Here is a 57,671-nt window from a genome sequence, read left to right on the forward strand (position 1 = left end):
TACCTCTTCCATGTGGCATTTTTTTGGCTTTTTATACAAATTTAGAAAGACTTTCTCTTGCATTTACATGCGAGGCTTAAAATCAGTAAAAGTGGTAAATACATCTGTATTTTGTGTAAAAAGTAGAAATGTTTATTGCGGAACTTTGTATCTCAGAACCCCACAGACATCTCTCCCCGCTTTTAAATGAAGTATAAATACTTTAAACGGGGAATAATTACACTAAAGACAAATAACTTTAAAATTAATAAAATGAGCAGATTCAGTATTATACATATGATTTTACTTTTTTTATTCACACTAAATGTAAACATTATGCAAGCACAGCAAAATACCGATAGTAAGACAGCCCTGAACACACATCAGCAGACATTAGCCACAATAGCAGCCCTTACAGCAACAGGAAATCAGGAAGGTCTTAAACCAGCCTTGGTCAGGGGACTCGATGCTGGGCTCGCGGTTAATGAAATAAAAGAAGCACTCGTACAGTTGTATGCCTACTGCGGATTTCCGCGCAGTCTCAATGCTTTGGCGACATTTAAAATTGTATTGGAAGAAAGATTAGCCAAAGGTATTAAAGACAAAGAAGGAAAAGCAATTGTAATAGAGAACAATGTTTCGGATAAGTATGAACAGGGCCGAAAGGTATTGGAAGAACTTACCAATACCCCGCAGCCAAAACCAGCACCTGGTTTTGGAGAATTTGCACCACGTGCAGATGTATTTTTAAAGGAACACCTTTTTGCGGATATTTTTCACAGTGATGTACTAAATTACCGCCAGCGGGAGTTTGTCACCATTTCTGCACTTGCAGCAATGCCCGGCGTTGAACCGCAGCTTAAGGCGCATATTTTCATGGGTAAAAACACAGGGATAACCGATGCACAGCTTTCTGAACTTACAGGGGTTATTGAAAAAACTGCCGGAAGAACACAGGCAAATGTATTGAGAAAAGCAATCGGCCAATCTGAAATTCCGGTCATGAAGCCCGATATGATGATAAGGATTGCCGAAATAGAAATACTGCCGGAATATTTGGAGCAGTACAATGCCATTCTCAAAGACCAGTCCTCAAAATCAATAGAAATAGAGCCAGGTGTCATTTCAATATTTCCGATGTATCAGAAAGACAATCCATCAGTATTGAGACTTTTGGAAATATATGCAAGCAAAACCGACTATGAATCTCATATAAAATCGGAGCATTTCCAGAAATACAAGACCACAACGCTAAAAATGATCAAATCGCTTAAACTTGTGGAAATGGGTACTGTAAATCCTCAAACATTGGAGTTGATATTCGAAAAATTAAAATAGTACAAAACTTAAAAGAAGGATCTTTTCGAGCGTTTAAGCATGGGGAAATCATAACTGGACAAGGTGCTAGAGATGCGCTAAATAATGACACTAAAAACTGGTTAAGCTCCATGATATTTTTTAGATATGCAATTTAGTGAGAAATATCTTTTTTGCCACAAAAAAGTGTTTGTAGACACTCTTACTATCAATTAAACAGAGAAAATCACTAGATTATCACCCCATTATCGATTTCCTAATTAAATCATTTAATCTCCTAACCCTTTACTTTCTGTAAATTCCTTAAAAAATTCCTCAAAAAATTAAAATTTACTACCGGTTCGTTTGGTACTAACAGTCAATCCCTTTTGATAATTTTTGCGCCTGCTTTATTCAATTCAATTCAATCATATTTTATAGTGTACAGATCCACTTATCAAGTGACTTTTGATTTTTGTAGTAATCGAAAATGAAAATTTTTGGGCGTCTGTAATATTAAACTGAAGAATAAATGATTTGTTTATGCGAATAGGTCTCATCTTTTTAACAAAAATAAAACCATGTCTTGGGCAGAAATAAGAATTTTAAAACGCAATTAACAGATTGTCAATTCTTTAATTAATATTTAGAAAAATATTTATAGATTATAATGCCATTATGTGGTAAAGTAAAATAATACACAAAATATTCTTTATCAGTGAATTAGTTTTTTTTTATAGGAATTTAAATGTTTTGAAAAATCATCCACATAATGGTTGTAAAATTAAATTAACTAAAATACTGAATATCAAACTTTTATATTTTAATTCATGACAAAAAACATAAATCAGGCAAAAAAAATAATGGAAACAAAAAAATCAGTTTATAAATAAAATATCACAAAATACTTTTAAAAATACCTTTGTAAAAGTCAACATTGTAGTTGAAAAAAAAATAATAATAAACCAATTTAATACTAAAGCTTATGTCAGACTTTTTAAAACAATTCGGAGAAGATCTTGAAAAAAATGTACCTGGGTTCATCGCAGTTTCAATTGCAGAAATTCAAAGTGGAATGTCTTATTTTTCACTCTCTGTCGTTCCCGACTTTGATCCAGAATTAGCCTCAGCATTTAACCTTGAAGTTGTCAAAGCAAAAATGAATGCGGTTAGTGCTTTAGGACTAAAAAACCAGGTTGTTTCGGATATCATGATTACATTAACATCTCAGATTCATATTATAGATATTTCTGATAATAATCTTTACATGATCTATCTTGCAGTTGATTCAACCAAAGCGAACTTAGGGATGACTAAAGCCATTCTTAACAAGTATAAAAAAGAAATTGCTTCAAAGCTATGATTGATTTGAAATTGTGAAAGGGCTGACTTTTAATGGTTAGCCTTTTTTTTAAATAAATTTTAAAAAAAGAAATTATGAAAAAGGAATTACTGTTACTCGTATTTTTTACTTTCACATTACTAATTAAAGCACAGGATACTAAAGGTATTAGTGGAGATACCAATTGGTTAAACAGATGGACAAATTTTAATCCCAAAACTGCCAGTTATCACGATGCTTCTCTCATAATAACTGGTACAATTACTTCGGACACAACATTAAAAAAAGAAAATGTTTATGTGTTGGTCGGTACAGTGTATGTTGATCCAAATGTAACTTTGACGATTGAGGCAGGTACACTGATAAGATGCGATACTCATGCTTTGACCACGCTGGTAGTTACTAAAGGTGCTAAAATCATTGCAGAAGGTACCGAAACTGACCCGATTGTATTTACTTCAAACAAAGGTTCAGGAGACAGAAATCCTGGTGACTGGGGAGGTATTATTATTTTAGGAGATGCTCCAATAAACAAAACCGGAGGAATCGGTATTTTGGATTTTGATCTCGAACCAGAAAAAGCACTTTATGGAGGAGATAAAAGTGATAGTGATTCCGGTATTTTAAAATATGTTCGTATTGAATTTTCAGGCAAAAGAACCAGAGGGAATAAACCTGTAAATGGATTATCTTTAGCCGGTGTTGGAAAAAAAACAATAGTAGAATATATACAGGTTACATCATCAGATGAGGATTCTTTTCAATTTTATGGAGGATATATAAATACCAGTCATTTGGTGTCTTTTAGATCAGCCGATGACGATTTTGACTTTACTCAGGGTGTTCAGTGTAATATCTCTAATACTATTGCGATTAGAAGCCCATTCCTGTCTGATAGTTACGGATCCCGATGTTTTGAAGTGGAAACTGTTGATACACGAAAAGGAGAAGGTTTAGACAGTAATAAAGAAATGACCCGGATAAACGCTACAAATATCACGATGATGCACACTGAAGATATTGGAGCCGAAATCGAAGGGCTTAAACACGAAGCAATATTAATTCAGGAAAACGCTTTTTTAACCTTAACCAATTCAGTAATATCAGGGTTTAGTCACCTTGTTGTATTTGCAGATGGAATTCAAATTTCTACTCAATATTTAGATAAAATAATTTTAAAAGATTTACTTATAAATGATACCAGAATTATTGGAATAACTAAAAATATAAGTTTTAATTCTATCATCAGCAATTGGTATCAAAATAAAGAATTGGGTATAGAGTTTATAAAACTTAAAAATGAGGAGTTATTTTCCAGCGCATCTATGAGAAAAAAACCCGATTTTAGAGTTAAAAGCTAAAATACAGATTTTTATGATGTCTTAAATGGTGTAAAGGAGTTTAGAAAACTCTTTACAAGTATCAAAAAAAACAGTAATCAATCGGATTACTGTTTTTTTTACGTTCTAAATTATTAAATAGTGCTTAAAATATTTAATTTCAACTATTACGACCCTTAATTTAAATCTATTATTGAATGTTTTTAGCTCTTTTGGCTGAATCAGCAATATAAGAAAGCAGCCAGGCCATTTGTCCTTGTTTGGAGAAATAGATCTTTTTAGATTTAATATCCGGCATTTTCTCTAACAAACTCAGTAATAATGTATTTGCTGCGACCAGATGTTTTTGAGAATAGGTCTTTAATACTTTCTCAACGTCCTTGTTTTGTGATGCTAATGCTTCGAATTTTGCGTAATCACTTTTTATCATGGTGTTGTAAGCTTCAACATCCTTAATTTCAAATGGATTAAAATTAGCGATTGCACCATTCCCTTTATACAATGTGTAGAATGCCCATACTGCTCCCCCGGACATATATACATTTTCTTTTTTTAATAGTTGTGGGCTTTGCTGATACAAACGATTCATTTTTTCATTTAATTCAGGTAATGCTTTAGATAATAATTCATTAAATTCTGAAAAAGAGTCTGTTTTTGCTTTTTTGTTTATTTCCTCTGTAAAAGTTATAGTTCCTAAATCTAAGGTTATGGGGTAAAACATCAAAATATCATTATCATTATTGAATTCCTCTACATATCCTCCCTTTGTGTTTCCGCCACCAATATCAAGAATCAAAGAATCTGAATACTCTTTTGGCGGTATACACCCTTTTAATAATAACTTCGCTTCGGTTTCAGAAGAAACTATTGCTACATTAACATTAGTAAACACATGTAATTTTTGAAGTAAAGTGTCAATATTTTTTGCCATTCCAACCCCTGAAGAAACGACTATAAAAGCATTTTTTTCTTCAATTTTGTATTCTTTAAGCAGTTTGGTGTAATTTTTTACGACTACATTAAAGGCATTGTCAATATCATTTGCGGCTAATTTTCCATCTATAGCTATCCCCTTTGCGATAGCCACATTTTCTGTCCAAAAATCAACTACTTCATATTTTCCTTTTTTAATGTTTTGAACGTTTATCACCGACATTTTCACTCCCTTACTTCCAATTTCAATTCCGCCGTAAAGTTCTTGTGAAATTAACCCCGGAGAATTAAAAAAAATAAAAATAATTATGACGTTTAGTGCAATATATTTTTTCATTTTATATCGGTTTTTAACTAATTATGAGCCGCTTATTTTATTCAGATATGAAACATATCAAGGTCTTTTGTGTCAGAGAAGGTTATCCTTTCTTGCTTTTGTCAACAAAGATGGATTGTACTATTTTGATTTTAGTCTCTATTTTTTCTTTTTCAACTATTTTTACCAGCCAATAACAAAGCGAAATAGCCAATAAACCTATTAAACTCATAAAAATAAAGTCTGCTCTATAACTTGCATACGCAACTATTTCCATACCTGTCTTAGCACTTAATACATGTGCAAGACTGAAACTCATTGTAAAAACAGACATATACCTGCCCTCTTGCTTAGTATGTGATCTGGTCATGGCAAATGAATTTGCAAAAGGAAAAGTCAACATTACCCCAAGCGTCATAAAAAACATCATTAGATATAATATTCCATACCATTTATCATTCAATAATAGCAGGATATAACTAAGTACCATAAATGATAAACCAAGCATGATAACATTGAGCTTATTCATTTTATTTTTTTCTACATAATTAACAATAGGCAATTCAAACAGCAATGTTAATATACCACTAAAACTTAAAAGCAAACCGCTGTTTACTTCTGATAAATTAAATTGTTCCTTGTGATAAAGTGTTAAGGTAGTAAATACCTGAAAATACATAATTCCTGTTATGAGCGAAATAAACATGTGTGTTATAAAAGTCCTGTCTTTTAAAATGGCATATTTATCTACTCCAAAATTACTGGTTTTGAGTTTAAAAGGCAGTTTTCTTTCTTTAACCAGAAGAACAAAAACTATAACTGCAAGAATACATGTAGCTGAATCTACATAAAAAAGATATTTATAACCTATTAATATAATTATAAGACCACCTAAAGGAGGACCAAACAGAAAACCGAGGCTTGTTGCTGCTCTCACCAAAGCCAGTGCTCTGGTTTTATTTTCTTTTCGGGTATATGTATTTAAGGATACCAGCATTGCCGGCCTGAACATGTCAGCGATAGTTGTTAAAAGCAGGATTGAAACACAAAACCCTTCAAATGATGTTGTATATTGTAACATAAAGAAAACTATTCCGCTTCCGAAAAGGCTGCCAATCATTACTTTATAAAAACCAAATTTATCAGATAGTACTCCGCTTAGCCAGGTACCAATAAATGAGCCGACACCAAAACAAACCATGACCCAGCCAATCTGATTGTATTCAAAATGCAGATTCTCTCTCATGTATTTTGAAAGAAACGGAATGACCATGGTTCCTGTTCTGTTTATAAAAGTTATTAATGCTAAAATCCAGATTTCTTTTGGAAAACCACTGTAATTTTCCAGGTAACTTTTTCTTAATACGCTAATTATTTTCATTTGATGTTTTTTTTAATTTTTTAACTCTTTTAAATAAATCAAAAAGACAGCTTTTTAAATCGCTATTCGGGTTGTTTATAATTTTTAATTAGAGGAATCCTTGTTGAAAATAATGGTATTTACCACGACTTCTTTCATCCATTTAATCGTTTCAATTACTCCTGTTTCTTTGCAAATCATGTTGCAGCTTTGGTGTCCCCAGGCCAAATTATAAGGAGAATGGTTGAATTCTCCGATTTTCAGCTGGTTAATATAAAAAAGGTTAATTGGACTAATATCTTTATCAGCCTCTGACTTGTCGTCAGATTCAAAGAAGTTGAGCAGGAAGGATTCTGCACTTAATTTTTTTAAGCAAAGGGGGCAAATTGTGTTTTTAGAATTATCAATAATTCGGGTCTTGTAAAGTCGGTCAGTATTAGATAATTTTTGATTATCACAGGAGTTGCTAATAATGGTTATGCGGTTTTCGATCTCTCTTTCTGTCATTCCGGCATCAAGTGCTATTTCTTTGGAATTATAACAATGCCAGAATAAAAATTCTAGTTGTAAATAACAAGATTTTAAAGTCAAAAGAGAGGCATATTCTGCAACTCTGATTCCGGCTCCTTTGCATTTACTCGTATTAAAACCAAGAATTATCTTCTCTTCGTCTTTTGAGGGAGACGATACTATTCTCGCAACAAAATGACCTTCAATAGGATATGTTCTTTTCTCGGCTACAGTGAGCTTATTTTTGTAAGGATTAAACGCATTCCATTGCGCTCTTGTTTCATAAAACAGGATGGCATTTACGCCAAGTTTTAATTTCCTGTCTTTCATGATAGCGTGTGTATCTGGTTTTGTGTAATAATCTTCAGGAGTTATTACAACTATAAAGCCGCTTTCAAATCTGTCAGAAGTAAAGACAGAAATATCAAATAAATGAATGGATTCAAATGGAATCAAAACGGTTCCGTTTCTATTGGCTCTGTTTTGAAAAATTACATCATCATTTGCGCTTCTGGTTTGTCCGGTTTTGTATATTTTACTTTGCAGTAAACGAGGTAGTTTAGGTAGTCTTTTTGCCATATGTAATTGTAGGTTGATTACTTGGTTTTATTAAGATTAACAGATATAAAAAATAGTAACAGTTCTATTGAAAAATAAATCGATAATCTGATGGTTAGATTTTTTTAACTTGAAATTTTTAAGGTTGAATCATAGGCTTTAATTTAATTTGTCACTGGAAAAAATGAATTGTAATAAAAAACTCAGTTTATCTTAAGTTTTTTTTAACAATAATAAACAATTATATCAGAATTGTGGAACTTTTTTTAAATTAAATTTCAACATATTTTTTCACATGTCTTTTTTTTTATTAGTTAAATACTTAATTTTTTAAATTATATTTAAAAAATTATCTTTTATAATGCTTTATTTTGTTTTTATTTTTATATAAACCACATTTTTTTCTGAAAAATATTTGACTATTTAAATTTGTATTAATTAAACATTTGTTAAATTATATTAAAACTAAATTAACTTAACGAAAGAGTATTTTCATTGGCCGAAGTAGATTAAAACATGGCCTTCTGTTACTAAAAATCGTGCTTTTCATTTGTGTATTAGAGAAGTATTAAAATAAAAAAACGCCTGAAATTAATATTTCAAGCGTTTTTACTAAATCCTGTCGGTACAGAATCTGTAATATCTTTAACTTAGATATCACTCCTCTCTCACCAATTCCATAATCTTATCATAAATAGCAGTATTCTGATACACTCCCATAAACTTTTCAGCTCCGGGACCATACGCAAAAACCGGAACAGGTATTGCTGTGTGGTCGTTGGTACTGAAATTTCCGTGTACATATCCTTTTTCAATACTTCCATCAATTAGAGATAGTCCTCCAGTTTCATGATCTGCCGTAACAATCAGTAATGTTTCAGGGTTTTTATCTACAAATTCCATTGCTTTTCCAACTAACTGATCAAAATCAAGCATTTCGCGCACCACATATTCTACATTGTTCTGGTGTCCTCCGTAATCGATCTGAGCACCTTCTGCCATGATAAAAAACGGATTTTTTGTTTTTAAAAAAGTATTCGTGGCTTTCTCTAAGGATTTTACTAAAAAATCTCCTCTTCCATCTTTAACAGAAACCACTGCTGAATCATCTAAAACTATCATTTTATTGTTTTTTATAGTATCGAGGCTCTTAAAATTATCCAAAAAAGAATATCCTTTTTCAATTAGTAATTTTGACAAATCTTTACCGTCTTTTCTGGCTTTAAATTCTTTGAGTCCGCCGCCGATCAGGATATCAGACGGATTGCTTAAAAAATCATACGCTATTGGCTCATTGTAACTTCTTTCGGGCTGATGTGCGTAAAAAGCGGCCGGAGTAGCATCTGTAATATTTCCTGCAGAAATAATGGCTGTTTTAAAATTTTTCTTTGCTAACTGCTGTGTAATCAATTCTAATGGTTTACCGTTTTTATCAACACTAATAAACCGGTTATTGGTTTTAGTTCCGGTCGCCATAGCAGTAGCACCAGCTGCAGAATCTGTGATGTAGCTATCAGATGATTTAGTAACAGAAATTCCCTGTGTTGGAATATTGAAGAGACTTAATTCTCCTTTATTTGCTGTATACCCCGCGTAGATCTGAGCAAGCCCCATTCCGTCACCAATAAGAAGAATAACATTTTTCGGTTTTTTCTTCAGAAAAGCTTTCATATTTTTAGGGATATATGCAGAGTGAAATTCTGTGTTCTGATAAAAGTTTGTTTTAATTTTACGAATGAATTCTGCAAGAGCCGGCACATTGTCTGTACCAATAAAATCAACTTTTAAATTCATCAGGGTCATCCACGTATTGACATTGTCCTGTGTCCCCCAAAATCTGATTTTTTTATTCAGATCATGTACTTTTTTTATTGCCGACTGCATCTTTTGCAAATCTGCCTGTACTAAAACACCTTTGCCATTCCATATCGTAATGTTTTTTAGGTCAGCGCTGATTATTTCAATCCGGGACAATTCTTCGGAAGTATAATTTTCATTCAGTCTTCCGTCAAAATGAATAAATTCAGGATAGGTCTTCCATTGCGATGGCAAAGGTCTGTTTCCTGAAATAACAATTTTTATGTTTTTATTTGAGGTGATAGACGGAAATGTATTTAACTGCTGTACCAAAGCTTTTAGGGTAGCATCGGCATCAGATTTAACGTCTATCATCAAAATTAAAGGTTTATTATCAGGATATGCTTTTCCTTCTAAATTTTTCAATTTTAAGGAAAGCGGTTCTAGATATAAACTTTTCAAAGTGTTATGCTGCACAATTTCTTTTGAAGTATGAGCAACAAAAAGTTCATTGTTTACTAAAAATACATCTGCTTCTATAACACCGGCCTCATTAGAATAAGCCCCGTAAAAAGGCAATGACCCGGCATAATCATTATGCGAATGAATATTAGATGAATTGTATTCCTGTGCTTGTACAGACAGGAATGTTATGAGGCAAAAAAGGCTTATTATTTTTTTCATCAAAATAGAAATTATTCTTTTGCCAGGCCGTAGGTAACCTGACATAGAATTTTGTTTATTTACTATCCAACCGTAGTAGTGTATTGTGATAAGTCATTTAGTTTTTACAACTGCAGACCTTTGGGAAGCCTGCAGCGTAAAAAATAAAAAAAATAAAAAAAACAACACTAAACTATCGGTTACCAGTATCTGCATTAATTTGAATCAACTGGTTTTTATTAAATTTTTTAAAACTGTTTTGAATTAATTGGGGAAAAAATTCATACAGTGATAAAATGATTTATTTTTTTATGGATACTTTACTTTTTTATTTCGGTATTGTAGATCACTTCTCCCTTTTCGTTAACAGCCTGTACATGTAAGATGTCGACTAAGACTGAAAAGACCATAAAACCGTATTCTGAAACAGCAAGTTTGCTAAAAGGCAGACGATCGATCGGAGTTACTTCTGAAGCAGATCCTGAAACGAAATAATGGGTTTTACCCTCTGGCAGCAAATGCTGTAAATCGTGATCATGTCCTGCGATATAAGCATCTACTTCATATTTATCCAAAAGTGATTTTAATGATTTTCGCACTGCTTTGGTATCGTAGCTTTCTCTCCTTTTTAAGGTTGCTGTAAACAAAGGATGGTGTCCGACAACTAATTTCCATTTCACACTTTTTGGAGCATCTGTAAGGGTTTTGACAAGCCATTTTTTTTGGGCGGTCGAATCTTTTGAAGTCAGATTTTTCGAATACTGTTCATTTTTGTAAAATTCAGGAATTAAGGCATTAGTGTCAATAAAAGCAATTAATACCTGCTGATTCGCATCACCATTGATATTAAAAGTCTTGCTGTAATAACGGGCAGGCATATTCCAGCGGCGGCTTATTTTTGAGTAAGCAACCTGCGCATCCGCATTTCCGGCATAATCATGGTTTCCTAATACCGGATACCAGTTCCAGTGTAACGAAAAATCGGTATAAATATCTTCAAAAGAAGTTTTCCATTGCGGATCATGTTCACTGGCTACCCCTACCGGATAGAAGTTATCACCTGTAGAAATGATGAAATCACGGTTTATGTCTTTAGCTGTTTTACCCATTTGTTTTGCTACCGGAATCTGATGGTCCTCTCCAAATCTTCCCCAGTCTCCCATTACGATAAAATTTAGCGCATTCGGGTATTTTTTTACACTATTATCTGCTGTTTGGGCAGCAGCAAAATGTAAAGAAAGTGTGCAAATAAATAGCAATACTCTATTCTTTGGTAATATTTTAATTTTCATTTTTCAATATTTTAAAATTGAAGGCTGCTTTAAAAAACCGGCAGCCTTCAAAATATCATTCAACAGAATTAGTATCCGTCATTTTGTATTAAATATCCAGGAACATTTGATGCACCATCAATTGCTGTCTGAGGAATTGGAAACAATCTGTGTCTTACATCTGTATCTGTTTTTTCAGTCCATTTGTCTTCATAATGACCAAAACGAATCTGATTGGTTCTTCTTAAACCTTCCCAGTAAAACTCAAAGCCATATTCTCTGTACAGGATATCTAAATTGATTGCAGGAAGCGCAGCAGGAATTGGAGCACGGGCAGTTCTTGAAGTTCTTACCGTATTCATATCAGCCAAAGCACCTGCATTATCTCCTTTTCTTAATTTAGCCTCAGCACGCATCATAAAAATTTCAGCATATCTAAGCAATACCATATCTACACTACTGTAATAGTTTCCATCAGGAGAAGTGTGGCTAAATTGGTATTTTGATACCCTGTATCCGGCATAATGCATACTGCCTTCCTTAGTAAAATCTACTTTCTCCGTCAGGTTAACATAGCCTACATTTAGATCCGGTCCGTTTCCTTTAATTTGCTTCACCGGGTAAATTCTATATCCGCCATCGCATTTAAAGAAAGCACCATTGGCATCTTTTCTTGCTGCCCACGGAATACCTCTCATAATTCCTCTGTCAATTTCAAAGTCTTCTGCTTTTACACAATAATAATGATCCTGATCGTTTAATGGAGAGAGTCCGGTAAGGTCTTTTAAATGTTCCGGTACCTTCGCATTGTTCTTGTAAAACCTTGAATCAGCATCGGCAGGATCTACAGCACCATAAGCACTCACCCATGTCTGATAAAAATCCGATGTAATAGCCGGACCGTCTGTTCCGTCTGCATTGATAGATTCCGGTCTTGGAAACATAGACCCCGGAATTGACCAATACGCCCAACGGTTGTTTTCATCTCTTAAAACACCACGTTGATCCAATGCAAAAATTAATTCTTTATTGGAGTTATTGTTATCATCAAATAAATCAAAATACTCAGGAGACAGGGCGAATTTGCCTGAGTTTATGATGTTGTCTGTGTATTTAATGACCTTATCCATATCAGCAGCTGCAAACTGAGGTGTTCCATAAGGATCACGGTAAACGGCAGCATTTAGATATAATCTTGAAAGAAGTCCCCATACGGCAGCCTGTGTCATTCTTCCTGGTCCTTTATCATTATTGATTACATCTGCAACAGACAGTAATTCACTTTCAATGTAAGAAACAGCATCCTGTCCTCTGAGTATTTCTGAAATACTGGCTGATGACTCTTTTTTGAACACAAGCCCCCAGCTGTCTAATGTTAGCATATTCAAATAAGCCCTAAGTGCAATCATTTCGTAAAGTGCTCCCTGTGCTTCTTTATTTCCTGCATCTGCAAGAGGTTTTAAAGTTTCAATAGCAGATAATGTTCTCGAAATATTGATGGTAAGCTCGTTCCATGTACTTCTTACCAAATCATTGGTAGCCGTTGTAGTATGAGCATGTACAGTTAAATATTTACCTCCATCGTACCAGTCTGTTCCTCCTCTGTAAGGTAAGATTCCTTCGTCGCTGGCAATTAATTGTAAACCAAAATTATTGGTATGTATCCAGGTTGCTTTTAATTGTCCATACGCCGGAGCAATTGAACCACTGATGGCTTCTGCCTGTCCGGATCCTGTTAAGTTTTCATCCAGTACTTTTTCTTCAAGATCAGTACAACTCCAGTTGAATAATAAACTGAAAGCAAGAGTCGCAACTATTATTTTATTTTTCATGTTTTGTTATTTTTGATTAAAATGCCACGTTTAGACCAATTGAAATGGTTCTGCTTCTTGGGTAACTGAAATAGTCAATTCCAAACGACTGAATTTCTCCAACTGAAGTTCCGGTGTTTATTTCAGGATCATAACCACTGTAGTTTGTGATTAAAAATAAATTTTGTCCTGTTACCGAAAGACGTAAATTATCCAGTACATTATCAAGTCCAATCATTTTTGGACTGAAATTATACCCCAGGGTTGCATTGTTTAATCTTAAGAAACTTCCGTCTTCCAAATATCTGGTAGATACTGTATTGGAATTTGTTGTAGCTTCATTTGGAAATTCTGAAGCTCTGTCTGTGGTGTTAAAAGAATTTGCAAGCTGTCCTTTATTGAATGAAGTCATTGCAACGTGGTTGTAAATTTTATTTCCTGCCACACCATTAAAATTAAGTCCCAAATCAAAATTCTTATATTTAAAATTCAGGTAAAAGGCATAAATATAGTCCGGTATTGCACTTCCTGTCACGACACGGTCATCATCCTTGATCTCTCCGTCAGGATTTGTATCTATATACTGGCTACGACCATCAGGGCCGATTCCGTTAAATCTTTGCATATAAAAAGAACCGATAGAATATCCATTAAGAGCTCCGTTTATTGTTGCTCCGGACTGTCCGCCTCCTTGTGCTCCTCCTGTTGTTAATATTTTATAAGGTGAGTCTTGTACTTTGTTTTCAGTAAATGATATATTTCCGCCAATGCTATAAGAGAAGTCTTTGCTTTTGTCACTGCTGTAATCCAAAGCCAGCTCAATACCACTGTTTCTGATCTCCATGTCAGGAATGTTTGTCCAGTATTTTGTTGCAGGCTGAATAGGATCTACAGGTGTTACTTCTAATAAAATCTTATCTGAAACTTTGTTGAAATAGTCAATAGTTCCTGATAATCTGTTGTTGAATAAACTGAAATCTAAACCTATATTGGCTTGAGTTGAAACTTCCCACTGAATATCCGGATTCGCCAATCGGGTAAAAATTGAACCATAAGGATATCCGCTTAAATCTGTAGCAGACGGATCCAGAGGGTACGTATTGTTTCCGGTATTACTTTCTGTATAACTTGCTTTGGTAATTTTAGATGGAATCTCCTGAGAACCTGTCTGACCCCAGCTTGCTCTTAGTTTAAGATTGTTTACAACTTCAGATTCTTTTAAAAAATCTTCATTTGTAATGTTCCATCCTAATGCAACAGACGGAAAGTAACCATATCTGTTGTTTTTACCAAATTTAGAAGACCCGTCAGCACGCATAGTGGCTGTAAGTAAGTATTTATTGTCATATCCGTAATTTACTCTTCCAAAGAATGACTGAAGCTCATTTTCTACCGCAGATGAACTATGACCTGTCGATTTGACAACTGTTTCTAACTGATTTTTTGGCTCTATACCGTTGTCCGCAAATCCTTCAAAATTATAGTTCTTTTGATTTACCTGTATTTTCTGGTAAGACTGTCCCGCTAAAACGGTAAAGCTATGTGCATTTACATTAAAATTATAGGTTAAAGTGTTTTCATATAAAACATTATTATTAGAAGTAATAATGTTGTTCAGAGTCCCTGCATTTTTATCAGCATACAATGCGTATGGTATTTGTTGTATATCTCTTTCAGTCATGGAATAATCGACTCCAAGATTGAATTTATAAGTTAATCCTTTTATGAATTCGTAAGATGGTGCAATGTTCGCCAGGATACGATTGTTGTTCGTCTCATCAGAGTAAATCCTCTGATTGATTAAAGGATTCAGAACATTGTTACTTAAATTAACATTAGGCTCTCCATTTACATAAACCGCATCAGTTGGATTCATTGTCAGCATGCTTCCAACTATATTTCTGATGTCTGGTCGCGAATTTTCAAGTTTTGTGGCTGTCATATTAAAAGCAATATTAAACTTATCGTTAAATGCTTTTTGAGTTAAGTTCAAACGTCCTGAATAACGTTTTAAATCACTTTTTTCGAAAATACCTTCCTGGTCGTCTATACCTATGGATGCTGCATAAGTTGACTTCTCAGTTCCTCCGCTCATAGATAAATTTAAGTTTTGAGAAATACCGGTTCTGGTCAATTCGTCCTGCCAGTCTGTATTTGCACCTCCATCAATCAGATTCCCGTTAATGGCAGTAACCTGTCTTCTAAATTCATCTGCTCCAAAAACATCTACTTTGTTAGCCAATGTCGAGAATCCGGTAGTCATATTAAGGTTGATCTGAGTTCTGCCTTTTGATCCCTTTTTGGTTGTGATTACAATCACCCCATTCGCAGCTCTCGAACCATAAATGGCAGAAGCAGAAGCATCTTTAAGAATATCTATACTTTCGATATCCTGTGGATTGATAAAGTTTAAAGGATTTGATGCCACACCATTACCTGTATTGTCCAAAGCAAATCCATCCACCACATAAAGCGGCGTTGTACCAGAACGTAAACTTCCAACTCCACGAATAATGATATCCTGAGAAGCTCCCGGTTCACCACTTGCCCCTGTAACGTTGACACCAGCAACCTTACCCTGAATCAATTGTCCTGTATTTGCTACGACTCCTTTATTGAAGTTTTCACTTTTTACAGAACCAATAGCTCCCGTTACGTCAGATCTTTTTTGAGAACCATATCCTACAACTACAACTTCATTTAATGTACTCACCTCTTCTGTCAATGCGACATTCAGTTTTTGATTTGCTGAATAAGCAACTTCTTTTGTTTTAAATCCAACATAAGAAAAAACTAAAATACCTTCGTTTTGCTGTACTTTAATTTTAAAATTCCCGTCAAAATCTGTTGAAACAGCCCCTTTCGGTTCTCCCTTAATATACACAGAGACTCCTGGTACGGGGTTCTTTTCAAGATCAGAAACGACAATTCCTGATACAGATCCCTGCGCATAGGAATATGACATACATCCTAAGGCAAGAATTAATAATGCATAAATTTTTTTCATTTAATTAACTATTTTATGTTTCGCCAAAAGTATCTGAACGATCTTGCTAACAGGAGGATTTTTGTTTTCCAAAAGGGGATTTTTGATTCAATTTAGAGTAGTATAAACATTAAAAAAGGGGTGTTTTTGTTCATTAACATTGCCCTAACTTTATACAAATACAGCGCTAACAATAATTCTAAAGAGAATATTCTTTATACTCCTTCGGACTTTTTCCAAAATACTTTTTAAAAGAGCGCCCAAAGTATTTTGGATCATTATAACCACACTCAAAACTGATTTCGGATATGTTTAATTTTTTAGTTTTTAGTAAAACTTCGGCTTTTTGTAACCGAAGCGACATTAATATATCAGAAGGAGACTGATTTAAGATTTCTTTAAACAAACGATAGCATTTTACTCTTGAAATTCCCAGTTGATCCACAAGCATTTCTACATTAAATGAAGGATTTTGTAATTCTTCTTTAATGATTTCCAGGGCTCTTTTTAGAAGCTTTTCATTTGGAGTAATGTGATCATTATCTTCTGTCAGAATCTCAAATATTTTTTCCTGCATTTTATATTCTTTCAGAGACTCTTTATTTTGATTAATCAGACTCTCAATTTTTTTTCTGATAAAAGATCTTCTGACTGGTAATTTTATATTCGTTTCTATACCCATTTCCAATAGTTGTTCATCCAGTTCATAATTAATATGCTCTGTGATGTAAATCATTGGGATTTTGATATTCGAATTTTGTTTGTTTGTCTTTAAAAAACTAATCAGCTCCTTAGTGAATGCAGCCTGATAAAAAACCAGTGCAGAAATGTCTATCTGCTTCATTACCGCATTTAAATTAGAAACAGAGTTTTCAAAGATCAGGTTGTAGTCTTCGCTTTCCAGTACCTGATTTGCTGCCGGATTATTATATGAATCCCCAAAAACCAAAAGGTATTTTTTATCGGAAGAAAACTGATCCTGATAATTAAAGTTTTTCCAGGATATTGTTTCTTTTACAGTGGTTTCCGAATCAATAGCTGCTATTGGAATAAACAAAGTGGTTTTAAATTGTTCTTCTGAAGAAGGAATGAGTTCACCCTCCAGATCCTGTAATAAAACCTGCAAAGCTTTAAAATAAGGGCTGTAATGCAGAATATTGTACCAGTTGTTTTTTAAAATAATACTATCAGAAGCTGCTATGATTTTTAAAAAATTATCTTCAAAAGTAACTTTAATACTCAAAGTACTGTTCTGATCAGAATATTTACAGAAATCGTTGAAAAAATACTGTAGGGATAACTTTAAACGCAGCACGTCTGTCTCAGCAAAAAAAGGTGTGTTTTCTATTTCGCAATTAAAATTTACCTGATTAAACTGCAGATCCTTTTTTAGTTTTTCAATATTATTTTTTAAAACAGGAAACAAATCCACGGCTGTTTTCTTAATTGGTCCAAGATCTTTAACATGTTCGAGATAATTCCATTCGGAGATAAGATTCACCAGTTTGCCAGATTGTAATATCAAAGCTTTTTGGGTTTCGTTGTCTTGTTTAAATGAACCTGATACTTCAATTATTTTTGCAATCGGTTCCTGAAACTCAGCCAGCATAAAACTCTTAAACTTTTCAATTTCGAAGTTTTGGTTTTTAAAGTTGCTGTGAAGAATTAAAAGTTTTTCTTTCTGTTCCTCTATTTGTTTGTTTTTCAGATCAAGTTCGGCATTAATTTCTTCGAGGTATTTTTTCTGGTTTTCAATGACAGCAGTACGTGCTGTTACAAGCTCTTCGAGATATTTTTGCTGAGTGAGAGCCGTTTTATTTTTGAAATAAACTACAGCCATACAGATCAGCAATATAGATCCTGATAAGAGGATATAAAACAATATGGACTGATAAAAAGCTTCGGTTATACGAAGGCTGAAAAAAACAGGTTCTACAATTCCGTTTTCTCCCTGCTTTAGCTTAAAACTGTAAATTCCGGAGGATAAATTAGCATATTCTATTTTATTGTTAGCCGGCAAGCGAATCCATTTTTCATCTCTCCCATCCAGTTTGTAGTAGATATCTGTTTTTTTATTTCCCGGAAACAAAACAGGTATTATTTCAATTTCTAATCTGTTATGAGAAAAGTCCTTTTGAATGGTTGTTGAATAATTTTCGTTACCATCAACTTTTAGTTTTATTTTTGCTTTATAATCAGGGATTTGTATTGTATTTGGATTAAAATAGTTTAATCCGTTTACGCCACCAAAGAAAAGATTCCCTTTAGAATCCTGATAATAGGCTCCTTCAGAAAACTCAGGTGCCTGCCATCCGTAGTCAGAATTATAAGAGGAAATTGTATATTCTTTTTTATCAATAGAAGCGATTCCTTTTGTGGTACTCACCCAAACCTTATCTCCATTATCTATAAGTCCGTACACCATGTGACTTGGCAGTCCTTCTGCTTCGGTAATGTTTTTTATTACACCTTTGCTTCTATTAAAAACGGTTACACCACCAAGAGAAGCTATCCAGTAATTATCTGATTCATTATCTACGAAAACAGCATAAATACTATTGCCTAAAATTCCTTCGCTGGTAGTAATCTTTCTTAATGTTTGAGTCGTTAAATTAAAGACAACAACCCCGTTATTTTCTGTCGCCAGTATGAGATTCTGATTGTTTTTTTTAACAAACCGGATATGATATTTACTTAACAATTCCTGCCCTTTGAATTTTTCAAATTTTCCGGTATTCAAATTAAATCTGGCCAGACCGCCCCAGCCTCCCATCCAAAGCTGTTTATTCTGATCTTCGCACATAGAATAGCACCTTGCAACTGACATTCCCGGTACATTACTGGTTTCGTAACTGGTACATTTATTATTTGCAATACGCAAAATTCCTTTATAAGTACCTGCCCAAACAGTTCCGTCACTTGAGGTAAAAAGCGATCTTATTCGTTCCCAATCCGGATTTGATGAAGCTTTGTCAATTTTAAAATTTTCAAAAAAATGACGTGTTTCGTTGTAATAGTAAAGTCCTTTTGTGTAATAACCCAACCAGATTTTTCCCTTGTTGTCTTTGGTAACAGCTCTTATTGTTTCTGCTGGCAGATACGGTTCTTTAATAGGATGAGGCATAACAGAATTTATTTTTTCAGATCCTGAATACGCCATACTCAGACCACCGTCTTTCAGACCTAACCAAATATTTCCAAAATCATCTTCGTGAAGTGTTTCTACTTCATTACTTTTAAAAGAATATGGAGCATACAGATCAGACACATAATGCTCTATATTATTTGAATTAGATTCATTTGTAATGATATACAAACCATTTTCACGCGTGGCAAACCATATATTGCCCGATTTATCTTTTAAAATATCATTGATAATAAGATTAGGGTACTTTCTTAACAGAATATTTTTTAGATTATTGAAGTCTTTTTTCTTTATGTTTACAGAAGTTGTTTCACTAAAAGAACCATTTTTATATTCATAATAGGTATTACTGGTTTCTACGACAATATTTCCTTTGTGAGATAAGTACATGTTTTTTGGAATACTTTTGAATTTAAACTCTTCAAATTCATTATTCCCAAGATAGCGGTTTATATGACCTTCTCTGGTGATGATCCAAATTTGACCCTCGGCATCTTTCTGTAATTTAGTAATATAGTTACTGGCTATCGTTTTATTATTCTTAAAATTATTTTTAAAAACTTTGAAATTATTGCCGTCAAAATAATTTAAACCATCCCATGTAGCAACCCAAAGTCCGCCATCTCTGTCATTTTCGATATCTGCTATTGAATTATTGGATAATCCCTGATTTGTTGTAAAATTTTGAAATTTTATCTGCTGTCCAGATAAATATCCCGAGAAAATAAAAAAGAGTAATACTAACCTAATCATTGCTTGTTTTTTTAACCCGCAAGGTTACAATCGTAAGTTTATTTAAACATAAACTGTAGGTTAAGTTAAAGAAGTCAGAAGAATTGAAAGGTATTAATATACAAGTTGAGTCATTTTGAAATGTAGAAAGCGTCTGAAATAAATATTGCTTGTCGTCTGGTTTAATATTTTATCCTTCTTTTCCAAAGCTATCGGATTGTAAAAATGTTTATTTTTATCAATCACTAAAAGCAATATATGAAAGCATTAGTCATTGGAGCCACAGGAGCTACGGGAAAAGACCTTGTCAACGTTTTGTTACAGGATACAGATTATAATGAGGTTGTAGTGTTTGTTCGTCGCCTTAGTGGAATAATTCACCCAAAGCTGACAGAGGTTTTGACCGATTTTGAAAAACTGGAAGAAGTTTCAGTATTCATCAAAGGAGATGTTCTCTTCTCCTGTTTAGGAACAACACTAAAAGTGGCAGGTTCTAAAGAAAATCAGCGACATATTGATTACGAAATCCCGTTGAAATTTGCCGAAACAGCAAAGAAAAATGGTGTTTCGAAAGCAGTTTTACTCTCTGCATACGGAGCTTCATCAAGAAGCAAAGTATTTTACTCCAGAATAAAAGGAGAATTGGAAGACAAGATGGCAAAACTTGCTTTCGATTCCTATATTGTGTTCAGACCAGGATTATTGCTTCGAAAAGAAACAAACCGTGCGGGTGAACGTTTAAGTGCTTCGGTACTAAAATTTCTGAATGTATTAGGATTAATGCATAAATTTAAGCCAGTGCCTACTTCTTTACTTGCAGAAAAATTAGCGCGAGCTCCTAAAATTTTGCATTTGGGCGAACATATTATCCAATTGAATGATATCTTCAGATTTTGAGTCTTCTTTAGATTGATTATCTAATAGTGAATTTATAAAATAAATAATATTTAAAAACAGAATTTCAATAAATTTATGATTTTAAGATAATTAGGCATCTTTATTTAAATTGTTAATCAAGGTTTTTTTTATTCTAAATCATCGGCTTTCATATCTATAAACATTTTTTTTCTTTTATATTTAAGCCCATTGGGATTATAGAATGAAGATACCCATTTAGAAGATTCAGTTTTTAAATGAATTGGATTCTCTGCATTAGGATTTTCAGACATTTTTAGAGCTGTATATCTTGCATAATAATGGTTAAATATTCGTACGAATTCTGTGAAATATAAATCAGCTACGTCCTTATTTCCCCTAATTACAAGTGTATTTTCATCATTATTGGCAATAGAATTATCGCTAAAATTTGCAGAACCGGTAACAATTATAGGGTCTTCACCCAGCGGATCAATAAGAAGAACTTTATTGTGGATAAAATTTGTTCCTATATTTCCAGGTTTTGCGTTCAATAAAAATCCGGCATGAGTTTCTTCCAGCCAGTCATATAGCCCATCTTTCAGGTATGTCCCGTAAACAATTACATTATCAAAATCATTTGTTACCAGAGTCGTATTTTTATCCTTTTTATCAATTATAACATACTTCAGATTGTCTGTGGTATCTATAATTACTTCTTTCATTTTTTTACTGAAAGAAAAGGGAAACATGCCACATATCAGTTGTTTGGATCCATCCATGTAATCGGCATAAGTTTGCAGAATATTTTTCTTTTCACGAGGACTAAAAAAAACGGTCACACTATCTTTAGGAATTTCATCATAATCAAGATCCGGCTGAATAGTGACTGTTTTTTTGTCAAGAATATCATTTAAAGGATCCTGTACTAATTCTTCCCAATATTTAAAATACTTTTCGGCAATTTTTGTGTTTCGTATTACATGCCCAACGTTGCATTGTCCAAAAATTCCTTTAGGAGTAATATTGGTCGAACCTGTCCAGACTTCTATCGGCTGATCATTTTTCAGGAGAATGATAAATTTATTATGTGCTATATATTTTTTTTCTGCTTCTGCCTTTCTGGGTATCATAATTTTTCTCGGCAGTCCTGCTTCGTTTATAGCAGTATTATTGGCTTCCTCCTCACCTCTGGAGTCATAAATTATTTTTACATCAACTCCCCGTTCCTCACATGCAGTTTTAAAACTTTCTAATACAGGCAGATACTCAAATTCATAAAAAGCAGCCCGAAGTTTATAGGAACTGTCCTCTGCTTTGTCAATAAAGCCCAGCAAGGCTTCTTCAAGCCCTCTAGAAAGCCATTTCAATGCTTCGGCAGTTTCCTTTTCGGTCATATCATTAGAACCAGGTCTTTTATTTTTGAACCTTCTTGCATAAGCAAGGCTACCTGCAACTCCTCTGTTAAAATAAACGGAATGCTCCCCGGTATCTTCTGTCGGGGTAGTAAATCTTATAGCACATGGTTCTTTGTAAATCAGGTATTTAGGTTTTCCAAAAACAGGAGTAACAATATATGTATAATCATGATTGCATTTGATACTGAAATCTTCCCATAAAAATGACTGCACAGGATGTTCATAAGTGCTATATAACTGACCTTCATTAGTATTTCCTGCTGTTTCTACAAAATATTTAAATCCCTTAAGATAATATTTCTCATTTTCGGTGTGGTCTTCTCTTTCAATTGCAAATCCGAGAAGTCCTTCTGTCAGGTTTTTGTCCATTTCAAAAGAAAGCAGAACAGCCGAAGTGCCAATTACTGCTGTTATTTCAAGTCCGTTTTGTTTTGCTCTTTTACGCATTTTTATTTGATAATTAATTTAAATGAAAATTTTGAATTTAAAATATATCCTGAGAAGAGTGTCGAGAGAGAGAAAAAAGTATAAGGCGTTTACTAAACAAGGCTGTGATAATTCAGCGAGTCTAAATTACACAACTATAAAATACTGATAATAAGTAGTTTTACGTGTTTTGTTTTTAGTAACGTAAATTTAATATTATTACAATTGAGGTTTCGTTTACTATCTGAATTAAATGTGCTGAATTTTTAAATCGGAGTTAATTTGAAATTAGCCGGGATAATTTACTTTTGAAAAAGTAATTAATATTTTTACTAAAAATGCTAAAAATTAATATTAAGCTTTATGAGGGAGAATAAAATTAAAAATGACTAATTTGATATAAAACAAAAGAAAGCTTCTTAAAAACTAAATATGAATGTTGTTTTTAATAGCTTTTGGTTATTTGTTTTTTAGTTTAAATAAAATATTATTATGATTGTTTTTTTATCAATGTAATAAAATAAAGAATGTTTCGGATACGAAATTGTTGCGCACAACCTGCTCACGAAACTTAAAAACTAGTAGCTTAACAAAAGACGATCAGAAACATTTTCGTTTTCTAAAGTTTGTCCTTCTAACTGAAAACGTCTTAACATTGATCGACCACAATTGATATATAGCTCATTTTCAAAAATACCATGTTCTATTGGTAAATCGCATAGTAAATTTCCAGATTTTTTATGCCCATCAATACTAAGTGCAACACGAACACCTTTTGACTTTGCTTTATCAATTTCTAACAACAGATCTTCTAATCTAAAATCTTGAGCTCCATAAAGAATAGCTTGACTATGAGAATATGGCGGATCACAATAAATTAAATCGCCATATTTTGCTTGAGAAAAAGCTTCTCTATAATCACAATGTGCGAAATCTACTTTATTCAAACGGTTTTTCCATTCAATAACACGTTTAGAAAAACTTTCAACTGAAATTGGATCGTGAACTCCACATGGAGTTGACATGTATCCATCAGCTTTACGAAAACGGATTATTCCGCCATAGCATGAACGAGTTAAAAAAAGAAAATCTGCTCCATTTGGGTTTTCATTATATGATGCCAAAACTTTTTTATAAACTTCTACTTTTGTTTCCTCTCCTATCTTATTTCTTCTTTCTGCATACCAATCAACGAGTTCGCTAGAATTGGTCTTAAGCATTTTCCAAATTTGCATTAATGGTTCAAATGTATCAGAACCTAATCCATTATGTGGTGCTACTGTTGCTAAAATTGCACCACTTCCAAGAAATGGTTCAAAGTATCTTCCATATTGAGTTGGAAAATATCTTGTGATTTCTGAGGCAAATTTTTGTTTATTTCCAACCCATTTTAATAATTGTGATTTTGGAGGATAATAAGTCCCATACTTTTCTTCTAATGTGAGTTGCATATACTTGGTTTATTTTTCAAAGATAATACATTTGTGCTATTATCCTATTTTGGGATATACTATTTTAGGATATATTTTTGAAATGTGAAAAAGTCTCTTAATAGTAAGGAACATAAAATATTACTCGAAATGTTATATCAACTTCGAGTATCTTCTAGTTTACGCCAATCAGATCTCGCCGTTTTACTAAAAGTACCACAATCTTTTATCAGTAAAATTGAAAGCGGAGAAAGAAGAATTGATTTTATTGAGCTTCGGGAAATTTTAAAGTGCTTTAACACAAACATAATGGAATTTCTAACCGAATTTGAAAATAAAATAAATGCAAGCAGAAAGTAAGTTTTTAAAACAACCACAAGAATTCTGGGCAAATGTGAAATTGATTAGTCAAAAAGTTGGCTATACTAACAGAGGAGTCGGGACTATCAAGGTTCCATCAATTCAAGACATTGAAAGTGCATATGACAAGTTAGGATTAGATTCAAGCAAAATTGTTTTAAACAACAAAGTAACTGCCTTCGGCAGTTTACTTATTGAATATTTTCAATTTCGTGCTGATTTTCTAACTAATCATATTGAACCAAATCTTCAGACCTTAGCACAAGCCAAAGCTTTGTACACAAAACTTAAAGTTGATTTAAACCCAACTTGTCCAGAACCTTTAAATAAGCAGAAAGGTGAAAAACATGGCCCAGCATATTTTACTTCTATTATAAATATGCTAATCGAAGCTAACTCAAAAGGATATGATTGTAATTACGATCCAAAGGAATTATCTGCTTTTACTCATAATAATTTTCCAATTCGTAGTTTGTCACGAAGAGTTGATGGCTCATTTCCAAATGTTATAAATCCAATTGCCTTATGGGAAATCAAAGAATATTACTACACAACTACATTTGGAAGCCGTGTCGCTGATGGAGTTTACGAAACTCAACTCGATGGTTATGAACTTAACGAAGTTAGAGAACATTTAGGAAGAACTATTCATCATTGTTTAATGATTGACGATCACAATACTTGGTGGGCAATGGGAAAATCATATTTATGTAGAATCTGCGACATGTTGCATATGGGACTTGTTACAGAGGTGATTTTTGGAAAAGAAGTTGAAACTCGTATTCCTATACTTGTAAAAGAATGGACTACACAATTTGAAAAAGAAAACAAATAAGGGCAGAGCCTAATCACGCTACAAGCAATTTGGGTGTATTTGGCTTAACTTAAAGTTGGTATTTTACCAAATAAATTTGTGTTTATCCGAATATTTGGCTTCATTAATCCTAAAATGCTTGTAGTATGATAATGCTTGGTTAATCCGAATTTTTTAAAAAGAGACTTTGACTTTGATTCAATAAGTGTATATATAAAAGAGGCACTTCCTCAGAAGTGCCATTAGAGCATCTTAACCTTGGGGCGGGCTAACATAACTCATGTGTTTTATAAAATTTGCTAAAAAGGGAAACACGAAATTGTAAATTAAAAGCAGTCTTTACTGATTCGTACCTGTTTCCCTTATTATAATACATTTTTTCTTTATAAAAACTTATTATTCTAAATCATTAATTAGCAGAATAAGTTAATATAGGCGGCAGGTAAAGTTCTTCAAAATCAACACCTGTAAGTTCAAGAGTTTTTAAAAAAGCTTTTGCCTTATTTTTAGCCTGACTATTTGTTCCCGTAAAATACACTTCATTTTTATTTTCCTTTTGTTTTAGAAACGAAAGCATATCCTGATTTGCGATATTAAGTATTTTTATTACATGGGCTTCTGGCAAGAGTGAAGCTATTATTTCACTTGATGATTTTACTTTTGAATTTGGACCAAGGCATTCTAAACTAAAAACAGGATTGCTGGCATGTATAAGTATCTTTCCGGTCATATCTGGTAAATCATTCAAGAACAACTGAAGATCTTCTCTGGGGATAAATAATATAAGTATTTCCGCTTTTGCGGCTTCATTTCTTTCAACAAGTTTTATCTTAGGGCCCATTTTTTGTATAAGGTCTTTTAAATGAGAATTTTCCCGGGAATGACTAATTAAGACCTGATGTCCAAATTTAGCAGCTCTGAAAGCAAAATCTATAGTAAGACTACATATACCTATAATTCCTATTCTCATATCATAATTTGCATTTGATTTATAAAAAATAAATCGTTTTCGTAAAATAGTTACTTAAACAAATATAGTAGTATTGAATGTTGTGTTATTGCCTAAAGAGTCCTAATAAACCTACATTGTTGTAGATTTAAAACTACAAATTGGTAAATTATATTTATGTTTGCTAAGTTTGCTGATTTAAAATGTATCAGATGTCAAAAACAACGGTTTCTTTTTCTTTTCATTATTGCTGTTGTTTTTTACTCTTCCTAATTTCGTTTAAGGGGATCTGTCAGGTAAATTACATGGCGAGATGGTATACAGCAGATAATAATGAATTACCTCAGAGCAGTGTAAAAGCAATCATTCAGGATAAATACAATTTTATATGGATGACAACTGAAAATGGTTTAGTTCGTTATGATGGTAATGATTTTCTTGCTTTTAATGCATCTACAACAAATTTAAAATATAACCGCTTCACTGATATTTTTGGGAACATCCAAAAAGACAGTTTATCAAGTTTTAATGAAAGCAAGAAAGAACTTGTACTAATCAAAAAAGGTAAAATTCAGGTTATAAAAAAAGAGGCTCCTGTTTATAAAATTATACGAAATCACAAACGTTTTTTCTTTCATGATGGATTGCCTTCCAATTTTACTATTGATTCTTATGAACCCTATTATATTAAATTATCTAATGGGAATATATTTTTTATAGATACTGAAAAAATAGAATTGTGTGATACAAAACTGAAAAGTATTTACAAGCATGCATATAAGTACAACAGTGTCTTTAATTTTTTTGCATTTAAGAATACTCTTTTTTATCTCAATGATAATGGCGGCTACGATTGTTTTTCAAAAGAAGGAAAGACTTCAGGAAAATTAAATCTCTCTTTGCCAAAAGGAAAACGAAAGTTATATTGGAATATCACTACTGGCCAGATTTTCTTATCCGTAAAAAATAAACTTTACTCTTTATCTGCTAATAAAGGCCGGTTGAGTGCGGAACCAATTGTAGAATTTAAAGAGTTTGCAAAAAGTAATATTATCTCTATTTATTATGATCGTAAAAATCTAAAGTTATATTTAGGAAGCAGTACAAATGGATTATGTATAATTTCTTTTCCGTCATTTAAAACCGTAAAAAAAGATCCTGAAAAGAATGAGGTCTATTATGGCGCAGCCGCTTTTAATGACAGTACAATTATAACTGCAGGAGGACTGATCTTAAACAATAAAAAAGTTGTGGATAGTATTCCTTTTATGAAAAGTGTTTTTCTAGACGAAAGGCTGAGTATTCTTAAGGATATTGAGAATAATATATGGGTAAGCAGAGACTTTGGAGTATATTGTTATTTAAAAAAATCAGGTTATAAAAAATATAAAATCTATTCTTTTGGTCAGAATCCAAAAACTTTATTCAAAGATGCAAATAACACCATCTGGGTAAGTCTTGGAGAAGATGAATTTCATAAGCCTAAGTTATACTCTATAAAAAATGGAGTAACTTCTCTCGCTGCAATTTCAAACAGCAATATCAATTATATAACCGAATACGATGATAATACACTCTATTTAGGAACTGATAAAGGTTTGTTTAGATATCTTAAAAATACCGGAAAATTATATTTTATAAAAAATACCGAAAAAATAAACATTCGGAGTATTTATGTTGACAGCGAGAAAAAAATATGGTTCACAACTTACGAAAGAGGATTTTTTCTCTATGAGAATAATCTTTTGCATAGTTTTCCTCCGGATGAAGACCAATATCTAAATTCTTCCCACTGTATTATTGAGGATAAAAAAGGTTTTTTCTGGATTCCTACCAATAAAGGTCTTTTTCAGGTATCCCGAAAAATTTTACTTAATTACACCAAAAATAAAACAACAAGTATTTATTATCACCAATACAATAAACAAGATGGATTTTTAACCAATGAGTTTAATGGCGGATGCCAGCCAAGTGGTAATTTTCTTAAAAACAATGACATTGCTTTACCATCAATGAATGGTTTTGTTTTTTTTAATCCTTATAATGTTTCAACAATACTGCCGGGTAAAGAGCTTTTTATAGATAAAGTTATTTTAGACCAGAAGTCAATTGTTCCAAAGGATACTATTGTGTTGAAAAACAACTTTCAAAGGGTAAGTTTTTTACTCGCCTATCCTTATTATGGTAACCCTGAAAACCTTACCATTGAAGCAAAAATGGACAAAATAGGAATTGATCGCTGGGAACGTATAAAAGATGAAAAATCAATATCTTTTACCACCCTGCCCCCAGGCGAATATAACCTGACTATTCGAAGCCTGTCTGGTTTTGATGCCAATTATGTATACAAAAAAGTGGTATTAATTGTGCCTGCAAAATTTTATCAGACAGTTTGGTTTGCTATTTTTTGTGGTATTTTGGTTATTCTGTTTATAATTTTTATTTGGTATGTAAGATTGCATTATATTAAATTGAAAAGAAAAAAACTGGAGTATATTATTGCTAAAAAAACGAAAAAGTTAGCAACTACAGTTCAAAAACTGGAAATAGTAGAAAATGATTTAAAGCAGGAAATAAAGCAGCATGAAACGTTGGTAAAAAGTATGAGCCATGATATAAAAAGCCCTTTAAAATTCCTTTCAGCCTCTATTAACCATCTGTTTATAAACGAAACAATTCAGGATAACACCAAGCTAAAACAAAAGGTAGAAACGATACAGGCTTCAACTCAACAGCTTTATGAATTTGTAGAAAACCTGATAAAATATTCTTCTATTTTTATAGAAGGAAAAAATCTTGAGGACAAAAGTTATTTTTTATATGATCTTATTGAAGAAAAGATTCAGATTTTTGAAAAAATTGCTGAAGCAGAAAATATCAGAATCATAAATAATATAAATCCGAATCTGGATATCAGGACAAATAATAAAGCATTGTCTATCATCATCCACAACCTGATCGATAATGCTATAAAAAACACTAAAAACGGAAAAATAGAATTGCTTTGTACAACTCAGGAAAACATACTTACCTTAAAGATCATCGATAACGGAAAAGGAATGAGTCAGGAACTTATTGATTATTATCTTGATTTTTATAAAAAACCTATCGTGAAAAACTATCACTTAGGATTACACATGATTATAGAACTTCTTATAGTTATAAATGGAAATATCAATATTACTAGTGCAATCAATGAAGGGACAACTATTGAGATAATGGTTGTGTATACTTAATTTTCAAAAGATTTACAGAGATTAATGAGTTCTACTAAATTATTGATTTTAAGTTTTTCAAATACTCTTGCTTTATAAGTACTTACTGTAGACATGTGGAGATTGAGTTGATTTGAAATTTCAAGATTGCCGTTGCCATTGATTAGTAATTCAACTATTTGGAGTTCTCTTTTTGATAAAGCCTCAAGCGGATTTATATTTTTTTTACCAGTCTGAATTTCAAGAAGTTTACTAACCAGTTCGGGAGAAGCATAAGTTCCGGATTCAAAAATAGAACTTATTGCAAACATCATTTTTTCTTCACTGCATAATTTATTTAGATAACCATTGGCACCCGAAGAAATATATTTTAAAGCATATTGTTCTTCTTCATGAGCAGAAAAAACAAGTATTTTAATTTCAGGCTGTATTTCCCTGATGCTGTTTATCATTTCTGTACTTTTCCCTCCCGGAATGTTAATATCCAGAATAACCAGATCGAAAGGAATGTTTTTTAAAAGTACAACGGCCTCAAAGAAATTTTCTGCATTCGAAATGGAGACATCTTCAAATTGTTTTTCTAAAACCATTCCGACTCCATTTCGTACAACTAAGTGATCATCAACTATTAAAATTTTCTTTGTCATAAGTAAATTAATTATTACAAAATAACGGACTAAATTTAAAACTTTTAAAATTTTAACCTCTTATTTTCAATAAATTTTAGCTTCGAAACGGTTTATGTATTTACGAATACAGAATCTTTTCGGTTATAGGAACGAATTTTGAAGTCCTATTAGCTTTATAAGAGAGCAAGACTAAAAGAATTTATAACTAATTTTCTATTGAGCAATTTATTAATTCCGCTGATGGAATTATATAAAACGTCAGTTCGAGTGTTTCATTTTCCGGATATGATTTTCTAACGAAATCACTCGAGCTGATGATAATTTACAATCAAAAACAATTTTTCTAATGAGTTTTTTAAAAATTTACAAAGCAATTTGGTTAAGTGTATCCTCAGGATCACAAGGAAAATAGAGGATGATATCTGTACCCTGATTTAGTTTCCCTTCTGCATGAATGTCTCCTCCAACTGTCTGCATGATTTTTTTGCACAAGGCCAGTCCTATTCCTGATCCAGTATATTGTTCCTGGTGGTGAAGTCGGGTAAAAACTTTGAATATAGATTGAGCATATTCCTGTTCAAAACCAATTCCGTTATCTGAAAAACGAATCCAGTGACAGTGTACTTTATATAAATGATGCATTATTACGGGCTCCTGAGATGCAGTAATTTTTATTATCGGAGTTCTTTCTGTTGATGCATATTTTAAAGAATTCTGTAAAATATTAATAAACAACTGCTGCATTAAAAAAACAATGGCATATACTTCTGGAAGATTTTCATATTCAACAACTGCATTTTTTTCTTTAATTGTTTCCTTCATTTCTTTCAATGTGGCTTTCAAAACCTCATTAAGATTTACTTTTTGCAAAGTATCTCTTGTATTTTTTATTCTTGTGTATTTAAGAATATCTTCCAGTAATCCCCTCATTCTGCTGGCAGATTTTGAAATGCGTTTTAAAGAATTTGAAATGGACTCAGTAGAAATAATATTCGGCTCAGTGAGCATTTTAGAAGTAATCATCTGAATTTTACGCAACGGTTCCTGTAAATCATGTGTACTAATCCAGTTGATATTTTCAAGTTCTGAATTGGTTTCTTTCAATATTTCGCTCTGATTACGGTATTTTTCTTCTTCTTCACTCAGCATTATCATAATAAGGTGATTATGTAATGTGTGGGCATACTGAACAGAAGCATTAATTTCGTATTGCTCCCAACGAATACTTTGGTTCTTCACAATCTGTTTCCAGATATCAAATGAGTTTCTAGGATGAAGCCCATTCTGATCTTTGATAATACTTTTTTCAGGATCTCCGCCCCAATTAATTTCAGATACTGTTTCGGGTCTGAACCAAATAATATGGTCATTATTTCCAAGGGAGTGATAAATGATTCCGGCAACATTTGTATTTTGTGAAATTCCCGAAATATGATTATGCAGTTTGTTGGTAGAAAATAACTCTAAATTGTTTTGACTAGTAATTTGTGAAATGATTGATGCAATTTCTTCGTCAGAAGGTGTTAATCCGTTTTTGTAGAATTTTTTTCTGGAAACAATGCATACTCCTGCGGCATTGCATATATCTAATAATTGAGGACTAACTACAATTTTTTCTAAAGATTCCTGCAAAATAGGAACGTCAAGACTTGTTAAAGACTCTAATGCTAAAGTAGTTTTTTGGGCATTTATAAATTCATCATTAGATTGCCGTATATCAATTTGCGAGGTTATAAATTCTCCCTGTAGCTTGGCAGCTAGCCTAATTTCAGGAGAGATATTCTTTTTTGAATAATGATGGCACGCTATTAATCCCCATAATCTGTCATGATGCATTAAGGAAATTGTAAGAGTTGCACCTACTCCCATATTTTTAAGATATTCGACATGAATTGGCGAAGTGCTTCGAAGGATTGATAGACTCAAATCCAGATTTTTGTTTTCTTCATCATCAACAGTAAAAATCGGTACAGGTATGTAATCAATATCAACAATAAGTCTTAACTGATTTTTAATGTATAATTCTCTTGCCTGAACAGGAACATCAGTGTGAGGATAGTGTAATCCTAGAAATGGTTCGAGATCTTCACGGCAGCTTTCCGCAAATACTTCTCCATTATACTGTTCATCAAAACGATAAATCATAACCCGATCGTAACCGGTTATTTCTCTTGTTCCTTCAGCTACAAGAGCGCATAAATCCTTCAGAGATTTCGTTTTGTTCATTTGAGTCACAAACTGAATCGTCTGTGTATAAACATCTGCAAGTTTTTCTTTATCAGGAAACTGAGGTTCTGCTTCCAGAATACAGATACCATGACTTGTATGTATACTGACCTGAAAGCTTTTTCCTAAAAGTGTCATTTCAAGAGGAAATACATTCTGAATTTTATCTGTGGTCAGGTAAGTTAGAATCTGTTGCTTTGCTTCTGAGCCAAATACAGCATCAAAATTTTTGCCTAATGCTTCAGTATGTGATAAATTTATAAAGCCAAAAATATTATCGGTACAAAAATCAATTTTCCAGTCTGAAGAAACCCCTATTAAAAATCCATGTGGCTGAATTTTACCAGGAATATGAATAGGTTCATGTTCGCAATTATTTAGTGTAACAATATCGCGATTAACTATATCTTTAATCTTCATTAGGCGTTTTGAAAATGATTATGAATACTGTCAAAAGCATATTTAGCGCCTTTTATAATTTCATCTCCACAATTAAAATCTCTTTCGTATCCGGAAAGAATATTTAGAAATGCTTTCCAGTAACTTCCTGTCTTATCCCCATATCCATTGAAATATGACGTACCATTGTTACCAGACAGTTCAGGAAATTTTGAAACATTTTTCAAAATAAATCTTCCTCCCAAAGTAGAACCTTCTATTACATACAATACTCCCAAAGCAAAAGGTATATTAATATCTGTATCCTGAAAAACTTTTGATAAATGATTTTTTTTATAATTAAGAAACAAAAGATCATCTTCTATCAGGTATCTCTTCTTTCTCTGATCTAAATCTTTTACAATTTCTGAAAGCATTGGATAAATAATGTTTTCTGTGTCTTGGTGTACATCGTGCATCAAACTTAAATAGTTGATGTACTCTTCTATTTTCATGTCCTGAGAAACAATTGATAAAGAAATGGGAAGAGCCTCTAATTTTTTGTGTGAATGTGCAGTCTGAGTTTTTAAATCATTAAGAAAATCTGAAGATATTAAAGTTGAATCTGTATTCATTATTTGGGAATATTATTTTTATTTTTCAGGAGAGTTCATATTAACTTCTCTTAAACAAATTTAAAAAAAAATGTGTTGGTTTGTTATTCTTTCTTAGTAAACCCTTTTCTTGTCATTTCGCCCCAGCCATGAGTTCCTTTAATTTTTTCTTTATATCCAATTAAAGCAGCATACACAGCCAGTGGATGGAAATACAACGGTTCTATAAAAGCGGCTAATAATAATTTTAAAAAATCGGTATGTTTAGGGTATTTATGAAAAGTACGCTCTTCGCTTAACAAGGCAACAACAGAAAAGAAAACAGCAAAAGTATAAACAAAAAACACAAGCAATATAAAGAAATGCCAGTTTAATAAACCAAAAAAGATGAATAAAATTGTAATCAAAAGTCCTGTAAATTCTATTCCTGGAGCCAGAAATTCAAATAATACCCAGTAAGGTACACTAATCATACCCAGAAGTTTATACTTAGGATTCAGAAACATTTTTTTGTGGAAGCTCAATGTTTCAATTGTTCCTCTCATCCAGCGGCTTCTTTGTTTTTTGAATATTTTAAAATCTTCCGGGGCTTCTGTCCAGCAAAGCGGGTCCGGAATATAACTTACTGTATAAGGCAGTTTGTTTTCAAGCATATAACGTCGCATTCTTACAACCAGTTCCATGTCCTCTCCTACTGTCTTTATATTGTAACCTCCGGCTAATATTGCAATTTCCCTGTCAAAAGCACCAAATGCACCGCTTATCAGTAATAAACCGTCAAGCCTGCCCCATGCCATTCTTCCTAAAAGGAATGCACGCAAATATTCCAAAACCTGAATCCTTGGCAGAATAGCATCTGGAATATTTACTTCAACTAAACGTCCATTTTTAATAATACACTGGTTGGCAATCCTTACAACACCACCTGTAGCAATTACTCGCTTGCCATGAGATTCCAGAAAGGGTTTAGCCAGTTTCAAAAGCGAATCTTTGTCAAGGATACAATCTACGTCTATGCAAACTACATAGGGATTTTGTGCTATATTAAGTCCAACGTTTAGTGCGTCGGCTTTGCCTCCGTTCTCCTTATCAACCACGATTAATTTTTTAAAAGCCGAATTTCTGGAAGCATAAATTCCTTTGACCTTTTTGGTCTCAATTTTAGCATGGATGTCAAGCTCGGTTAAAACCAGATCGTAAATTTTAATAAGGATTTCCATAGAATTATCTTTACTACCGTCATTGACTACAATAACCTGGTAATTGTTATAATTTAAGGAAAGAAGGGATTTTACATTTTCTTCAATGGTAAAGCCTTCATTGTAAGCAGGAGCAATTAAGGAAAGTTTAGGCGCAAATTCACTTGTAAGAAGCACTTCATAGTCTACAAAACTGTTTTTCCTGAGATAACTTCTCAACTCTTTCATGGAGAGGTAAGCTAAAATGAGATAAGAAGACATGATTAATATTGCATAACCGAGTATAAGATACAAGTACACATCAATAAACCATATCATTTCTTTATTCAAAAAAGTCATTTGCCTGTTAAATTAAACTGTTAATTCCTGTAATACGTTTTGTGCCTCATATTGTATTAATGTATTGGGAGTACGTTCTGCCAATTGTACGACATAGGGAACTTTTTGTGTGAGTTTAAGTTCTTTTATGAGCTTAAGACCTAATGTAATAACGGTCGCGTTTTGTGATTCAAGCAAAAGTTCAACCCCTTTGGTATCACCGATATCATGTTTTTTAAATGCTGCAATAATGTTTACCTGTGTCCAGTCATCAATTGGGTAAGGATGTGCCTTGAGATGTGTAATGCCTTTTATTCCAGCCAGTTTAATACAGGCATTTATTGCTGTAATTTTTAAAGTTTTGTTGCGTGCTTTAGAAAATGTCAGGATTCTTTCAAAAGAATCTGTTACATTCATTTCGGCGAGTTGCGTAATTCCTTTGCATTTCACTTCCCACTTCAGGCTTTTAAGCATTTTAAAAGAATCATTTATTAGTCCTGATTCTTTATAAAAATGCTCCAGTTTTTTTGCATAAACACCATCATAGTTTTTATGAAGATTTATAACCGATTCGATTAAAACTTTTCTAAAGAAAAAAGATTCAGACAGCTTTTCATACTCTTCACCTTTCTTTATTTCTAAAAAGGGAGTGTCCTCAAAAACAACCAGAAATATTAATTCTGCAATTTGCTGGTCGTGTTCTTTCTTAAGCTTTTCCAGCTTTATATTTTTATTTCTACTGCTAATAATAAAAAGATATAAAACGGCTGATGCCCCTACAAAAAAGCAGATTGAAAAAATCAGGAAAGGCTCCACCCAATGTGCATCTCTATAGAGTTCCCATATTTTTATCATAATTAGTGTTTCTTTGTTATAACTAACGGAACATTAGTCTGTTTCTGTAATCTTTGGGAGGATTTGGATTAATCAAAATTTTATCGGTACTATTTTCTTTCCTCCATGCAATAAAAGGCTAATAGTATAAAAACTTTATCAGGTACGAGAATTTAGTAATTTGTTAATCCTTACTAAAAGTACAGCAGGGCTTACAGGTTTTGACATAAATTCGTTTGCACCTAAATCAAAAGAATCAAGTTCTGTCTGTTCTACACCTGATGAAGTAAATATAATGATAGGAATATCTGATTTAAGAGTCTCCCTGATATATTGTGTGATTTCCATACCACTTATACCAGGCATATTAACATCCGTTAAAACCAAATCATAGTTGTCGCTTTCAATCGCTTCCAGTGCCTCCTGTCCATCTGAAAACTGATCTACTTTAAATCCTTTGGATTCTAAAAAAAAAGACAATGATTTGCGTAAGATATCATTATCTTCTGCTAAAATTATTCTCATTGGTATTGTATTTTTTGAAGCTAACTAAATTTATAACTTAAATTAATGCAAAACTATGGTATAAACCTTTTTAACACAATTCCTTTAAAACTTTTACGACTTCTACAATTCCAAAATGCAAAATATTCATTTTATCTAAAGTTTCAGCCGTAAATTCTTCAATAACGGCTTCTTCTTCAATGGCAATCAGACAATTACTAAGATCCTCCAGCATAAAAATATCCACACTGGATTTCATGTGGTGTGCCAGTCTTCTAACCGTATCATAATCGTTTTTTTTGAATGCTTCATCAAGTTGTGCTGCCTGAGCTGGAATTTTTTCTACAAACAGGCTGACCATTTCTTTTCTGAATTCTGGATCATCTCCTCCCATTTCATCTAAAAAAGAAAAATCAATCTTACGTTTGTATTCATGCACAAAATCTTTATTCATCACCATTTTTATTGCTTTTAAAAGTACTGACTGTTTAAAAGGTTTTGGTACATAAGCATTCATACCTGCTTTGTAACAACGCTCCTGTTCCCCTACTAATGAATGTGCAGTCATAGCTATGATCGGAATAGCTAATTTCATTTCGTTTCTTATATACTCGGTAGTCTGATACCCATCTTTTACCGGCATCTGAAGATCCATTAATATCAAATCGTATTGGTTTTGAGACAAGAACGTTATACCTTCTTCACCATTTTCGGCAATATCTAATTCAAAGCCAAAATTTGTAATAACACTTTTAGCTAATTTTTGGTTTAATGGATTGTCTTCGCATAGCAATATTTTAAGCTTTCCTAAATCGTTTTTAGACAATGGTTTAGATTCAATTTCAATGTTTTCGGCTTTTTTATAGGTAAGAGTAAAGAAAAATTCTGAGCCTCTTCCCATCCTGCTTTTTACCTGAATTTCACCTTTTTGCAACTCAATAAGCTGCTTTACAATATTAAGACCAAGTCCTGTGCCTCCAAATTTTCGGGTAGTACTTTCCTCAGCCTGTGTAAATCGCTCAAAAATATTTTTAAGTTTGTCTTCTGGAATACCAATACCGGTATCTTTTACAGAAAACTTCAGAGTGTAAAAACCATTTGTTTCACCAACTATTTTTACGGAAATAGTAACCTCTCCTTCTTCCGTAAATTTAAGGGCATTGCCGGTAAGATTCACTAATATCTGATTTAATCTCCCCTGGTCACCTATTACCATATCCGGCATTTCGGGATCTACATAAAGATTGTATTCAACGTTTTTATGGACTTTTACTTTTAATAAATTATAAACATGTTTAAGGGTCTTTTTCAAATTAAATGGCTCTGAATCAATAGTCAGATTCCCCGATTCTATTTTTGAAAGATCAAGAATATCGTTAATGATTAAAATAAGGTTTTCTCCGGCAGTCTGTACACTTTCAATATAATCACGCTGTGTATTATTTAGTTCGGTCTGAGTCAAAAGTTCTGTAAAACCTATAACAGCATTTAATGGTGTTCTGATTTCATGACTCATATTTGCCAAAAAGCTGTCTTTGGCCAATACAGCACGTTCAGCTATTTTTTTTTGTGCATTTAACTCAATATTTTTGGTTTGTAATTCTAATTGAGTTATGACGTGTTTTGCAATAATTGTCAAAGCATTTCTCTGGTCATCATTGAGTTCCTTAACGACATGGTCTATCGCACAGATAGTCCCGATATTAAATCCGTCAGGTGTGGTAAGCGGAATACCAGCGTAAAATCTGACTTTAAATCCACCGGTAACATTCGGGTCGTCTTTTAAGCGTTCGTTCAGAAAAGTGTCATTTATTTCTACTATTTCAGATTCCATAATAGTATATCGGCAAAAAGAAATTTCTCGAGGTACTTCCTTAATACCGATTCCTATCTCAGATTTAAACCACTGTCTGTTCTCATCTATAAACGAAATATGGGCGATTGGTACTCCACAAATATAAGATACCAGCTTTGTAGCATCATCAAAAGCATGATCTGGTAGTGAATCAAGTATATTGTAGCGTTTTAAAGCTGCTAACCGTTCTAATTCGTTGTGTGGTATGGGAAATTTTATGTCGTTCATTTTTATCTTCAGATATAGAGCATAAAGATAAAATAATTTCAGACAAATAAGTAGAATAAATCGTGTGAACCCAAGATTTAACAGGCTTTTTTATAATTTATCCGTAATAGTTTTTTCACCTATTGGCTGAAATTAAAATAAATTCTAAACTAAATGGAGCCGAAGCTTTTTTAATTAAAAGCCTTCGACTCCATTTAAAATGAAACTATTCCTGTAAAAAATTATGGATTATACTTTACTTCTAATTTTTAATCATTTTTATTCTGCATAAAATCAGGAAAACCACTTTTTGTCCATTCTACAGCTCTAGCGCGTGTTGCACGATTTTTGTCTGACAATTCGTGTCCCTGAATTTCTTTATAATCTCTTGCATGGTAAATCATTATGATTGATTTACCATCTTCGCTTGTCGTAAATGAATTGTGACCTGGCCCATATCTTTTTAGTTCTTCATTCGTATAAAAAACCGGGCCGGGAGATTTTTGCCAATTAGAAGCATCCAGTAAATTTACATTTTCATCAATCCACAGCAAGCCCATGCAATAATTATGATTTGTGGCACTGGCTGAATACGTTACAAATATTTTTCCATTTTTTTTAATAACAGCAGGGCCTTCATTAACATTGTATTTTTCTCTTTCCCAGCTAAATTCTGGCTCAGTAATAACTATTTCGGGACCTGTTAACGTTGTTGGATTTTTCATTTCAGACAACACCAAAGCAGTACCATGATTACCACCTCTTACATTTTGAGCCCAGATCAGATATCTTTTTCCTTTATGCTCAAAAGTTGTCGCATCAAGCGAAAATGACTCTTTTTGCGTTTTTAACTGTCCTTCTTCTGTCCATTTGCCTTCCATTGGATTTGCAGAAGGATTAGACAATACCCAGATTCTTATGTTCCAAATATTTTCTGCTTCACCTGCGGCAAAGTAGATGTACCATTTTCCATCAATCCGGTGTAATTCAGGAGCCCAGATATGGCTGCCCATAACGCCTTTTTCATGTTTGTGCCAGACTTCTTTATCTTTTGCTTCTTTTAAACCGTTTATACTATTGGCTTTCCGGATTACAATTCGATCATATTCCGGCACGGTTGCAATTAAATAATATTCGCCACCATCCGTTTTATATACCCACGGATCTGCGCGCTGTTCTGCAATTGGATTATTAAATGTTATGGATTGTGAATTGCCCTGAAATGGATTGATTACAGCCATTATTACCAAAGCGAAAATTCTAATTAATTTCATGCTTATTTGATTTGTTTTTGAGTTATATAATGTATTCGTTTAAATCTGATATTGTTTTATTTAAAGTTGATTACTTTCTTAGTCCCTTTATCAAATTCTACAGTTACAGATCCATCTGTTTGTTGTAAAATTTTTACTGGAACGAGCTCTTCTTTCTTCCACTTTTCGCCTGATTTCTTCCAAAGCATCAGCGTTGCATAAATGCCTTTTTTGTTTGATTTGGAATCACTGGAAACATTCATTACCGAACTTTCATTACTTTCCGGATGCAATCCTTTTGCTTTTAAGACTTCAGTTTTATCCCAACCCAAAAGCGGAATCATAGCCAGCTGGTATTTTCCGTTGTCGATAATCGTAACTTCATGTCCTGCTATATTTTTTTTAGACGAAATTATTTCTTTATCTAATTTAGGCAAAGCATAATGTCCCAAACGCATTGATACAGGTTTGTCACTGTCATTTCTGTCTACTCTTAAAATTCCGTTAGGTAAAGGAATCTCGGCCAAACTGAATTTTATATTTTCATCGGTTTCTAAAACTACATTTCGGTAATAAATATCATTTTCAAATTTTTTGAAATTAAATAATCTAAAGGCTTCCCATTTATCATCTTTATTTTTAATGACATAATTCATTGCCACTTCACCATTTGGGCCATCTGCCTGCCAAGGAAAAGCGCTGTTGTAAGAAAGTCTGTTGTAGTTTTCTGTAGATCTGAATTTCTGCCAGTCATCTTTTACCTTTTCATGACACCAGGCTCTTACTTCTGACGCGCCAATATTAGGATAATCTGTTATCAGGATTTGCGAATCTCCCTGATATTTACTGTAAACTTCATCTTTTTTGAATGTAGTATCCCAATCGCCATTGTTTTCTTTTGCTGTCCAAAACGGACTATTATCCGGAACCAGCAAACCCAGAAAGATTTTCCCCATCCAGTACACACTTCCCCGACAGCTGTAATTTTGAACGGCTGGTTCGAATTCACCATAAAAACCAAGCGTAGGCACATTGTCTTTCATAAAATCAGGATGTGTCAAAAATTGTTTGATTACGCCGGATGAAATTCTGCGCATCCATCCGTAATTGATATCAGGATCATTTTGGAATCCCATCAGTGGAAAAGGAACTACAGCACCGGTTCTGTAACTGATGCTTCTTCCCCACATAATCATTTCGCCGTCTTTACTGAACAAATAAGGATAATTGTGTTTTAAATCACTAAAATTTGACATAAACTTAGCCGCAATTTCAGGATAGTATTTCTTTCCAAAAAACTCCGACCAGATATTTCCATACATCTGAAAAGCCCACATACTGTAATAATCGTAAGCCGGACTGTCATTGTACCACCCATTGCCCCGATAATGTTTTAGTGATTTTTCTAAATATTCAACCAATAATTTTTCATTAACAGTATAGCCTTGTTCCTTAAAAAAACTCAGTACAAAAATGTTGAAGAATTTCCAGTTGGAATCTACCGTTGGACCGTCTCCGTAACTAATCATAATTTTGGCCAGATCGTCTTTTTGATTTTGCGGAAGCGGTTTCCATAACACTTCAGGATTGGTCAGAAGCGAAAGTGCCAAAGCGCCAAATTCAACCAGCTTTTGACTTGGTCCGCCATTTTTAGCACGGGGTTCAATGTAAGTCGGACTGTTTGGATCAGCTAATTTGACTATCTGATAGCGATAATAATCGGCTACTTTTATATTATTGATTACTAAATTGGGGTTTTCCTTCAATAAAGGTGAAGCAATAAACAAGGTTCTGCAAAGGCCTTCGAGTTTTTCTGTCGGAACCTGATTTGGATTTGACGGATAACTTTTTCCTTCCTGCTTCGGAAATTGCATTGGATCATCCAGTTTATGAATATAACTGAAAGCTCCTTCCAGCAAATAAAGAGCCGCATCTTTCCAGTGTTGTTTTGTCATTCCGGTTTGCGGACTAACAGTATAATCAGGTTTTTTAATCTGAAATACAGCAGCCGTATTTTCTTTTTGCTGTGCAAATAAAGACAGGCTGAAAATACCTGCGAAAAACAAGAATACTTTTAGTTGATTCATTATGAAATGTTTTGTATTATTTTTTACTGACAGTTTGTATTTTAATTACACCTTTCTTTAATCCCGGAGCAGTAACTTCAAGATTAATAATTCCTGATTCACCATTGTTTTTGATAATTACCAAGGCACGACCATTCCATGCTTTTCGGGTATTCGCAACATAAAGATCAGTATCTTTTAAATTAGCATTATCAACTCCCGCAATGGTTCCTGCACCTGTAACAGTAAATGTAAGCTCGTTTTCTGCGTTTGGATTTAAAATGCCTTTTTCATCTGTGATTTCGACAGTTACATAAACTAAATCCTGACCATCAGCTTTTATGTTTTTTCGGTCAGCTATCAGTTTAATTGTAGTGGGCTGTGTGGCTGTTTTCAATGAAACAGACTCAACTTCTTTATCGTTTTCTAAGCCCACAGCCTTTAGTTCTCCCTTTTGATACGGAATCGTAAAAGTTGCTTTGAATTCCTGTGCTTTGCCTGTTTCTTTTTCCCCTAGATTTTTTCCGTTCAGGTACAATCTTACTTTTGGATATTTTGAATAGACTTCAACTTCTATATTTTTTCCTTCCTGATTAGGCCAGGTCCAGCTTTCCCATGTTGGCCAGACTGCCCATGATGTCAATTTTATCAGGCCGCTTTCAGGATTTGGCTCGCGAACAGCCATGTACATTTTTTCATTATCGTTGTATAGCATGCTTCTGTAGTGCGAGATTGGTTTTCGCCAGCCTATTAAATCAATATCTCCGCAATAAGCACCATGCCACGGATGTAAATTTCCGGTCCAGTGCTCTCCTTCCGGTTCTCCCGGATACACATATCGGCCAATCCCTGATTCTCCAATATAATCCATTGCTGTCCATACAAAATCACCCAGGATATAATTGTTTTTCTGAACCAAATCCCAATTGGCAAAAGCATCTTTAGGATACGATTCGGTTTGCACTATAATACGCGAAGGCACTCTTTTATGATCTTCTTCGGCATGATGCAGCTGATAATTATATCCTGCCACATCGTGAGCGGCCATCAAAGGATCAAAAATATCCCAACCCTGATTCCATGTTGTCATGGCTGATGTTACCGGACGTGATGAATCTAGATTTTTGACAGCATTTGCCAGCATTTTTGCAGTTTCAACCGCTTCCGGTTTGGTTCTTTCAATAATTTCATTGCCTATACTCCACATGATTATTGAGGGGTGATTACGATCTCTCAACACCATCGATTCTACATCATGTTTCCACCATTTGTCAAAAAGCCCGGCATAATCATAAGTATTTTTCTTTTCTTTCCAACCGTCAAAAATTTCGTCTATTACAAGCATTCCTAATCGGTCACAGGTGTTTAAGAAAGCTTCTGAAGGAGGGTTATGCGAAGTTCTGACTGCATTGAATCCGGCGGCTTTGAGTAATTCTACCTTTCTTTCTTCGGCACGGTCATAAGCAGCTGCTCCAAGTGCGCCATTGTCATGATGTACGCAGCCACCGTTTAGCTTTATTTTTTTCCCGTTTAATGAAAATCCGTTTTCAGCACTAAAATTTATGGTTCGGATTCCAAAATCTGTTGTTACCACATCAAATACTTTTGAAGCTGTTTTAACAACGGATTTCACTTCATAAAGGTTAGGCAATTCAATTGACCATAATTTTGGATTTTCTACTGTCAGTATCTGTGTGATTTCTTTTTCTTCATTTGGCAGCACTGTAATTTTGCTTTCAGAAAAGGCATGATTTTTATCTTTTTCAAACTTCATAACTGTCGAAAGCAAAAGATCTTGTGAAATTGAGGTTTCGTTTTTAACAACCGTTTTAACCTGAATTGCAGCCTTGTTGTTTTTAACTTCTAAGGTAGAAATCGCAATACCCCAGTTTTTTACATGAACCGGGTTTCTGACCATCAGCCACACATTGCGATAAATACCGGAACCGCTGTACCATCTGCAATTTTTCTGTTGGGAATTATCAACTTTAACGGCAATTGTATTTTTTTCTCCAAACTTTAAATAAGGAGAAAGATCATATTCAAAAGAAGTGTAACCGTAGGGTTGAAAACCAACTGATTTTCCATTGATAAATACCTCTGCATTCATATAAACTCCTTCAAAATAAATAGCAATCTTTTGTTCTTTCCATTCAGCAGGAACTGAAAATATTTTTCTGTACCATGCTTTTCCCATTGGATAGAAACCGCCGTCTCCTTCGCTTGGATTGTTTTTTTCTGATTTTCCTTCGATACTCCAATCATGTGGCAGACTTAATTTTCTCCAGCTGCTGTCATTAAAATTTGTCTGACTGTTTTCAGAAGCATCTCCCAGTGCAAATTTCCAATCTGAATTAAATAATTGTTTGCGCTGTATTGTATTATTTTGCGCTGTAATTTCTGTTATACAGCTTATTAGAAGTAAATAAACTAAAATTATTGCCTTTATTACTCTTTTAGTTTTAGTCATTATGTTTGGTTTTGGTTAGATACGCTAGCTGAAACCATAAACACTTGTATTTATGGTTGGGAAAGCAAGTTATCAAATAAAAAGTGTAAAAACAACACTTTAAAATTATTGCCCTTTACTCTAACTTTTAAATCTTATTTGCTTAATTGCTTCCTTTATATATTGATCCTGAGTGAAATTTGATGTGGTTTCATTAACAAAGTAATCTATTTTTAAGCCTTTTTTTTGCACTTCAGTTCCATCTGGATAAAATGCGCCTAAGCTTGTGAAATTAGTTTGTGTCCCATCAGCCATAGTGAAAGTAGCAATATTCATAACAGAACCGGCAGTGCTTTCGCCAATAGTCAGGCAATTAGGAGATGCTTGAATAGCCATCCCGATAAACTCCATTCTACTTTGTGTTGAACCATTAACTAATAAAACAATTCTTTTGTCGTAGTATTTTAAATTTTTACTACCACTTTCAAAGGGATCGAGAATATAACTAATCAAAGGGGTATCAAATTTCGCCAATGAAGGCCTATCAGGTAAAGGGAAAAGAACTTTTATAAATTTTCTTTTTTCAGGATAAGTATATTTTGGAATATCGGCTTCTGAAATATATTTTGGAGCATTTCTTAAATCAATTACAATTCCATCTGTGTTTGAAAATTCTTCAAATGCTTCTTTTAATTCATTTTTAGTAATTTCTTTCAAATTTATGTAGCCAATTTTATTATCAATAAGCTGCCATTTTTTTTCAACATAAAAGCTTTTTAACCAGGAAGGATCTTTAACTTCAAAGTCTTTATAAAGATGAATATATTTATCAATGATAGAATCTTTTCTTTTTATTTTAACTTTAATGCTATCTTCATTATTATAGAATACCCATCCTGCCACCCTTTTCAAATAAGAATCATTTGAAAAAGAAAGCATGGAGCCTACTTTTTTGTTGAGTACTGACTTAATATTTTGATCTTGGACTTCGATTATCAAATCCCCTAATTTCAAGTCATCTTTTTCACCTAATTTGTTATTAAAAATACCTGTAACTACTAGAGTGTCATTAACAAGTTTTACTCTAAATGGCGGTTTGTATTTAAATATTAGCGAGTCAGATACAAGTTTCGAAAGATGATAGGCGTGACAATCCTTTATAGAAGCTATTAATTTATTTTTTTGTACTTCATATTCAAGATTAGAATTACTGTTTATGAAACCATCAACAAAATAATCCAACTGACTTACCCAATTGGTATCGATTAAATATTTATTCACATAATGATACTGGATAACATTCCAATAGCTAAATAATTCAAGTAGTCTGTGACTTTTAATTTTATAATCAAATGATTTAAATTCTCCACTATCTTTTTGAGCTGTCAATTTCCTGTTTATTTGCTTCACAACATAATAATCACCGATAATTGTATTTTCTTTTAATTGTTTTAAATAATTATAAAGTTTGTCATTCGCTGAATATTGTTCTATCCAATCATAATCCAGATTTTTTTTGAATAAATCCTCATTATCAATATCTATCTTTATTTTACTGGTTTGAATTGATAAAATGAAATTTAACAAAAAATCATTAAGTTCACTTTGTGAAGTAACAATATCCAGCTTATCAATATTTTCAATAAATATGCTATCCCAATCGTATTTTCCTTTACTTACTTCAGAATGATGATATTTAATTAATCCCCAAACAAGTCCAAATTGTTTATATTTCTCAATAACTGTAATTTCTTTTTTTTCCTGCGAAAAAGTTTGTATGATAAAGCATAAGCAAAGAGCAATTGCAAAAATATTTTGTCGTTTCATAAATTTTATTTTAGCTATTTTCTTGTTTAGATTTCGACCAATACAAAAACAAATAAGTAATAACCAGACTATCAAATCAATAATTTTTGTCATTAATTTTCTGAAAATACGTTTAGATTCCATTCATCAAACCATTTTAAAACAGGCTTTTCATCCTTAATTGTTACAGGAAGCCACACATATGTCCCATCAATAGGATTGTCAGGTTTCCAACGGTCGGCCATGAAAACAAACTGATCTTTTTTGCCCTGAACAGGAAAAATATATGTGCTTTGTGAATGAAAAGTAAGCTCTGCATCTTTACCGATACAGGGATTTCCTATCGATTCCCACGGTCCCCAAATAGAACTCGATTTAAAAGAACGTGCTTCATTTGGTTCCCAGCCTGTACAGCCTGAAGTTATCATATAATAAATTCCGTCTTTTTTTAAAATTACCGGTGCTTCGTTATGACCTGCCGGCGCCATTCGGGTCCATTTTTCTGTAAAATCTAAATAATCATCCGTCAATTCAGAAATATGAAGCGTCAGATTTTCCTCAGAAGAATGGATAAGATACCCTTTGTCATTATCATCCACATACACTGTCATGTCCCTCGCCATTTGTCCTTTTTTAAAATCCCTGCGTACCAGCATTCCGTTTTGAATAGCGGTTATCCATTCCGGGCTCCAGGATTTTAAATTGCGTTCATCAGCTGAAGCGGATTTTAATTCATCCTTAAAACCGATTGGCCAGACTCCTTTATTGGGACGGTATGATTTTTTATATACAAAAGGCCCTTTTGGAGAATCACTTATGGCTACGGCAGCTTTGGCAGCATCATAACCTTGTCCTTTCAATTCCAAATGAAACCACATGATGTATTTGCCCGTTTTTTTATTAAAAACCACTTTTGGACGCTCCATAATGCATCCTTTTGTTATTTCAGATTTAGGATCTTCCTCTACTTTTAGCACAATTCCTTCATTGTACCAATTGTACAAATCTTTTGATGAATAGCAGCTAACTCCTTTCAGTGCAGTATTTCCGCCCTTGCCTTCGGTTTTAAATTCGCCATACCAATAATAGGTTCCATCAACAAAAATAACTCCTCCACCATGGGCATTAATATGCTTGCCATCATTGTCTTTCCATAGTTTTCCTGGTTGAAAAGAATTGTTTTGTCCGAAAACGAAACAACTCAGAAAACTTATAAGTATCGAATATTTTAATTTCATTTTAATGCTTTTTTTGATAAACCCTGATATAATCTATTATGTATTGTGACGGTAAATTATCGCTTGTAAATTCACCTCCGTTCATTCCTCCTACTGCCAGATTTACCAGTAGATAATGTGGCTGCTGAAAAGGTTTTATTTTCTGATTTTTGTAGTTCATCGTTTCATAGACGCTAATCTCGTTTAGCAACTGATCATCAACAAATAATCTGATCCATTTGGCGTCCCAATCCATTCTCCAGATGTGAAACTGATCTTCCCAATCTTTATTAAAATCAGTTAGCATTTTTGTCGAACTGTCCCAGACTGTTTTGGATTCATCAGATTTCCAGCATGCATTGGCTAATATTTTTCCGGTGTAATATTCCATAATGTCAATTTCACCGTTTGCAGGCCAGTTCCCGTGTATGCCTAAAGTCCAAAATGCCGGCCACATTCCTTTTCCTGTTGGAATTTTAGCCCGCATTTCGAATCGGCCATATTGCCAGGAATGCTTTCCACTGGTAATTAAACAGGAAGATGTTACTTTTATGGAATCTCTGTTTTTTGTCCAGTCGGAATGGGTTTTTGAAACAAAATCCGGGTTTGATCTGTTTTCTTTTCGGGCTTCAATAATCAGGAAACCGTTTTTACAGAAAGCATTTTCTTTTTGGTACCATTGCGCTTCCTGATTTCTTACAAAGCCGGTTTCGTAATTCCAGTTCTTTTCATCCGGAATTCCATTAGTAGTAAATTCATCACTCCAGACTAACTCATATTTTTCTTTCTGATGTTGCTTTTCTTTAAATGAAACAAAACTACACAGCATCGCTGTACTCCCTAAAACAAAAAAAATATTCACATTAAATTTCATTTCATTACTTATTTACAATTCGGTTATATTATTCTTTTTAAGAAAATGGGGGATTGCTCAAAATCCCCCATCGCCCAAAAAAATATAACCAAACTAACTTTATTTTTATCCGCTTAATTCTTATTTCTTTACAACCCGAATTGTTTTATCAGGATAAGAATTAAACTTTATGAAGTATATCCCTGTGCTGTTTTTATCCAGATTTAGGTGAATTTTACCATTTTCAACAGCATAATTAGATTGAGAAATCAATTTACCATCTGCCGTATAAATTGCAACCATTTGAGACGTGACACCAATTGGAAAGTCAATATCAAACTGACCTGAGGTGGGATTTGGATAAGCTTTTATGTTTTGTGAAAATGCAGTCTGAGGTTTATTGGTTGACAAAGTCGTATCGATGCTTCCGTAAAACTCAAGTTCAGCTATATTTCCGTAACCCGTTGGCGTGTACCAATAGATATATCTGTATTTTGGAGTTGCCAGACCACTGTCTGTTGCAAAAAGATCATTGGCAGGAGTTTGTGTAATCACGTGCAAAACCTCAAACGTATTAAGATAATCCTCACTGTTCGAACCGCGAATTTCACTTCCCGGAATGCGATTGCCGAATCCGTTTCGGGGAACGTATCTGATATCCGTCAGACTGGCTTTGCCGTTTGTTCCGAAATCATATCCCAAATATCCTGTTGCCGTTGGTCCATCCACGAAAGTGGTGATATCTTCATCAAAAGCTTTTTCGATTGTAAAACCACTATTGTTATAAGAGCCCTGATGTCCAATTATACTGCCGGTAATCTTTTGCCCCGGCGCAGGTATAGCTGTAAGAAGATTTGATTCAGGTCCTTCACCCAGAGTGTTAAAGGCTGCGATTTTATAATAGTAAGGAGTTCCGTTTGAAACTGATACATCAATATATGAATTTGTTGTAGTGGTTGCTATAGTTGTAAAAGGTCCTGATGATGAAGTGGATCTTTTTACATAAAAACTAACGTCGTACATAAAATCCCATTCGAGATTTACTTTTGCATCACCATACGCCAAACTCGCATTAGTAACCGCTGGCGGAATTGCAAACGCCATTGTTTTAACCTGCAAAGGCGTAGAATACGGACTTTCACCACCTGTATTTACTGCTGCCAGCTTATAGAAATAATCTTTATTCTCCTGTAAATTAATATCATCAAAGGTCGTTTCTTTTAGATAGACAGCCACATCTTCGTAAGTTCCATTCAAGGTTTCCGATCTTTTGATTGTATAGGATTCTGCTCCTGCAACAGCCGGCCATTTTAAATTGATTATAGATTTGGATAGTGCCTTTCCAACGATATCTGAAGGTGTAGCGGCAATTGGAGACTGTTCAAAAACCAGTACAGCCGAGTACGTTGATTCTGTATTGTCTTTACCTACCACTTTGATTCGGTATTCTGCTCGTGAATGCACTAAATCAGTTTTCTTAATAACGTTATAATCTGTTGTTTCATAAAAAACAGAAAAGTCATTTTCGCCTGTTAATTTTCTTTCCAGAATATATTTATTTACTAAATCAGAATTATTGCCCGTCCAGTTAATAGTAATATTTTGATAGTCAGATGACAATTGGTAACTCAGTGTCTCCACTTTTGTTTTCCAGGTTGGAATGTATTCTCTATTCGAACTAAAGGCTTTCGCCGAAGCATTATTCGCATAATACTCTCCTGCAGGAGTTAAAACCACATAACTTGTAGCGTTACTGGAAATCGCGGGTGCGGTTTGAAGCCATACATAATTTTGCCAGTTTGGATTTCTCGTTTTAAAGGCATCGTCTATTGTAACATACATTGCCCTTGCGTCTTGAACCCAGTTGTATATTGAATAACGTTCTACATAATCGGTAGTTTCCAGAAGAGTTAATATTGCTGCGAGATCATTTTTATGTTTAATGGCGTTTGCATCCGTCAATAAAGTTGGACCGTCAGGAAAATTATTGCCTGTCCAGTTTGCTCCTATATTCCATTCTGTAATCCAAAGCGGTCTTTTATATCGGTCATAGATATTCTGCAAATCACTTTTCCACTGAGCAGCAGTTTTGTACCAGTAACAATGAATTGCTACATAATCGATTCGGTAATTATTGGCCTCAGCCTGTGCCATAAAAGTCCCCATCCACGGATTAAAAGGATCTGATGTTGCAGGAGAACCTAATCTTAAACCTGATTTCATCAATGCCGGCCAGGAAGCTATGGCAGCCTCAACCGTCATATTCGCCTGATCGGGACGATCCGGTTCATTAAATCCTAAAAGATGTGTATACCCTTCTTTTGTGTAGGCAGGAGTAAATGACGGCCAGAAATTGGTCTGTCTTATCGGTACATATTCAATATTGGGTGTAGAACTCATTCCGGTATTCCAGTTGTAATACCAGGTAATATTGGTGGCATCCATTGCCTCTGTGCTTCCACCCGCAAGCCCTTTTTTATTTACTTCGTGCCATTTCATTGTTCTGATAAACGAAATGGTTCCGTTTAAATTTACAGGCAAAACTGCAATTTCCAAATCCTGATTTTCGGCTATAAAAACCCTGCTGTAACCGCTTCCGTCTGCATTTGAAGCGAAGGTTGCCATGTAGCCTTTTTTCAATTTGAATGATTTTATTGCGTTATCAAATGAACTCAAATTATCATGAGGCGTTACAGCTGCATATTGCTGAGAGGTGCCTCCAAAATTTTCTGCGGTAAAAACCTCCAAAGGCATTTCGTTTACCGAATAAGGAGCTACCACGGCTCCACTGCCATAATTAGTCACTAGCACATTTGTGCCATTGCCGGCAGCAACGCTATTTAACGTAATGTACTGTAAATATGAGCTAATAACCTCACTCGGTTTCTTGTTTTCAAAATACAATCGGGCGTTTGCCGAATTTAGATTCACAGTTGTATTAATCAACGGATTATGAGCATTTTTTAAATATAAAGAAGCAGATCCGTTTAAAACTACGCTTGATTTTGCATAAGCACCAACATTCACACTGCTTGTAATTTCGGAAGTTATAGCAGAAGGGCTTATGATTTTTTCCGGAGCATAAGCTGTATTTTCAAAAGTTACCGAACTCACTTCCATATCAACAGCACCAACTGCATAATTTTTACCAATAATGATATTTGCCAGCTGTTGCGTCTGAACTTTTAAATCTCCGATTCCAAAAAGGGCTTTATCACCTGTGATATTGACATAATACGTTCCGGCATTCTGAGACTGAAAAGATAAATCGCCTCTCCTTAGTTTATTAATAGCCCCTGTTGCAAAACTTTTTGACGAAATAACCGTTCCGCCACCATTCGCTGATGTAGAAACAGATACACTCATTTGAGAACCGGGAGCTAAATTTGAAATGTACTCATACAGCCATGAAAATTGATAATCTCTGGAAGCTTCCAATTGTACAGGAAACGAATAAACGGAGTTTTCAGCCGTTCCGTCCCATCTGATATAAAGCAATCTTCCTGCATAATTTGTATCAACCGATTCGAAAGTGTGTCCTGATGTTACATCCATATACCGTGCTCCGCTGGTGGCATTTGCTGTATTGAAAATGGCTGAAGATAATGAGTTGGTCCAGTTGTAAGCTGCGGGAGAACCTGAATTATCATTAGCAAAACCATCCCAGGTATTGATTAAATTTGAAGATTTTAATTTTAAATCCCCAATTGCCATAAGTCCTGATCCTGCTGTAATAGTAACATAAAATGTTCCGTCAGCAGTTGCTATAAAAGAGAAATCGCCTCTTCTTAATTTGTTGGCATTACCTGTTACAAAACTTTTAGAGGCAATAGCTCCGGTTCCGTTTGCTGCGGCTGATATGGCTACATTAATTGGAGTTCCGGGAGCAGAATTCGATACATATTCATAAATCCATGAAAATTCATATTTCAGGTCTTTTTCCAGTTTTACAGGATAACTGTAGGTCGAAGTAGAATAAGCACTGTTGTCCCAGCGTATGTACATTATTCTTCCGTTATAAGCTGTATTGTCTGATTCGAATGTATGTCCGGAAGTTACATCCAGATATCGGACTCCGCTTGTAGAATTAGCAGTATTCCAGGGAAGACTTGCCGAGGTATTCGCCCAGCCATAATCATTTGGTTTACCCGAATTATTGCCTGTCACTCCTGCCCATCTCCCTAACAGGTTATCTGAACCGTATGCTGTTTGTGTAACTGAATTATCAATAACAAAATCAAGGGCTTTTGAAGTTAAAAAATGACCGTCCTGATACATATTTACAAGACCGTTTTTTACAGCATACCTATACGTTTGCTCCTGAGCATTATCAGCAGAAGTAGATAAATTTTCTACAGCTGATAAAACTGTAGAATGATTAAAAGTATTTTTATCCAAAGAAGTCCTGAATCCTAGTCCTGCTGTGTTTTTAACCTCTACATCAAGTCCTCTGCCCTGAGCCGAATTTACTTTGGCTTTTATTTCCAATGTAAATTCTGTCTGGTTGGACAACGGAAAAGATAGTATATCCGGAGCAGTACTGTTACTAAATGTCTTTGAACCGTTTAATGTCGTAGCCAAATTTACTTTGACCGGCAGATTGGGCACCTGTGCCTGTATCCGAAACAAAAACACAGATAGTCCGAATACTAAAAAAGTGTATAATTTTTTCATATTAAGTCTTATTTAAAAATTGGTTTAAAATTTTTATTTTATGCTTTATCAGTTACCTTCCATAGGTTTGGTATTAGAACTGATAAATTTCATTTTTAAAGTTTAATCTGAATTATAAAAGAAGAAATCAACAAATAAATTTTAATTACATAATCATTTAAAAAATAATTATTTAAATTATTTAATTTAAACTTACACTTTAAGTTATTGGATTATTGAAAACCTTTTCAGAATCTGCAACAGTAGTTCAACAGTTCAAAATCGTAAAGTGATTTTGAACTGCGAATACTACTTTTATATAGGAATGAATTGAAATTTAGAACTTACAGAATAATTGAATTTGCAAGTGTGAATTCATATCAAATCTGGCTTTCATCGGCAACAGCATCCTGCCATTTATCCCAAACCTTAATGTTAGGATCGTAACCGTCGTACCCGTAGTTCTGGCTTAATTTACCTTTAATATTTGCCGTTATAGCGCTGTTTGGAATTGGCCAGTAGTTATTGCGTTTGTCCATCGTATAAAACTTAGTGCCATTTGGTACCACAATTCCATTTGGATGTTTGTTATAAAGCGTATAATGCACAATACGCTGATACCAGTAACTCCCTCCGGCGTTATCTGTTCCTGATTGTTTATCCCAATTCGCTATATTGTAGGTCTGTCCCCATTCATCAGGTTTTCCACTCAGGGCGAGACAGTGTGAAATACGTTTTAACTCCACATTTCGCCATTCTTCCAGATAAAGTTCTCTTCCTCTTTCTGCACAAATATCACCAATTGTAACCTGTGTGTACATCTGAGAAGCTCCGGCTCTGGCTCTGATAGCATTCACATCCTGAGTTGCTCCCCCTATATTGCCCTGATAAAAACGTGCTTCGGCTCTTAATAAATAGGTTTCTGCTAAACGATACAGGTACCAATGTGCCTTACTTCCGGTACTCGCTCCCTGAAAATCAGTTGCATTTGGATTAGTTTCATTTACAACATCATGCAGATAGATTTTATATAATGGGAAATCAAACCATTCACGAAGAGTATCTTTTGATAACAGAACACCATTATGTTTCATTCTAAAATTTTGCTGATAATATGCAGAAGTCTTATCACTGTATTTAAGATCTTCCATATTGACCCAGTTACCAACAGTATTATTGTGCCTAAGATCCTGTTTGTCCTCAATACCGTTTACCACCCACATAGGATGCTGTGAATAATAGGAAGCACTAATAGTTGCAATACCGCGTCCTAAAGCTCTTGCATAATCATATTTTACCTGATAATTGGCATTGTTTGAGGCAAAACGGGCTGCTGCCTGTTTACCGTCTGGTGTAGTTAGTGTACCTGAATTCCAGTTAGGTCCAAAGATTCTCATAGAAGCAAAAGACAAAAATGATTGTACTCCTCCGTTTGGCATCACCAAAATGGCCTCTCTATTGGCAGCAATAACCTTATTTTCAGGTCTGTGTAAATCCCAAACGACATTTCTGGTAATGGTCCATGTTTGTGGATTTCCGCCCGGATCAAAAGTTCCAAAATTACTTTGCATCAGAGAATAACCTGACTGATTAATCAGGATATTGGCCTGTGCTTCTGCTTCTGCAAATTTTCCGGAAGCCAGATAACACTTAATCAGCAATTGACGGCATGCTCCTTTATTCACTACACCCAGATAAGGCAGTTTTGACTGTTCCGGAACCCATTCTACAGCCTTTTCCATATCGGCTGTAATCATTTCGATGATTGCTTCTTTTTTGGTTGAATAATAACTTTGCTTTGGAACTTCCAGAATTTTAGTAATTAAAGGTATATCACCAAATTGATATACAAGATTTAAATAGCGGTATGCTCTGTGAAAATAAGCCTGACCGATATACTTATTCTTAACTTCCTGTGTTAAACTGGTCACCTTATCAATGTAGGTCAATATAGTATTGGCATGTTTAATACCGGTATAAGCTTCGTCCCAGTAAAACCCAAGATAAAAATCATCATTTGTTGCCGTTTTAAAACTTCCGGTAGGCACTATAGTATTCGCAAAATCAGAAATAGTACTGGTATTATCCGTTTTTCCATATTTTGCCATATCAGAGAAAACATATTCTGTACCAATAGGCACACTATTACCGGCATTATTATAATGAATATAATTATTACGCAATTGTTTATCAGCGCTTGCTAAAACTGCCTGTAAGCCTGATTCTGTTGAAAATGTAGTTTCAGGTTCGTAAAATGATAGCGGATCAGGGTCCAGAAAATCCTTTGAACAAGAAACCAAAAGAGCAGTCATTGCTACTAAAGGTGCTAATGTTGAGATTTTATTTTTTATATATTTTTTCATTGTTGAATAATTATTAAAGTGAAACGTTAAAACCTAAATTAAACATTCGTGTAGCCAGTCCGCCTGTTTCCGGGTCTCCATAGTACTTCCATTCGCCAGAAGCAGACCATGTTGCAGCATTCTGAACTGAAGCATAGATTTTGAAATTTCTAACATGCAGTCTGTCTAAAAGATCTTTAGGAAGTGTATAAGCCAAAGAAATATTATCTAAACGAATAAAACTGCGATCGTATAATTTTGCTGTGCCGGCACCTGCAGGCCCTCTGGCATCAAGGCGTGCCCAGTCATTGGTTGGATTATCAATGGTCCAATAAGGGTTTACAAACGGATTGTAGTTGTTGGTATATAAACTACCGTCATTATACGTATTCATATAACGTCCGTCAAGTGATTTGTGTCCCATGTAAGAATACATATTGATTGCCAGATTCCAGTTTTTATAAAATTTAAATTCATTACGAAGCGACCAGTTAATTGGAGGGGCTGTCTGTCCTAAAAATTGTTTGTCTTTTTCATTATAAACAGGTTTTCCATTCACATCATCAGCTGTGTAGCTATTTTCAACTTTTGGATCTCCAGGACGTTGTCCGTATTTTGCAGCTTCCTCCCACTCCTCTTTTTGCCAGATTCCAATTACTTTGTAATCCCAGATTTGAGAGATTGGTCTTCCTATAAACCATCCATTGGTTTTATCATCAGACTCTTTTTTTCCAATAACATTACCATTGGCATCCTTGATATCTTCCATATTACCGTATAATGCATTAATGATGTTCTTGTTGTATGAAAAGGCAACCATTGTAGTCCATTCAAAATTTGGATTTTTTATATTTATGGTATTAAGAGCTATCTCAATACCTCTGTTTTCAACTTCTCCAAGATTGGTCGCAATTGATCCAAATCCTGTAAAACCTGGTAAACGCTGAATCATTATCATGTCATGAGTAACTGATCTGTAAACATCAATTGTACTTGTAATTCGATCATTTAAAAAACCAAGGTCAAGACCAATATTGGTTGCTTCTGTTTTTTCCCACTGCAAATTCGGATTTGCCATACGATCGATTCCTAAATACTTCACATCAACAATATTTCCTGAAGCATCGATATAGCCCATTGTTGCACCGGTACCAGAACTCAAGTTTGCTAAAGCTATGTAGGGATCAGAAAGCGTTCTGTTTCCGTTTTTACCCCAGGACAAACGTAATTTACCTGTACTCATAGGACTCCAATTAAACCAGCTTTCTTTATTAAAAGTCCATGCTGCTGCAACAGAAGGGTAAACTCCATACGGATCTGTAGATCCAAATGCTGAATATCCATCGCGACGAATCGTTCCTGTTATCATGTAACGATCATCAAACGAATAGAAAAGTCTCGCCATTAATGCGTCGGCCGTTTGATGCGTATCGTTGGAGGTAAACGTACTGTTTGCAAGTGTTGCATTAGCTATGTTATGAAATCCCAATGCATCTGATGGCAGAATATTATTGGCATCAACACGATCTGACCAGGTTTTCAGTTCTTCTGCTTCCTGAACAAAAGTGGCTATGATATGGTGTTTTTCAGCAAATGTATAATCCCATGTTAAGGTGTTATTCAGGTTCCATGTAAAATTTTTACCGTTTTCCCTGTCTACTCCTATGGTAGCAGGATTCCAGCCTTTATGACCTGATGACTGAAAATAACGATTGTAAAAAAATTGATAGCGTGGTGCCACATTAAAAGAATATGTAATTCCAAAAGGTAAATTCACTTTTGTATTAAAAATAGTATTCAGTACAGTATAACCTCTTTCAAGTTCAATGAATTGGCGGTCGTAGTAGTAATTGTATCCTCCAATAGTTGGACCCATCGGTTGTCTCTCATATGCACCGTTTGCATCTGTAAAGTTGGAAAACGGGCTGTTTCTCAACATATTTGCATCCCAGTAATTTGTACCTGTGCCTACAGCTATATCTCCGTCTGTACGGTCCTGAAAATTAACGTTTGCGCCAAATTCAAGCCAGCTTGTAATTTTTGCATCGACTTTCATATTCGCACGAACTGCCTCATAATCATTACCCTGAATCGCTCCTTCTGACGTTAAATAACCCAAGGACATATAATAATTTACTTTGTCGCTTGCTCCGGAAACGCTTAAATTATTGTCGTGATTGATTCCTGTTCTAAAAGTACTATCATACCAGTTGTGTGTTTTTCCTTCTGTAAAATTTTTCAAAAGCATAGGGTCAGTAATACCCAAACGCAGTCCCCAAACTTCATTCAGACTTTTTCCTTGTGTTTGCCCAACAGGCTGATAAGCTAACCATTGTGCCTCAGTGATACCATATTGGTCTAATTGACTTGGATTTGTATAGTATCCCGGTTTACCGGCAGCTGTTCCTGTTATCCATGCCTCGTAATTTCCTGTTGCGGTATTTTGTCCATATGTTTTGGCAGTCTCCCAATCCTGACGGTATTTTACATACCCCTCTGGAGAATATACATCACGATAGGCACTTTCATTGATAATTGTTGTATTGGTAGTAATATTTATAACAGGCTTACCTGTTTTTCCTCTTTTTGTGGAAATAACAATAACTCCTGCAGAGGCTTTAGAACCAAATATAGCTGTTGCTGATGCATCTTTTAAAACATCAATCTGACCAACATCATCAGGATTGATTTCTGAAAGCTCTCCATAAAACTGCATTCCATCTAAAATAATAAGGGGCGAATTACGATTTGCACCATCAGGA

General features: G+C 34.0%; 35 protein-coding genes (2 of these 35 running past the window's edge). 7 read left to right on the top strand and 28 right to left on the bottom strand.

Features of this window, described 5'->3' with window-relative positions; translation table 11 throughout:
* Positions 1 to 12, bottom strand: the 5' portion of a protein-coding gene (locus AAEO57_RS00480) for a helix-turn-helix domain-containing protein (RefSeq protein WP_341688382.1). Its footprint begins 885 nt before the window's first position; only the first 12 of its 897 coding nucleotides appear in the window; it begins with the start codon at positions 10 to 12; the stop codon falls past the left edge of the window.
* Between the two features lie 303 nt (positions 13 to 315).
* Between AAEO57_RS00480 and AAEO57_RS00485 the strand changes: the two genes are divergently transcribed.
* From AAEO57_RS00485 to AAEO57_RS00495, 3 genes are all read left to right on the top strand, one after another.
* Positions 316 to 1,317 (top strand): carboxymuconolactone decarboxylase family protein, encoded by a 1,002-nt coding sequence (locus tag AAEO57_RS00485; RefSeq protein WP_341688384.1) that lies wholly within the window; start codon positions 316 to 318, stop codon positions 1,315 to 1,317.
* A 943-nt stretch (positions 1,318 to 2,260) separates the two neighbouring features.
* Positions 2,261 to 2,638: a hypothetical protein gene (locus tag AAEO57_RS00490; RefSeq protein ID WP_341688386.1), complete on the top strand. Its 378-nt coding sequence runs from the start codon at positions 2,261 to 2,263 to the stop codon at positions 2,636 to 2,638.
* 74 nt (positions 2,639 to 2,712) lie between these two features.
* Positions 2,713 to 3,978 (top strand): hypothetical protein, encoded by a 1,266-nt coding sequence (locus AAEO57_RS00495; protein WP_341688388.1) that lies wholly within the window; start codon positions 2,713 to 2,715, stop codon positions 3,976 to 3,978.
* Between the two features lie 169 nt (positions 3,979 to 4,147).
* On the opposite strand, the gene AAEO57_RS00500 is transcribed toward AAEO57_RS00495, so the two are convergent.
* From AAEO57_RS00500 to AAEO57_RS00535, 8 genes are all read right to left on the bottom strand, one after another.
* Positions 4,148 to 5,227, bottom strand: coding sequence for a Ppx/GppA phosphatase family protein (locus tag AAEO57_RS00500; RefSeq protein WP_341688390.1), 1,080 nt, complete (start codon positions 5,225 to 5,227; stop codon positions 4,148 to 4,150).
* Between the two features lie 82 nt (positions 5,228 to 5,309).
* Positions 5,310 to 6,587 carry an MFS transporter gene (locus AAEO57_RS00505; RefSeq protein ID WP_341688391.1) on the bottom strand — a complete coding sequence of 426 codons (1,278 nt, stop codon included), beginning with the start codon at positions 6,585 to 6,587 and terminating at the stop codon, positions 5,310 to 5,312.
* Between the two features lie 84 nt (positions 6,588 to 6,671).
* Positions 6,672 to 7,655, bottom strand: a complete 984-nt coding sequence (locus AAEO57_RS00510; protein ID WP_341688393.1) for a BstXI family restriction endonuclease — start codon at positions 7,653 to 7,655, stop codon at positions 6,672 to 6,674.
* A 636-nt stretch (positions 7,656 to 8,291) separates the two neighbouring features.
* A complete protein-coding gene (locus tag AAEO57_RS00515) occupies positions 8,292 to 10,115 on the bottom strand; it encodes an alkaline phosphatase (protein WP_341688395.1) in 1,824 nt (607 codons plus the stop codon).
* A gap of 299 nt (positions 10,116 to 10,414) precedes the next feature.
* On the bottom strand, positions 10,415 to 11,386 hold the full coding sequence (locus tag AAEO57_RS00520) for a purple acid phosphatase family protein (RefSeq protein ID WP_341688397.1): 972 nt from the start codon (positions 11,384 to 11,386) through the stop codon (positions 10,415 to 10,417).
* A 68-nt stretch (positions 11,387 to 11,454) separates the two neighbouring features.
* Positions 11,455 to 13,197 carry a RagB/SusD family nutrient uptake outer membrane protein gene (locus tag AAEO57_RS00525; protein ID WP_341688399.1) on the bottom strand — a complete coding sequence of 581 codons (1,743 nt, stop codon included), beginning with the start codon at positions 13,195 to 13,197 and terminating at the stop codon, positions 11,455 to 11,457.
* A 16-nt stretch (positions 13,198 to 13,213) separates the two neighbouring features.
* Complete coding sequence (locus AAEO57_RS00530) at positions 13,214 to 16,183, bottom strand: SusC/RagA family TonB-linked outer membrane protein (protein ID WP_341688401.1); 2,970 nt, start codon at positions 16,181 to 16,183, stop codon at positions 13,214 to 13,216.
* Positions 16,184 to 16,361: 178 nt separating this feature from the next.
* A complete protein-coding gene (locus AAEO57_RS00535; protein ID WP_341688403.1) occupies positions 16,362 to 20,060 on the bottom strand; it encodes an AraC family transcriptional regulator in 3,699 nt (1,232 codons plus the stop codon).
* A 237-nt stretch (positions 20,061 to 20,297) separates the two neighbouring features.
* On the opposite strand from AAEO57_RS00535, the gene AAEO57_RS00540 reads away from it, so the two are divergent.
* The gene (locus AAEO57_RS00540; RefSeq protein WP_341688405.1) at positions 20,298 to 20,936 is read left to right on the top strand and encodes an NAD(P)H-binding protein; all 639 of its coding nucleotides are present in this window, start codon (positions 20,298 to 20,300) and stop codon (positions 20,934 to 20,936) included.
* Between the two features lie 128 nt (positions 20,937 to 21,064).
* On the opposite strand, the gene AAEO57_RS00545 is transcribed toward AAEO57_RS00540, so the two are convergent.
* Both AAEO57_RS00545 and AAEO57_RS00550 read right to left on the bottom strand, forming a co-directional pair.
* Positions 21,065 to 22,759, bottom strand: coding sequence for a phospholipase D-like domain-containing protein (locus tag AAEO57_RS00545; RefSeq protein ID WP_341688407.1), 1,695 nt, complete (start codon positions 22,757 to 22,759; stop codon positions 21,065 to 21,067).
* Between the two features lie 557 nt (positions 22,760 to 23,316).
* The gene (locus AAEO57_RS00550; RefSeq protein ID WP_341688409.1) at positions 23,317 to 24,189 is read right to left on the bottom strand and encodes a Dam family site-specific DNA-(adenine-N6)-methyltransferase; all 873 of its coding nucleotides are present in this window, start codon (positions 24,187 to 24,189) and stop codon (positions 23,317 to 23,319) included.
* Between the two features lie 129 nt (positions 24,190 to 24,318).
* Between AAEO57_RS00550 and AAEO57_RS20840 the strand changes: the two genes are divergently transcribed.
* Together AAEO57_RS20840 and AAEO57_RS00555 are read left to right on the top strand one after the other, a co-directional pair.
* A complete protein-coding gene (locus AAEO57_RS20840) occupies positions 24,319 to 24,528 on the top strand; it encodes a helix-turn-helix domain-containing protein (RefSeq protein ID WP_423972132.1) in 210 nt (69 codons plus the stop codon).
* On the top strand, positions 24,512 to 25,363 hold the full coding sequence (locus AAEO57_RS00555; protein WP_341688411.1) for a DUF7687 domain-containing protein: 852 nt from the start codon (positions 24,512 to 24,514) through the stop codon (positions 25,361 to 25,363). The genes AAEO57_RS20840 and AAEO57_RS00555 overlap by 17 nt, the downstream gene beginning before the upstream one ends.
* Positions 25,364 to 25,751: 388 nt before the next feature.
* Here AAEO57_RS00555 and AAEO57_RS00560 read toward each other — a convergent pair whose 3' ends face one another.
* Positions 25,752 to 26,312, bottom strand: coding sequence for an NAD(P)-binding domain-containing protein (locus tag AAEO57_RS00560; RefSeq protein ID WP_341688413.1), 561 nt, complete (start codon positions 26,310 to 26,312; stop codon positions 25,752 to 25,754).
* A 191-nt stretch (positions 26,313 to 26,503) separates the two neighbouring features.
* Here AAEO57_RS00560 and AAEO57_RS00565 point away from each other — a divergent pair, with 191 nt between their 5' ends.
* The gene (locus AAEO57_RS00565) at positions 26,504 to 29,527 is read left to right on the top strand and encodes a ligand-binding sensor domain-containing protein (RefSeq protein WP_341688415.1); all 3,024 of its coding nucleotides are present in this window, start codon (positions 26,504 to 26,506) and stop codon (positions 29,525 to 29,527) included.
* Here AAEO57_RS00565 and AAEO57_RS00570 read toward each other — a convergent pair.
* The 16 genes from AAEO57_RS00570 to AAEO57_RS00645 all read right to left on the bottom strand — a co-directional run.
* Positions 29,524 to 30,153, bottom strand: a complete 630-nt coding sequence (locus tag AAEO57_RS00570; protein WP_341688417.1) for a response regulator — start codon at positions 30,151 to 30,153, stop codon at positions 29,524 to 29,526. The two genes, AAEO57_RS00565 and AAEO57_RS00570, sit on opposite strands and share 4 nt — an antisense overlap.
* Positions 30,154 to 30,498: 345 nt before the next feature.
* A complete protein-coding gene (locus tag AAEO57_RS00575) occupies positions 30,499 to 32,781 on the bottom strand; it encodes an ATP-binding protein (RefSeq protein ID WP_341688419.1) in 2,283 nt (760 codons plus the stop codon).
* Complete coding sequence (locus AAEO57_RS00580) at positions 32,781 to 33,374, bottom strand: biliverdin-producing heme oxygenase (protein WP_341688421.1); 594 nt, start codon at positions 33,372 to 33,374, stop codon at positions 32,781 to 32,783. The genes AAEO57_RS00575 and AAEO57_RS00580 overlap by 1 nt, the downstream gene beginning before the upstream one ends.
* 83 nt (positions 33,375 to 33,457) lie before the next feature.
* The gene (locus tag AAEO57_RS00585) at positions 33,458 to 34,891 is read right to left on the bottom strand and encodes a glycosyltransferase family 2 protein (RefSeq protein ID WP_341688423.1); all 1,434 of its coding nucleotides are present in this window, start codon (positions 34,889 to 34,891) and stop codon (positions 33,458 to 33,460) included.
* Positions 34,892 to 34,903: 12 nt separating this feature from the next.
* On the bottom strand, positions 34,904 to 35,725 hold the full coding sequence (locus tag AAEO57_RS00590; RefSeq protein WP_341688424.1) for a hypothetical protein: 822 nt from the start codon (positions 35,723 to 35,725) through the stop codon (positions 34,904 to 34,906).
* A 138-nt stretch (positions 35,726 to 35,863) separates the two neighbouring features.
* Positions 35,864 to 36,229, bottom strand: a complete 366-nt coding sequence (locus AAEO57_RS00595; RefSeq protein ID WP_341688426.1) for a response regulator transcription factor — start codon at positions 36,227 to 36,229, stop codon at positions 35,864 to 35,866.
* A 70-nt stretch (positions 36,230 to 36,299) separates the two neighbouring features.
* Entirely contained in the window at positions 36,300 to 38,291 is a 1,992-nt protein-coding gene (locus AAEO57_RS00600; protein WP_341688428.1) for a GAF domain-containing hybrid sensor histidine kinase/response regulator, read from the bottom strand.
* 248 nt (positions 38,292 to 38,539) lie between these two features.
* A complete protein-coding gene (locus tag AAEO57_RS00605) occupies positions 38,540 to 39,544 on the bottom strand; it encodes a glycoside hydrolase family 43 protein (protein ID WP_341688430.1) in 1,005 nt (334 codons plus the stop codon).
* Between the two features lie 56 nt (positions 39,545 to 39,600).
* Positions 39,601 to 41,610, bottom strand: a complete 2,010-nt coding sequence (locus AAEO57_RS00610; RefSeq protein ID WP_341688431.1) for a DUF2264 domain-containing protein — start codon at positions 41,608 to 41,610, stop codon at positions 39,601 to 39,603.
* 16 nt (positions 41,611 to 41,626) lie between these two features.
* The gene (locus AAEO57_RS00615; RefSeq protein ID WP_341688432.1) at positions 41,627 to 44,059 is read right to left on the bottom strand and encodes a glycoside hydrolase family 2 TIM barrel-domain containing protein; all 2,433 of its coding nucleotides are present in this window, start codon (positions 44,057 to 44,059) and stop codon (positions 41,627 to 41,629) included.
* A gap of 120 nt (positions 44,060 to 44,179) precedes the next feature.
* Positions 44,180 to 45,988 (bottom strand): S41 family peptidase, encoded by a 1,809-nt coding sequence (locus tag AAEO57_RS00620; protein ID WP_341688433.1) that lies wholly within the window; start codon positions 45,986 to 45,988, stop codon positions 44,180 to 44,182.
* Positions 45,958 to 47,082 (bottom strand): glycoside hydrolase family 43 protein, encoded by a 1,125-nt coding sequence (locus AAEO57_RS00625; RefSeq protein WP_341688434.1) that lies wholly within the window; start codon positions 47,080 to 47,082, stop codon positions 45,958 to 45,960. Before AAEO57_RS00625 ends, AAEO57_RS00620 begins: the two co-directional genes overlap by 31 nt.
* Position 47,083: 1 nt before the next feature.
* Positions 47,084 to 47,935 carry a glycoside hydrolase family 16 protein gene (locus AAEO57_RS00630; protein WP_341688435.1) on the bottom strand — a complete coding sequence of 284 codons (852 nt, stop codon included), beginning with the start codon at positions 47,933 to 47,935 and terminating at the stop codon, positions 47,084 to 47,086.
* 120 nt (positions 47,936 to 48,055) lie between these two features.
* Complete coding sequence (locus tag AAEO57_RS00635) at positions 48,056 to 52,588, bottom strand: glycosyl hydrolase (protein WP_341688436.1); 4,533 nt, start codon at positions 52,586 to 52,588, stop codon at positions 48,056 to 48,058.
* A 359-nt stretch (positions 52,589 to 52,947) separates the two neighbouring features.
* The gene (locus tag AAEO57_RS00640) at positions 52,948 to 54,930 is read right to left on the bottom strand and encodes a RagB/SusD family nutrient uptake outer membrane protein (protein ID WP_341688438.1); all 1,983 of its coding nucleotides are present in this window, start codon (positions 54,928 to 54,930) and stop codon (positions 52,948 to 52,950) included.
* Between the two features lie 13 nt (positions 54,931 to 54,943).
* On the bottom strand, positions 54,944 to 57,671 hold the 3' portion of the coding sequence (locus AAEO57_RS00645; protein ID WP_341688440.1) for a SusC/RagA family TonB-linked outer membrane protein. It continues 605 nt past the right edge of the window; 2,728 of the gene's 3,333 nt are visible here — the last part of the coding sequence; its start codon lies off the right edge, out of view — the gene reads right to left on this strand; the stop codon is at positions 54,944 to 54,946.

The sequence above is a fragment of the Flavobacterium calami genome, from assembly GCF_038290035.1.
Lineage (GTDB): Bacteria > Bacteroidota > Bacteroidia > Flavobacteriales > Flavobacteriaceae > Flavobacterium > Flavobacterium calami.

What these genes read in the sequence shown, in the direction of transcription:
- AAEO57_RS00635 (WP_341688436.1), bottom strand. Translation starts at nt 52,588, where the DNA reads ATGAAAAAATTATACACTTTTTTAGTATTCGGACTATCTGTGTTTTTG.
- AAEO57_RS00625 (WP_341688434.1), bottom strand. Translation starts at nt 47,082, where the DNA reads ATGAAATTAAAATATTCGATACTTATAAGTTTTCTGAGTTGTTTCGTT.
- AAEO57_RS00530 (WP_341688401.1), bottom strand. Translation starts at nt 16,183, where the DNA reads ATGAAAAAAATTTATGCATTATTAATTCTTGCCTTAGGATGTATGTCA.
- AAEO57_RS00490 (WP_341688386.1), top strand. Translation starts at nt 2,261, where the DNA reads ATGTCAGACTTTTTAAAACAATTCGGAGAAGATCTTGAAAAAAATGTA.
- AAEO57_RS00535 (WP_341688403.1), bottom strand. Translation starts at nt 20,060, where the DNA reads ATGATTAGGTTAGTATTACTCTTTTTTATTTTCTCGGGATATTTATCT.
- AAEO57_RS20840 (WP_423972132.1), top strand. Translation starts at nt 24,319, where the DNA reads ATGTTATATCAACTTCGAGTATCTTCTAGTTTACGCCAATCAGATCTC.
- AAEO57_RS00555 (WP_341688411.1), top strand. Translation starts at nt 24,512, where the DNA reads ATGCAAGCAGAAAGTAAGTTTTTAAAACAACCACAAGAATTCTGGGCA.
- AAEO57_RS00605 (WP_341688430.1), bottom strand. Translation starts at nt 39,544, where the DNA reads ATGAAATTAATTAGAATTTTCGCTTTGGTAATAATGGCTGTAATCAAT.
- AAEO57_RS00500 (WP_341688390.1), bottom strand. Translation starts at nt 5,227, where the DNA reads ATGAAAAAATATATTGCACTAAACGTCATAATTATTTTTATTTTTTTT.
- AAEO57_RS00630 (WP_341688435.1), bottom strand. Translation starts at nt 47,935, where the DNA reads ATGAAATTTAATGTGAATATTTTTTTTGTTTTAGGGAGTACAGCGATG.
- AAEO57_RS00485 (WP_341688384.1), top strand. Translation starts at nt 316, where the DNA reads ATGCAAGCACAGCAAAATACCGATAGTAAGACAGCCCTGAACACACAT.
- AAEO57_RS00615 (WP_341688432.1), bottom strand. Translation starts at nt 44,059, where the DNA reads ATGACTAAAACTAAAAGAGTAATAAAGGCAATAATTTTAGTTTATTTA.
- AAEO57_RS00590 (WP_341688424.1), bottom strand. Translation starts at nt 35,725, where the DNA reads ATGATAAAAATATGGGAACTCTATAGAGATGCACATTGGGTGGAGCCT.
- AAEO57_RS00575 (WP_341688419.1), bottom strand. Translation starts at nt 32,781, where the DNA reads ATGAAGATTAAAGATATAGTTAATCGCGATATTGTTACACTAAATAAT.
- AAEO57_RS00570 (WP_341688417.1), bottom strand. Translation starts at nt 30,153, where the DNA reads ATGACAAAGAAAATTTTAATAGTTGATGATCACTTAGTTGTACGAAAT.
- AAEO57_RS00505 (WP_341688391.1), bottom strand. Translation starts at nt 6,587, where the DNA reads ATGAAAATAATTAGCGTATTAAGAAAAAGTTACCTGGAAAATTACAGT.
- AAEO57_RS00510 (WP_341688393.1), bottom strand. Translation starts at nt 7,655, where the DNA reads ATGGCAAAAAGACTACCTAAACTACCTCGTTTACTGCAAAGTAAAATA.
- AAEO57_RS00540 (WP_341688405.1), top strand. Translation starts at nt 20,298, where the DNA reads ATGAAAGCATTAGTCATTGGAGCCACAGGAGCTACGGGAAAAGACCTT.
- AAEO57_RS00580 (WP_341688421.1), bottom strand. Translation starts at nt 33,374, where the DNA reads ATGAATACAGATTCAACTTTAATATCTTCAGATTTTCTTAATGATTTA.
- AAEO57_RS00520 (WP_341688397.1), bottom strand. Translation starts at nt 11,386, where the DNA reads ATGAAAATTAAAATATTACCAAAGAATAGAGTATTGCTATTTATTTGC.
- AAEO57_RS00550 (WP_341688409.1), bottom strand. Translation starts at nt 24,189, where the DNA reads ATGCAACTCACATTAGAAGAAAAGTATGGGACTTATTATCCTCCAAAA.
- AAEO57_RS00545 (WP_341688407.1), bottom strand. Translation starts at nt 22,759, where the DNA reads ATGCGTAAAAGAGCAAAACAAAACGGACTTGAAATAACAGCAGTAATT.
- AAEO57_RS00620 (WP_341688433.1), bottom strand. Translation starts at nt 45,988, where the DNA reads ATGGAATCTAAACGTATTTTCAGAAAATTAATGACAAAAATTATTGAT.
- AAEO57_RS00585 (WP_341688423.1), bottom strand. Translation starts at nt 34,891, where the DNA reads ATGACTTTTTTGAATAAAGAAATGATATGGTTTATTGATGTGTACTTG.
- AAEO57_RS00515 (WP_341688395.1), bottom strand. Translation starts at nt 10,115, where the DNA reads ATGAAAAAAATAATAAGCCTTTTTTGCCTCATAACATTCCTGTCTGTA.
- AAEO57_RS00600 (WP_341688428.1), bottom strand. Translation starts at nt 38,291, where the DNA reads ATGAACGACATAAAATTTCCCATACCACACAACGAATTAGAACGGTTA.
- AAEO57_RS00525 (WP_341688399.1), bottom strand. Translation starts at nt 13,197, where the DNA reads ATGAAAAATAAAATAATAGTTGCGACTCTTGCTTTCAGTTTATTATTC.
- AAEO57_RS00640 (WP_341688438.1), bottom strand. Translation starts at nt 54,930, where the DNA reads ATGAAAAAATATATAAAAAATAAAATCTCAACATTAGCACCTTTAGTA.
- AAEO57_RS00595 (WP_341688426.1), bottom strand. Translation starts at nt 36,229, where the DNA reads ATGAGAATAATTTTAGCAGAAGATAATGATATCTTACGCAAATCATTG.
- AAEO57_RS00495 (WP_341688388.1), top strand. Translation starts at nt 2,713, where the DNA reads ATGAAAAAGGAATTACTGTTACTCGTATTTTTTACTTTCACATTACTA.
- AAEO57_RS00565 (WP_341688415.1), top strand. Translation starts at nt 26,504, where the DNA reads ATGTCAAAAACAACGGTTTCTTTTTCTTTTCATTATTGCTGTTGTTTT.
- AAEO57_RS00560 (WP_341688413.1), bottom strand. Translation starts at nt 26,312, where the DNA reads ATGAGAATAGGAATTATAGGTATATGTAGTCTTACTATAGATTTTGCT.
- AAEO57_RS00610 (WP_341688431.1), bottom strand. Translation starts at nt 41,610, where the DNA reads ATGAATCAACTAAAAGTATTCTTGTTTTTCGCAGGTATTTTCAGCCTG.